We start from the raw sequence: 51,559 nt of genomic DNA, 5'->3' as shown, positions 1-51,559 counted from the left end.
GGAGTGAAAGAGACCTGAAACCGGATGCCTACAAGCAGTCGGAGCCTCTTATGGGGTGACGGCGTACCTTTTGTATAATGGGTCAGCGAGTTTCTGTTTGCAGCGAGCTTAAGCCGATAGGTGTAGGCGTAGCGAAAGCGAGTCTGAATAGGGCGCATAGTTGCTGGCAGAAGACCCGAAACCGAGTGATCTAGCCATGGCCAGGCTGAAGGTGCGGTAACACGCACTGGAGGGCCGAACCCACGCCTGTTGAAAAAGTCGGGGATGAGCTGTGGCTAGGGGTGAAAGGCCAATCAAACTCGGAGATAGCTGGTTCTCCGCGAAATCTATTGAGGTAGACCGTCAGGTGGTTACCCCGGGGGGTAGAGCACTGGATGGGCTAGGGGGGCCCAAAGCCTTACCAAACCCAACCAAACTCCGAATACCCGGAAGTATAGCCTGGCAGACAGACAGTGGGTGCTAAGGTCCATTGTCGAGAGGGAAACAGCCCAGACCACCAGCTAAGGCCCCCAAATCGTGGCTAAGTGGGAAAGGATGTGGGGATTCCATAACAACCAGGAGGTTGGCTTAGAAGCAGCCATCCTTTAAAGAAAGCGTAATAGCTCACTGGTCTAATAGAAACCCTGCGCCGAAAATGTAACGGGGCTCAAGCCACGTGCCGAAGCTGTGGGTGCATATCTATGATATGCGCGGTAGCGGAGCGTTCCGTAAGTCAGTGAAGGAGACGGGGTGACCCTCTCTGGAGATATCGGAAGTGCGAATGCTGACATGAGTAGCGACAAACAGTGCGAGAAACACTGTCGCCGAAAGTCCAAGGGTTCCTGCGCAAGGTTAATCCACGCAGGGTTAGTCGGCCCCTAAGGCGAGGGCGAGAGCCGTAGTCGATGGGAAACAGGTGAATATTCCTGTACCTGCCAGAAGTGACGAATGCGATATGTTGTCAGGTCTTAACGGATTGACCTGGCTTTTGGAGCATTCCAGGAAATAGCTCTGGCGTATAGACCGTACCCGAAACCGACACAGGTGGACTGGTAGAGAATACCAAGGCGCTTGAGAGAACGATGCTGAAGGAACTAGGCAAATTGCTCGTGTAACTTCGGGATAAGCGAGACCCGTTGGTGGGCAACCATTGGCGGGTGGCACAGACCAGGGGGTAGCGACTGTTTATTAAAAACACAGGACTCTGCGAAGTCGAAAGACGACGTATAGGGTCTGACGCCTGCCCGGTGCCGGAAGGTTAAGAGGAGGTGTGAGAGCACTGAATTGAAGCCCCGGTAAACGGCGGCCGTAACTATAACGGTCCTAAGGTAGCGAAATTCCTTGTCGGGTAAGTTCCGACCTGCACGAATGGCGTAACGACTTCCCCGCTGTCTCCAGCATCGGCTCAGCGAAATTGAATTCCCCGTGAAGATGCGGGGTATCCGCGGTCAGACGGAAAGACCCTATGAACCTTTACTGCAGCTTTACAGTGGCATCAGAGACATTCTGTGTAGGATAGGTGGGAGGCTTTGAAGCAGGGGCGCCAGTTCCTGTGGAGCCATCCTTGAAATACCACCCTGAATTTTTCTGATGTCTAACCGTGGTCAGTTAGCCTGATCCGGGACCCTGTATGGTGGGCAGTTTGACTGGGGCGGTCGCCTCCCAAAGTGTAACGGAGGCGCGCGATGGTGGGCTCAGGCCGGTCGGAAACCGGCTGTTGAGTGCAATGGCATAAGCCCGCCTGACTGCGAGAGTGACAGCTCGAGCAGAGACGAAAGTCGGCCATAGTGATCCGGTGGTCCCGCGTGGAAGGGCCATCGCTCAACGGATAAAAGGTACTCTAGGGATAACAGGCTGATCTCCCCCAAGAGTCCACATCGACGGGGAGGTTTGGCACCTCGATGTCGGCTCATCACATCCTGGGGCTGGAGCAGGTCCCAAGGGTTCGGCTGTTCGCCGATTAAAGTGGTACGTGAGCTGGGTTTAGAACGTCGTGAGACAGTTCGGTCCCTATCTGCCGTGGATGTTGGAGACTTGAGAGGATTTGTCCCTAGTACGAGAGGACCGGGATGAACATACCTCTGGTGCACCGGTTGTCGCGCCAGCGGCACCGCCGGGTAGCTAAGTATGGAAGGGATAACCGCTGAAAGCATCTAAGCGGGAAACCCACCTCAAAACTAGGTCTCCCTGAGGGTCGTGGTAGACCACCACGTTAATAGGCCAGGTGTGAAAGCGTGGTAACACGTGCAGCTAACTGGTCCTAATCACCCAATAGGCTCACTCTCTTACTGTCCCCTTAAAAGGACAGCCCGTGCACAGAAATCATCCATATATACGCCTACTTCTTCTACCAACCGTCTTCCACACACCCTTACAGGGTGGACTGGATGACCTGGTGGCCATGGCGGGGAGAGATCCACCCGATCCCATCCCGAACTCGGCCGTGAAAACCCCCAGCGCCTATGATACTGTGGCTTAAGCCACGGGAAAGTCGGTCGCCGCCAGGTCTTCCAATCCACCCTGCCAAAACTTACTACCCCTACAAATTTCAACACAATCACAACCGCGGGGTGGAGCAGCCCGGTAGCTCGTCAGGCTCATAACCTGAAGGTCATAGGTTCAAATCCTATCCCCGCAACCAAAATTTCCAAATGAAATCAAGTTGTTAGCCCGCTCATAGAGCGGGCTTTCTGCGTTCCGGAGTGCCAACTTGCAATGCAAGCCCAGCTAGATCCCTAAGCTTGGCGGGGTGCTGCATATATGACCCGCCTCAACAGGCGTCTAAATCACTAGAATAATACATAATGGTGTCCGCGGCGGGATTCGAACCCACGGCCCCAGGATTCATACCACCGAGATAAAAGCGTTGGTAAATCTGATCTGGTGAATCAGAGTAATCTACGGTAGTGATTATGGATGTTAACTCGCTCTCACAGCTTGCTTCAGTCAGTGGTCTTTTGGCCACTGGTGCTGCTTGCTCTGGTCGCACGGCTGACATTTGGTGGAGTTGTTTCCCCGGTCGCTTTGGTTGAAGATCCACTCAAAGATCTGATAAAACTGAGTATTCTTTGCGATGATCAGAAACCGCTTTCTGATCCTGATGGACAGCATCACCACACGACAGATTCGCAGGACGATAGTTTTCTTCTTTCTGAAGTGCTTGAGCTTTTTTTACTCAGTATTGCGTTCTGTATTTTTGCTGGGTTGATTGCTGAATGTGTGTGCCGAACATGGATGTTTGCACCTATCCGTGGGCCGCCTACGCCAAAACGTACGTCTCTCTGTCCGCAAGGACCTCCCGTCTGACCTGAAATTACAGGGTTGCTCGCGTGTTTTGGCACGCGGGCTTTTCGTGTTGTTTATTCAGGTTCAGAATCATGTTTCATGTTTATGGCACCCCTCTTCGGTTTTCCGGAGTGATGGTGGCTGTCACTCTTTTTTCCGCAGCTCAGATGGCCCATGCACGTTCTCAAATACAGCATGGTAAGCTCGTATCCCCGATGGGGAAGCAGGCAAAAACTGAACAGGTTACGGTAAAGGGAAATAGCCGCGTTTCCGCAACAACGCATCCCGCAGGGCAAACAACGTACCATTCTGATCGCGGCAACTTTGGTAATCAGGTCGGGCAAAGTGTTGCGGATATGGTTGTGACCATTCCCGGCGTGAGCTTCACGCAAGGGAATGGCCCACGGGATACAGTGGTTTCTGTAAGAGGTTCGGGAGACCGTCAGTCTTACGGGTTAAAAAACCTACAGGTGCTGGAAGATGGCTTCCCGATGACACAGCCTGATGGGACCGCTCGTGCCGATCTCATCGATCCACATGCTTATGCGGGTGTGGATGTTTTTGAAGGCCCAGCATCAACTCTCTACGGCAATTATGCCATTAACGGTGCGATCAATTTTCGTACCCGAAAAGGAGCCGATATTCATGGTCTTGAGGTGGGTTCGGATTTTGGTAGCTTCGGAATGTTCAATAATTACGCAACGTTGGGGCTTGGTAATAAACATTATGATCTCATGATCTTTGGGAGTGACGTGCGGGGAAATGGGTTTATTGCCAATAGTCGTTACAACACTTCAACAGAAAACGTGCGGTTGCGTGTTAACCTCACATCATCAGATCGGCTTATCTTGAAATTTGTAAACAACGTTACGGATGCTTTTTTACCCGTGCGGCTATCGCTTAACCAGTATCGCGCCAATCCCTACCAGCAGGGATGTTATAATGCTGTAAATGCAGCAACAGGATGTGCATCCGTTAATCTGTTGGTGAATGGTCGTTACGGAACAAAGGAAGCCATGAGCCCAGAAGCTGCTGGTTTGGGCCGTTTTGACCGCCGCACAGTTGTTGGCTTGCGTTGGGAACATGATTTCAATGAGCGCACAATCTGGCGTAACCAGTTTACCTATGATCAACGCCATATTGATCAGCCGACATCGCCAGTAGCGTATGTTGGCCCGTACAATTCCTACAATGCCAGCAGCGATATAACGAACCATGCACGTCTTGGTGGTAAATCACTGGAAACTTTTGGCGGGATCAGTTTTGATTATCTCGACTTTGGCTCTCAGACCTACAATATCATGCCGCTTGGTGGGGCCACTCGTGGTGCAATGAATTCGGAATCCTATGGGCACCAGTGGAATTTAGGTGCGCGGTTTCAGGAGGACTGGCATTTTGCCCCCAACTGGCACGTAGTGGTGGGGCTTGGGGGAACATACTCGGATATTGGAGCTACCGAGACGCTGTACAGTTATTCTGCCACAGGCCGGGATCAGCGCTATATTACGGCCAATCGCTTCTACTTCAATTTAGCTCCCGAAGGAGCATTGATTTACACACCATCAAAAAAATGGACGTTTCATACCCGTGTTGGCACAGCTTATGGAACGCCGTCATCTTCAAATCTATTTATTACGCCGCAGGGGCAATATGGTAACAATACACAACTGAAAAGCCAGACAAGTGTTGGTATTGATCTTGGTGCCGATTGGCATCCATCTTCCAACATGACTATTCAGGCAACGGGTTTTTACGAATTTTATAATAATGAACTTGTTAGCCAGTCTGCCGGTGTGAATACCGTGGGTTCCTATACGTTTAATGCGCCAGCATCCCAGCATCGGGGGATTGTTTTGGGGGTGGAGTGGAAGCCGCTTCCTACAATGCTACCGGGGGGGCGTATAAAGCTTAGTTATACTTATGATAATCAGGTTTATACAAATTACACTGAGGTTCTTTCAAATAGTACCGTCTCACGCAGTTTTAGTCGTAAAGGAAATTATATTCCGGGCGTGATTCCCAATTTTCTTAATGCGCGTTTTTTGTACGATCAGCCTGATGGTGCCTTGGAAGGGCTTGGTGGTTACGCTGAGGTGACTTGGCGGGATTCCTACTGGCTGGATAACGCCAATCGTTTGAAAGCTCCCGGTTACGCATTGTTGAATCTGGAGGTGCATTATAATCCGCCAACACGGCTTGGGTGGGCACATCGGTTACACTGGTATTTCGAAGTGCAGAATGTTGCAAACCAAACCTATATTGCAGGGGCGACCAACATCAGTGACAGTTTGCAGAGCAATGGACAGCAGGCAACAGCGCGTATGCTCATGAATAGTACCGGTTCTATTTATGCAGGCTCACCCAGAGCGTATTTTGGTGGTGTACGTATCCGGTTTTGATGAAGGGCTGATAAACTCTTATGATGGATGGTTTTTGGGTGGTGGCAAAAGCTGTTTAAGTTCAAGTGCAATGTGATGGGCGCTGGAATCTACCGGTATCATGCCAGCTAGGTGGTTCTGGCCGTCCATCAGATACAAGAGCGAACTATGATCCATAAGATAGCCCGCCCCATTACTTGTACGATACCGTGCGGAGACATGAAATGCAGCCATTATAGGCTGAAGTTGTGCTTCGGTTCCGGTTAGACCCACAATACGTGGTGAAAAACGTTGTATATATTCTTTTACAACAGCCGGTGTATCTCGTGCGGGGTCAACCGAGATGAAAACGGGTGTAATATTCTGCCCGAGTGGCCCGAACTCATCCAGTGCAGCCGATACGGTTGCAAGTGTCAGGGGACAAACATCTACGCAATGTGTGTAACCAAAGTAGATGAGCGTATAACGGCCTTGAAAATCAGTTTGTGAGACTACGTGCCCGTTTTCATCAGTCAGTGCATAAGGCCCACCAATTTGGGTATGGGAATGTGATGTTAGGACTGCCCGCAGCCCTGTTGCTGCGATAAGCAAAGCAAAGATAATTCCCATAACAGGCAAAATTGTTTTCCAATTTTGTTGGCGTGGAGAGGGAGGTTTTCTCCTGCCAGATATGGTTTTGCGTGGGCTTTTCTGGGTCATAACCATATTATAGCAAATAGCGGATATATGTGCAGCAAAGCATTATCACTGCATTATAGAAGAACCTTTTCTTGTAAGGGGCCGTATATTTTGGGGAAGGATAGGAACAGGCTTTGTCCATTTAGCGCGAAACAGAACTGATGGACTTTGTTAACGGGGATGATAACGTTTTGTACACTCTTCCCATAAGCATTGTTGTTTCCATTCTGTGTACGGCTAAATCCATCTCCGGCCAGCAGCATGGAAGTGCATTGAGAGAACAGAAGGGTTGCCAGCATATTTCATCATTGCCGCCATTGTAGAGTATTAATGCCTTCATCATGTATAGGGCCCTTAATACCGTAATTGCAGGAGTGATTGTTGTCTGATCTATATCTGAATTGCAAAGAGATAAAAGTGATGACAACAATACTTATAATAGGTGCAAGCACAGGATTTGGTCATGAAGTTGTAATTTGATTGGCTGCAAAAGGCTGCATGGAATTAGAAAGTTACCGATGGGCTTGGTGAGCGCGCGGCTCTTGTGCAGAAATCTTACGATATCAGGCCGAGAACTCCGGCCTGATACAGTTCTCAGAATTTTATGAATAATTCTTCGGTAGCTGCTTTACGAAAAGCAGGCAGACTGTCTGCCCATTTGGCTTCCTAATTACTGTATGAGTAGTTCTTAGGAGGCCAGAATATGTTCGATCTGTGCAGCGATACGGAAAAGAATATGATCTTCCGCATGACGACCCATAACCATGAGCCCTACCGGTGCTTCACCCATCTGATGACACGGCAAGCTGATGGCGCATAAATCAAGAAAATTGGCGATAGTGGTATTGCGCAATAAGAGCAGGTTGGTTGCCACATAACGAGTGTTATCATGCATATCGCTAATTTTGGGAGCGATAATGGGCACGGTTGGCAGAATAACAGCATCATAATGGTTCATGATATCTGCTGCTTGTTGGATCAATTTGGTTCTGCTTTGCCGTAAAGAAATGTAATCCACAGCGTTCTGCTCGTAACCTCGTAGAATACGTTGCAATACAAAAGGATCGTAAACGCTACGGTGCCTTTCTAGCAAAGGTTGATGCCAAGCAAGAGATTCAGCAGCGGGAAACCCTCCCTTGCTGTTGGCTTGAGGAATTTCTTTAAGGGGTGGGCAGGTAAATGTTTCCAGCATAATGCCGTTTTTGGAAAGTCTGCGTAAACAATTTTCCCATGTATGGGCAACTGTGTCGTCCATATCTTCCATAACAGAAGTGCTAAGAATACCTAGGCGAAGTGTGCTGCCTTCTCGTCCGGTTGGAGCATCCTGTATACGAAGTGTTCCGGTTGCCATCAGGCTATCTGTAGCCCAACAGCACTTTACGGTGCGGCCAATACTTCCAATGGAATCCAAAGTAGAAGAAAGAGGAACTGTACCTTTGGTAGAAATGCGGCGTGCAGTGGGCTTAAAGCCAACAAGGCCGGTAAGTGCTGCTGGAATACGACAGGAGCCGCCTGTATCGCTGCCAATGCCTACAAATGCCATGTTGTCTGAGACCGAAATGGCAGCTCCAGAAGAAGATCCTCCGGGAATGTGTTTTTCATGCCTGTGCCATGGATTGGCCGGAGTGCCAAAATGCGGATTGATGCCAATGCCCGAGAAAGCAAATTCGGTCATGGTCGTTCTGCCAATACTAATAAGTCCTGCTTGCTTCAGGCGTTCAATGGCAGGCGCATCCATGCTTGCAGGCGGGGCATCTGCTAACACCATGGAGCCAGCTCTGGTAATGGAACCAGCTTCATCAAAGAGATCCTTAACAGAGATGGGGAGCCCAGCTAAAGGAGATGGCGCTTGTCCCTGACACCGCAATCTATCTATGGCATCGGCTTGCCTGCGCGCAGCCGTAGCATGCACAGATACGAAGGTGCGCGCTCCTTCTCCATGAGGTTCTGCAATGTTGTCTAAAGCATTTTCTACCAGTTTGCGGGCTGTTGTGCGGTTATCAGCAAGTGCCTGCGCTGCATGAAACATGGAAGAGAAGGAAGAGGGCATCGGGCAGTTCCGTGTTTATTGGCTGTCGATCCATGACAGAAATAGATTTAAGTGTATCATGGTTGGCCTATAGCCAAAGCAAAAGACAGGCAATGCAAGCTTAATGTGAATATCTGCTTTTGCGACATCACCATGCTTTTGGCCAATTCAATAAGAATATTTCTAACAGCAACAGAGTTCATACACGCGGGATTTGCCCGGAACAATCACTTTGCTGGCAACAGACCAAGGCAGAATAGTAAAATCAATACCAGTAGCAACAGTATTCTGAAGTGTTAGAAGTCGGGCAGGAATAGTTCGCAAACGGTAAAATATAGGAGATGGAAAACACTCTCTTTAAGATTTTTCACTTAAAGAGAGTGCCATTTTACAAGGCGCGTTAAAAACAAACATATTTATTTTTTGGGTTTTTTAGTGGGTTTTTCAGGTGGTTCTCTATCTCCGGTAAAACCACTTCTGGACGGTGGGTCACTTGCAGGAAAGCTTTCATCTAAAGCTTCATCAAGTTTTTTATCTTGAGCTTGTTTTTTGCTGTCTTTGTTTTTCTTTTCGGCCATAACAAACCTCATACATATGACTGTGGAAACAAGCCGGACCAAAAATGACAGAATTTTTGAGTGTCTGCCTGATTGGTGTAGGGCGTTTAGATACAACGTTCCCGGCAAGTAAGGTTTCCGTTTTTGAGCATCTGAAAAATGATTTTGTTATCTGCTAATCAGATTATAAGAACTGAGATGTCTGTTTTGTAGATATACTTTTTTATGCAGAGGGTATTTTAAAAATTTCTGTGGCCAAGTTACGTTGGGCACGGCATTCTTTCGCCAGAAAATCTAGCAAAGCGCGAACAGCGGGAACAAGCCCGCGACGAGATGGAAACACAGCGTGAATAATACCAGCTTGCGGATGCCAGTCTGGAAGAACGCGTATCAGGTGACCTGTCTCAATATCTTGCCAAACCATCATGGTGGGCATTTGCACAATACCAGCACCTACAAGGGCTGCTTCGCGCAGCACAGCCATATCGTCTGTTGCCAATCGTGGTTCATGAAAAATGGTGGCTGTTTGTCCTGCCTGATTTTCCAGTAACCATGAGTGTGAACCCGGTGTGGTATGAAAATCCAAGCTGGGAAAGGCGTTTAAATCTGCCGGGGAAGATAGTGGGTGCGGCACAAGGGTTGGTGCTGCAATCAAACACTGCGTACTGGTATCAAGCGTGCGCATAACAAGATCTGATGAAGCAATGGGCGGAAACCGCACGCGTATTGCAAGGTCCATACCTTCTTTCAGGACATCTACGCGCCGGTTGGTGCTTTCAAGTTGTAGCGTTACGGCTGGATACAGCATGATAAAGCGGGCAAGTAAGGCACCAAACTGAAAGTTCAGCAAAGCTACAGGGCAGCTTAAGCGTACAAGCCCACAGGGTTCGGTTTGAAGCCGGGCTACAGATCGTTCTGCCGTATCTGCTTTTTCCAACATGGCAATACAGTGTTCATAAAATCGGTGCCCTGTTTCCGTAACGCTAAAATGGCGTGAGGAGCGTTGGATCAGGTGCGTATGCAGGCGCTCTTCAAGAAGGCGGATACGGCGGCTGAGGAGAGATTTTTGTAGGCCAGTTGCACGAGCCGCCGCTGAAAAACCACCATATTTTACAACCTGTACAAAATATCCAAAGTCATTAAGGTCTCTCATCGTCCTGCCTATGAAACGCAATGTTTTATTTAGAAATCTTTATGCGACGATAAGAAGAGCGCATGTTTCGTGTCAACAAAAGGTGCATAAAGCGCTCTTGCTTCAGACAGGACAAAAGTCATGCAGAAGAAAATTCTTGGTCGTTATGGAAATGAGCGTGGACACTGGGTAGGTGATGGTTTTCCTGTACGCTCTCTGTTTTCCTATACGGATTTTGGTGAGCACCTCAGCCCGTTTCTGCTGTTAGACTATGCAGGCCCGCATAAGTTTGCGCCAACAGATACACGGCGCGGTGTAGGCCAGCATCCACATAAAGGGTTTGAAACCGTTACAATTGTTTATGATGGTGAAGTGGAGCACCGTGATTCATCTGGCGGTGGTGGCATTATTGGCCCCGGTGATGTGCAGTGGATGACAGCAGGCAACGGTATCCAGCACGAGGAATTTCATTCTCCAGCTTATGCAAAAGCTGGGGGAGATTTCCGGATGGTGCAGTTATGGGTCAATTTGCCAGCTCAAGATAAAGGCGCGCCAGCAGGCTATCAAACCCTACAGGCTGCGGAAATTCCAACCATTGCATTGCCGGATAATACGGGCAGCCTGCGGATTATCGCGGGAGACTATGAAGGTGAGCATGGGCCTGCGCGCATTTTCTCTCCACTTAACGTGTGGGATGGAAAGCTGGAAGAGGGCGCGCACGTCACGCTTTCTCTCCCTGCGGGGCATAATGCCGCTATTGTTTCGCTTGAAGGAAAGTTGATTGTAAATGGCGCAGAGGAAGTAGGAAACGCACAATTTGTGCTGTTGGATCAGGAAGGCGCAGAGGTAACATTACAAGCTACCAAAGCTTCCAGCTTTCTTATTTTAACTGGTGCGCCTTTGAATGAACCTATTGCCGGATATGGGCCCTTTGTCATGAACACGCGGGAGGAAATCCGTCAGGCAATTGAAGATTTTAACAGTGGGCGTTTTGGCAACATTTCAGACTGATATATCGTGGCATGTATCGCAACGATCATGCAGCTTGCACGTCATGTCAGCCATGACAGGCTATTTTTTCAATAAACACTTCAAGGCAGGACAGAAGCATGACACAGGAAAAAGAACATCTACATTTTGTAACTGTATTGGGGAGCCTGCGTAAGGCATCTTATAATAGTATTGTGGCGCGCACGTTACCTGCATTGGCTCCAGATGGAATAACTATTTCAGCGCTTGGTTCTATCGCTGATTTTCCGCATTATAATCAGGATGTGCAGGAGCAGGGTTTTCCTGTTTCTGTGCTGACAATGGGGGAGCAGATCAGGGCAGCAGATGGCGTTATTATTGTAACGCCAGAATATAATTATTCCGTGCCGGGTGTGCTTAAAAATGCGCTTGATTGGCTTTCTCGCCTCATGCCGCAACCGTTTGCGCGCAAACCCGTCGCGCTGCAAACAGTCTCACCAGGCATGATTGGTGGTGCCCGTGCGCAGTATCACATACGCCAGAGCATGGTGTTTATGGATGCCCTTGTGTTGAATAGGCCGGAAGTGATGATCGGCCAGGCAGCGGATAAATTTGATACAGATAAGCTGGAACTGACAGACGAGAAAACACGTGCTTTTCTCACGCGCCAGATACAGGCCTTGGCAGATCTGGCACGCAGAGAACAAAAATAGACTATCTGGGGATTTGTGAGGCTAAAGATAAAAATTAATAAGGGCCTCACGCTTCATTTATAATAAGAATATGTTCCTTATCGTTAAATAAATGTGTTTTGTGTATAATTTCTCTTTCATTTAAGAGCGAGATGAGTAGTCTGCGCGCTTTTCTTCGTGCAGGAGTTCTGTTTCATGAAGCTTTCTTTGGCTTTATCTATGCTAGATGCTGCCTTGGCAGAGGCGCGTCGGCTTGAAGTAAGCGTATGTGTGTCCATTGTGGATGCCGCAGCATGGCCAGTGGTTTTTGCTCGGATGGATGCGGCACCTTTAGGTGTGGTTGATGTGAGCCAAAAAAAGGCGCGCACAGCAGCTTTGTTCCAGATGGACAGTGCGGACTTTGCCGCAAAAGGCCGCCCGGATGGTGAGGCCTATACGCTGGAGAATACAAACGGCGGTTTAACCAGCTTTGGCGGTGGGCTGGTGATTAAAGCCGCAGATGGCTCTTTTTTAGGTGCCATAGGTGTTTCTGGTGCCAAAACAGAAGATGATATTGCAATTGCCCGTGTTGCAATGAAACAGGCCGTAAAGAACTGAAATTTCTTATTTTTGAGTTTTTAAATGACAACTGCTCCTCAGCCTCCTCCCGTACCGACCTCGTTTATTGAGCCGCCTCATGGGCGTGCTGCCGCTTTATTCATTCTTACTTTCGGCACTTTTGTTGTTGGAACAGGTGAATTTGCCATTATGGGCATGCTGCCAGAATTTGCTCGTTCCTTACATCTGTCTGCGGCAGATGCAGGATATGCCATTACGGCATATGCTCTGGGCGTGGTAATTGGCGCACCGCTTATTACCATTCTGGGCGCGCGCCTTTCCCGTCGGGAACTGCTTCTTTCTTTATTGGTGTTGTTTTGTTTCGGGAATTTCCTAAGCATCTGCATGCCCACGCCAGAGTTGGTTGAAGTTGCACGGTTTATTACCGGCCTGCCGCATGGGGCATTGTTTGGTATTTCTGCGCTTGTTGCGGCTTCAATGGTAGAGCGCTCTCGCCGTGGGTGGGCTGTGGGGCGGGTTCTGTCTGGCATTGCCATTTCTACTCTGGTAGGCGCACCGTTTTCTACATTTGCAGCGGATCATTTCGGCTGGCGTGTGGCGTACCTTATTATTGGTCTGTTTGGTTGTATTACCTTTTTGGGGGTATGGCGCTATATCCCAGCAGACCAGCCCAACCGCAAAAACTCACCACTTAAAGAAGTTGCTGCTATGGGTAACACTCAGGTTTTGCTTACGTTGCTGGCAGCCGCTATTGGCTTTGGCGGCATGTTTGCCATTTATACCTATCTTACCAGTATCTTGCAGAATGTAACCCATGTGCCGGAATGGTCTGTCATGCTTTACATGGTTATTTGGGGCATGGGCATGCTGGTTGGAGCAAATGCAGGTGCGTGGCTTGTAGATCGTAAATTGGATCTGGCTGCAATTCTGGCGCTTGGTGGCAGTGCTGTTGTTATGCTGGGTTTTTCTACGGTGTTACATCAGCCGTTGCTTTTGGCGCTTGCTGTCTTTCTTATCCCTACATTTGTAAATGGCTTGGGGCCAGCCTTGCAAACACGTTTGATGGATTTTGCAGGGGATGCCCAAACTTTGGCGGCTTCCCTCAACCACTCTGCGTTTAATATTGCTAATGCATTAGGGGCAGCATTGGGCAGTATGCTGCTGGCGCATCAGTTTGGATATTCTGCGCTAGGCATTGGTGGGGCTATTCTTTCAGCAGGTGGCCTGGTTGTGTATTTGCTGGCAATTCTGGTGTTGCGCCGGAGCGGGCAGAAGGAAATCAGGCAACCTATTTCCTGAATAGGAATGCTAGAGTGTTATAACAAATAAGGTTTTAACGCTTTATACTCTTGTTCTACATTGAGTTCTGCAGAACGCTTTAAGCTGGAAGGCTCATATGTCTTCCAGCTTTTTTGTATCTATTGTGTGCCAACAGGCATGGAGTTGGGCAGGGGAGAGAGCCTGCTTAAGCTGGATTTATACGAACCCACCATAAATAGGATAAGAGTTATAAGACGACTGGTCTAATTATAAATTGACTTCATCTATATCCATTCATATACAGATAACCAGAACAGGCCATACAGATTCGGTAGGAATATTTCCAGTTTGTATATGGATTTTTGCCATCAGGAGTTTTCCTGCCCGATAAAAGTTGACCGGTCTATTTTTTGGATGAGGGAAACGATGCCACACATTGGAGCATTCTGCTCTGCCGGGTGCATGCCGCATTTGCGGGCTCGTTCTGCTTTTTCCATTTCACTGTTCACGAGGTAAAAATGGCGTACGCGACAACCAATCCCTACACCGGGGAAGTTCTTGCTAATTTTCCTGAAGCTACAGATCAGGAAGTCCAGACCGCACTGTCCGAAGCTCATGCCGCTTTTGAAAAATGGCGTGATACCTCCTTTGCTGAACGCGCTCGTATTATGAATGCCGCAGCTGCCATTCTGCGTCGTGATGTTGATAAGTATGCTCGTCTGGGCACGCTGGAAATGGGCAAGCTGTTTGCAGAGTCCAAAGCAGAAGTTATTCTTTCTGCTGAAATTTTCGAATACTATGCAAAATATGCAGAAGAACTTCTGAAGCCGGAATCTCTGCCGGTTGCTGATCCGGCAGAAGGTAAGGCTGTTCTGGTGCACGAACCTCTTGGTATCGTGCTGGCAATTGAGCCATGGAACTTCCCATTCTATCAGGTTGTCCGCATTATTGCGCCGCAGCTTTCTGCTGGTAACGCTGTTCTGCTTAAGCACGCTTCCAACCTGCCGCAGTGCGCTGCTGCTTGTGAAGAGCTGATGAACGAAGCTGGCCTGCCAAAAGGTCTGTTCCGTAACCTTTATACAGCACGTCGCCATACGGAAGTTATCCTGAACGATCCCCGCGTTTGCGGTGTGGCTCTGACAGGTTCTGAAGGCGCAGGCACCATTATTGCTGGTGTTGCAGGTAAAGCCCTGAAAAAGGCTACCATGGAACTGGGCGGTGCAGACGCCTTTATTGTTCTGGATGACGCTGACGTAGAAAAAGCAGCTAAATGGGCTGTTATTGGCCGCCATTGGAATGCTGGTCAGGTGTGTGTATCTGCCAAGCGTCTGATTGTTGCTGATGCAGTTTATGATCGTTTTCTGGAACTGTACAAAAAAGGTGTTTCCGAGCTGAAAGCTGGTGATCCGATGGATCCTTCCACAACGCTGGCACCGGTGTGCTCCAAAGGCGCTATGGATGATCTGCACCGCCAGGTGACGGAAGCCATCAAGCACGGCGCAAAGGTTGAAGTGATTGGGCCAGAAGTGCCCGGTAAAGGCGCTTTCTTCCGTCCGCTGCTGATGACCGGTCTGGATGGCAACAACGAAGCCCGCCATTGGGAATTCTTTGGCCCGGTAACGCAGTTGTATCGTGCAAAAGACGAAAACGATGCAATCCGTATCGCCAATGATTCACCTTATGGTCTGGGTGGTGCTGTCTTCACCAAAGACGAAGCACGTGGCGCACGTGTGGCCGCAAAAATTCGCACAGGCATGGTGTTCATCAACCATCCGCTGGTGCCTAAGGCAGATCTGCCCTTCGGTGGTATTAAAAACTCCGGTTATGGGCGTGAACTGATTGGTCTTGGTATCAAAGAGTTTGTGAACCACAAGCTGATCAACACGGTCGATATTGACGCACCGTTCTGATCATACTGTTAGCGGGTACCTGTAAAGGTGCCCGCTTGCACAGAATACGCATAGTATAAGAAATATAAGTAAATAGAATTATATAGTGTAGTAATAAAATAATTATTTTTAATAAAAATATTCATTCAAAAACATAACGTTATCTCCCGCTTACTTCCTGAAAGAGGCATGTAAATCTGATGTCGTCCAAGTCTGAAATTCTTATTGTCGGTGGCGGAGTGGCAGGACTTGCCCTTGCAACGCGTCTGGGTAAAACACTTGGCCGGCACGGAAAAGCACGTATCACACTTATTGATAAAAGCTTTTCACACGTATGGAAGCCCATGCTGCATTGCTTTGCTGCTGGCACAGTACAGAATGAAAACGACCGCATCAGTTTTATGGCTCAGGCCAGCAGCCATAATTTTGAATTCTGGCCGGGTGAAGTTGTCTCTATTGATAGAGATAAGCGGGAAGTTGTTTTAAGCCCCTTACATGCATCAGATGGCAGCAAGGTTCTGGATAGCCGAACCATGACATATGATGCCATTGTCCTGTCTATCGGAAGCCGCGCCAATGATTTTGGCACGCCCGGTGTGCTGGAAAACTGTCTGTTTATTGATAACCTTGTTGAAGCAAATGCTTTTAATGAAAAGTTCAGAATGGAAATTCTGAAGTCATTTGCTGATAATTCTGAATTGGATATTGCTATTGTTGGGGGCGGTGCCACAGGCACCCAACTTGCCGCTGAACTTCATAAATCTCTCGAAATTGTTGACCCAGTAAGCTTGCATGCTTTCGGTAAGGCACCGCCAAAACTCAGCATTACGCTGTTGCAGTCTGGCGCCCGTATCCTGCCTGCTTTTCCGGAATCTGTTTCAATGGCTGCGCAACAGGAACTGGAGCGGATTGGTGTAAATGTGCGCACATCTGCCCGCGTTGCTGCAGCAGATGCTACGGGCTTTACGCTTAAAGATGGCACACACGTACCAGCAACACTGCGGGTATGGGCTGCTGGTGTTAAGGCTCCGGCGGTAACAAAAACCTATGGTGGTCTTTCTCTAAGCCGCTCTGGCCAGATCAACGTAAAATCCAATCTGTGCTCTGTTGATGATGACCGTATTTTTGCAATGGGGGATTGCTCCTATATTGTAGATGATCCGCTACCCGCTACGGCACAGGTTGCCCGTCAGCAGGCGCATCATCTGGCGCAACATCTGCCTGCATGGCTGGAAAGTGGTAAGGAAGTGCCTTCCTGCATTTTCCATAACAAAGGCGCTATTGTTGCACTGGGTAATTACAATGGCTGGGCAGCACTACCGGGTGGCCGGGTTATGGGCGGTGGTATGTTGCACGGGCTTTCTGCACGTATGGGGCATATTATGCTGTATCGTCAGCACCAGATAGAGCTGTTTGGCTGGGTGCGCGGTTTGGCGTCTATCTTTGCTGATATGGTGGAAACCGTTATTCGCCCTTCTGTGCGCTTGGATTAAGTTGATCTGCTGTGCAACCAAGAAGAGTGTGCGAAGTTTGCCATGCTTCATCCAAAGGATGGGATGAATGCGTAATTTTCGTCATCAAGGTTGCACCCAGCCAGAGCTGATAGAGCGATGATGCGAGTTTGTGGGCGGGCAGGGAGGATTGTAGAGATCCGTCCTGCAGCCCAGTTTTAATGACCTGAGAGAGATGAGAAATAACAGAAGCAGTGCCGGTTTCCATAATACGGCGCATGCGTTCTGATATATCAGATACTTCTGCAGCAAGTTTAACGATGAGGCATTTATCTCCAACCAGCCCCTTGATATGGGAGCGGCGCCAGAAATCCAGATAAGAAAATAACTTCTGTGCGCCGTTTTTATCTGGTGTGGAAAAGAGTGCATGAATATTTATTAAATAATCATGCATATAAGAGCGCAGAAGTTCCTCTCCAAATGCCTCTTTAGATGCAAAATAATGGTAAAATGAGCCTTTGGGGATGCCCGCAACTTCCAGAATTTGCGAAAGCCCGACAGCCGAAAATCCGCGCTCAGCAATAAGCGCGCGTGCAGAATCTACAATTTTCTTTTTTGCGATATCATGTTTTGTAGGCGTATTCATGGTCGCGGAAATATCCTGATTTCTTTCAAAAAAGTTTATATGTCTTTTTTAAACGGACATAAATATAGGCCTGATGATGCCAGGCATGAATGATGTAGCTGTATAATATCATGAGACATGTTCATTTGGAAAACATTGTATTGGAAACATTCTCAGGAATATCTGTTCTGGGCTGTAGAATCTTCACGCCCATATGAAAAATGAGTATGCAGATTTCACCTATGATATTTTATTTTTGGTTCATTACTGAGGCTTCATGAAACAGACAGCGTTTTGCAGGGCAGAGCTTGTAGCCGTTCTTTTGAATATCAGAAAAGATACGCCCTGCGTGCTTACGCTGGAAAACGGTCAGGTTTTGCCTTCAGGCCCGTTAACTATGGGCGGCCATTCCTTACAAAAGGAACTATGCCGCTGGGTAGAGCAGCAAACAGGCGTGGTATTGGGGCATACAGAACAGCTTTATACATTTGCAGATACACAGGTGGCCGATAAAAGCCGGTTGGTGCGTATTTCCTACATGGCATTAATCAGTTCTAATGCAGACCAAACAATAGCAGAACGTTCTATATATGATTATTTTCCGTGGGAAGATCGCAGATATCCAGCGGCTCATGCTCTGTTGCAGCATATTCTTGGATTACTGAAAAATTGGGTTGGAAAAAGCATTGCTAAACAGCAAAGATGCGCCAGACTGTTTGGCCTTTCTCCTCACCCATGGAACGATGAGCTGGCTTTGGATCGTTATGAGCTTTTGTGGGAAGCTGGCTTGGTGCGCGAAGCCAAACATTTTAAAGGACAAAGCCAGCTAGGTTTGCAAATGCAGGCAGATTACCGGCGTGTTTTGGCGACAGCCCTTTCACGCGTGCGGGCGAAAATTCGTTATACATCAGTTGTGTTCGATTTGTTGCCAGAAACATTTACATTGCTGCAGCTTCAGCAGGCCATGGAAGCCTTGGCAGGGTGTTGGATGCACAAGCAAAATTTCAGGCGTTTGGTTTTGCAACAAAAGCTGGTGGAAGAAACAGGTGCTTTTGATACGCCTCAGCAAGGGCGGCCTGCAAAGCTGTACCGCTTTCGGCCAGAAGCAGGGCAAAATTGCTATCTGGCTGGCGCCAAATTGCCGCTAACGCCATTGTTATAAAAAGTAGGTTAAAAGCGCTTGTTTTTCCCTTGCGGTACATATACTCAAATTGAGCATATGTACCGCAAGGGAGGGTATTCATGTTGGCGTTCAATATTCCAGACAGGGATACTCTGTATCAGCCTGTGGCTGGCATCATGGCGCGAGATTTGTGGGAAGAGCGTTATGCTGCTGATATTGAGGCCATTATACGCCTTAAAAAGCAGCATAACGCCGTTATTCTTGCACATAACTATCAAACGCCAGAAATATTTCATTGTGTGGCTGATATCCGGGGCGATAGCCTTGCTCTTGCACGTGCCGCACAGAATATAGATGCCGATATTATTCTTATGGCTGGTGTGCATTTTATGGCAGAAACTGCCAAACTATTAAACGCAGAAAAGAAAGTTCTGATTCCGGATGTAGCTGCTGGCTGTTCTTTGGCAGAAGGCATTACAGCCGAGAATGTGCGTTATCTGAAACAGACGTATCCGGGGGTGCCTGTTGTAACCTATGTGAACAGCACAGCCGCGGTTAAGGCCGAAAGCGATATTTGTTGCACTTCAGGCAATGCGCGCAAAGTGGTGGAAAGCCTGAATGTTCCACGTGTTATCATGATTCCAGATGAATTTTTGGCACGCAATATTCAGGCCGAAACCGGAATTGAAATGATAACATGGCCTGCGCATTGTGAGGTTCATGAACGGTTTACCCCGCAGGAAATTCGGCAATATCGGCGTATGCATCCGGGTGTAAAAGTTGTGGCGCATCCTGAATGTCCGCCAGAAGTGGTGGAAGCTGCGGATTATTCAGGCTCCACAGCTCAGATGATTGCATATATTGCAGAAGAAAGTCCCGAAAAAGTTCTTTTGGTAACTGAATGTTCCATGAGCGATAATTTGGCAGCGCAGTATCCAAACACCACTTTTGTGCGCCCATGTAATTTGTGCCCGCATATGAAGCGCATTACATTACCCGCCATCCGTAAGTCTCTGGAAAATTTTGAAGCAGAAGTTGTTATTCCTGAAGCCTTGCAAGAGCGTGCGCGTCTATCTGTTGAGCGCATGTTGCTTGTTTAAGGGATAGGGTAGGAGCGCTTATACATATGTCTTACGCATGTCATTTTCCCAGCTTGTTATGGAAACCTGTTATTCAAGCAGCATTGTTTGAAGATTTGGGGCAGGGCGGAGATGTAACTACACAAGCATTAGCAATGCCTGGGCAGAAAATGCGCGCCGTATTCTGCGCCCGCCATCAGGGGGTTGTTGCAGGGCTTGCGGGCGCACAGCAGGCTTTTGCGCTTTTAGATGAACAGGTGCATTTTCGTGCCTTTAAGCAAGATGGGGATATGCTGGCGATTGGTGATGTGCTGGCTGAAGTAGAAGGTGATGCTCTAACTGTTTTGGCAGGAGAGCGGACAGCCTTGAATATTCTCTCTCATCTTAGCGGTATTGCCAGCCAAACGCGCCAGATGGTGGATGCTGTATCTGGCACAAAAGCTGTTATTTGCTGCACACGCAAAACGCTTCCGGGGTTAAGAGCGTTGCAAAAATATGCCGTAAAGGCAGGCGGAGGTGGCAACCATCGTTTTCGGTTAGATGATGCTATTTTGATCAAGGATAATCATCTGGCTTTGTGTGGTGGGCAAGTTGACGTGGCCTTACAAAGAGCTCGTGCGCGTGCAGGCCACCTTATGAAAATTGAACTGGAAGTAGATACGTTGGAGCAGTTGGAAGCCGCATTGGCTTGTGGCGGTGCTGATGCGTATTTGTTGGATAATATGGATACGGATACTCTGCGCAAAGCTGTTGGCATGATTAATGGCATGGCCATAGTCGAGGCATCAGGTGGTATTACGCAAGAAACAGTGCGTGCTGTTGCTGAAACTGGAGTGGATGTTATTTCCGCAGGTTGGTTGACGCATAGCGTAAAAGCTTTGGATATTGGTCTGGATTACATCTAGTTTTTTCAAAACATATCCAAAAGCTTTTATACTATACGCAAACAGATTCACGCTTGCATCTGACAATCTGCCTGAACCGCCACCACGGAAACGGGAGGCCAGAATTCAGATGCAATTTGTTCCTGCAATTGAGAAAGCTGCTGTTGTATCCAGCTCATATAATCATGCAGGCCACGAATAATAATGTCTTCCGCAGTTTGTTCTGCAAGAGTAACGCGTAGCTCTGCAACACATTCTTGTAGTGCGCTGCAACGTGAACGCAAGCCGGGATAAGAGGCTAAAAGTGCGAGTGTTTCATCCATTAAACGTAAATTAGCGGCTAAGGAGCGGCAGAACCCCTCATTTTTTAGCAAAAATCCTACAATATTTGCAGGCGTAACTGTAACTGGGCGTAAACGGCGGAAGGCATGGTAAGCCGCTGCAGAGCGTAATACGGCTGTCCATTGCGTAATGTCAATTTCAGAACCGGGAGCTTCTCCTTGGGGCAGCAGCATATGGTAGCGAATATCTACCAGGCGCGTAATCTGGTCACATCGTTCAAGCGTTTTGCCCAATTTATAAAAGAGCCATGCCTGATCACGGTAAAGCGTGCCTTCCGTAACGCCAAAATGGGCTTGGCAGTCCTGCTTGATACGAGTGCACAGGTTTGAGAGACTGTTTTGATAAATATCCTTTTCTTTCAGATCCAGAACCCAGCGTGTGAAGACATTGAGCTGTGCCCACATTTCAATAGAAACAAGGGGCCGAACAGCACGCGCATTTTCACGTATGGCATGGGCGGTTGCACAGATAGATGCCGGATTTGCCTGTTCAGTCAGATAAAAATTGGCTACGGCATCTGCATCGCCTGATGGATGTAAGGCAAGGAAGGTCTGTTCATCCGAGTTAATTTGCACAATAGAATGCCATGCAATTTGCCCATTGGCATCGCGCACAAATGTTTCTGTCACTTCTAGTAGGCGGGCTAGATTTTCTGTGCGTTCCATATAACGCGCCAGCCACATCATACATTCTGCATAGCGAGAGAGCAGATGGCCCTGTGTTTCGTTCATCATGATGCCATTACCCACGTATCTTTAGAGCCACCACCCTGAGATGAATTGACCACCAGAGACCCCTTGCGGAGCGCCACACGAGCGAGACCTCCGGGCAAAACCCACACAGAACGGCCTGTTAAGGCAAAAGGACGGAGGTCCACATGCCGGGCTTCCACACCATCTGGGCAGAGTGTTGGGGTAACAGATAGATTGATAACGGGCTGGCTGATATAGTTTGCAGGATCAGCCAGTAATTTTTCTCTAAAATCAGCCAGTTCTTTCTGGCTGGCGTGTGGGCCAATCAACAGGCCATAACCCCCTGATTCTCCAACAGGTTTGATAACAAGCTTGTTCATATGCGCTAACGTATAAGCAAGGCCGTCTGGTTCTGCACAGATATGGGTTTCCACACTTTGCAGAATAGGATCCTGCCCTAAATAGTAACGAATAATGCGCGGCATATAAGCATATACGGCTTTATCATCGGCAACACCTGTGCCCAAGGCATTGGCAAGTGTAACGTTGCCGCGCCGATACGCTTCTACTAGCCCGGGAACCCCAAGAAGGCTGTTTGGGTTAAAGGCCAGCGGGTCCAGAAAATCATCATTCAAGCGACGGTAAATAGCATGCACAGCACGGGGGCCGTTGACTGTGCGCATAAATACCCGATGATTTTCAACAAACAGATCTTTCCCTTCCACAAGGGGTACGCCCATCTCGCGGGAGAGAAAAACATGCTCAAAATAAGCAGAATTATAAATGCCGGGTGAAAGAAGAACGACTTGTGGATCAGCAATTCCTTCTGGTGCCACTTCACAGAGGGTTTGATGTAAGCGCAGGCCATATTCTTCCACTGAGCGAATGGGCAGACCAGAGGCCAGATCTGGCATAAGGCGCAGCATCATGTGTCTGTTTTCAATAACGTAGGACACGCCGGAGGGCGTGCGGGCATTATCTTCCAGAATCAGAAACTGGCCGTTATCATCCCGTATCAGGTCTGTGCCGTTGATATGCACATAAACGCCGCCGGGAACATCTACGCCCACCATGGCATCACAGTAATTGGGGTTATTCAGCACCAGTTCGGCAGGCAATATGCCATCACGCAGGATATTTCGATCATGGTAAATATCATGCAGAAACAGATTGATAGCCTGAATACGCTGTTGCACACCTCGCTCTACGTGATCCCATTCCTGCGCGGTAATAACACGAGGTATGGCATCAAACGGCAAAATACGATCAATGGCTTCCTTATCTGAATACACAGTAAAGGTAATGCCCATGCGGTAGAGTTGAGCCTCAGCAGCTTGGGTTCTACGGCGTAATTCTGGCAGGCTAAGTGCTGCAAGCCGGTCTTTTACGCACTGTAGGACGGGGGGCGTTGGGTCACGCCGATTCATCAACTCACAAAAAAAATCTGGGATATGGTAGTTGTCCAGAAGCCCTAAGGAAGCAGCCTGAGGGGGAGCATGCAGGGCTGTTGGTATCATAGTTTCTCTCCCGTCAGGCTGGCGGCCAGTGTGGCCTCAACTTGTTTCACTACCGAATTAACTGAACAGGTTTCCAGAGGTTTGCCAAGTCTAAAATAGCAGCTAGTTAAGCAAGTTTTTGATTGTGTTGGATATGTATTGCATGTGCGTGCCATGCTGCTATGGTTTTACGCTACAAGCACGTGTTCTTGTTAAACGAGGTAACACTGCTTGCCATGAATAAGATAAAAGACAAGGTTAGGGTTTGATGAGTTCTCACGTTATGCTGACACATCGAACCTGTTACCGGTATGATAGGCCTGTCAGCATGGGGCCACAAACAATTCGGTTACGCCCTACGTTGCATTCTCGTACACCTGTGCTCTCCTATAACTTGCATGTGCAACCAACTGAGTGCTTGGTAAAATGGACACAGGATGCATTGGGTAATCAGATTGCTTGCGTTGAATGTGCAGATCAGGTGACGCACTTTGATATTGAAGTTGCGCTCATGCTTGATCTTACGCCGTATGACCCTCTTGCTGATGCGGCCACATGCCCTGAACTTTTGGATGAGGAAGAAGCGGTAACATCGCAGTACATGAGTAAGAACATGCGCTCACTCATCAGAGCACGCCAAGTAACGATTGCGCAAGATCCGCTGGATAAAATCAAGGCACTTAATCAAGTTGTTGCACAGCGGATCCAATACCAACGGCGTATGGAGCCGGGAGTTTGGACAGCAGAGGAAACATTGCAGCGCGCAAGCGGTTCTTGCCGAGATAGCGCATGGTTGCTGGTAAGTGCTGCGCGTCACCTTGGGTTTTCGGCCCGTTTTGTTTCAGGTTATCTTATTCAGGAAGAATGCAAGGAGGGTAAGCTTACAACGCTGAATGGTGATTTGCACGCTTGGGCGCAAGTTCTTATACCGCAAAAGGGCTGGATTGGGTTTGATACCACATCTGGCTTTCTGGCAGGGGCTGGGCATATTCCGTTAGCAGTTGCAAATAGGCCGCAGGATGCCGCACCAGTTTCTGGCGTGCTGGATTGTTGTAAGGCCGTGTTTGATGTGTTCATGCAAGTGCAGCACTTACCCCGACAATGAAACGGTTTTCCTGCCAATCCTGCAATCATCTGGTGGGGTTTGAAGCAACGCAATGTCATTATTGCGGTGTTACTGTAGGGTATTTACCAGAGTTTGCAACCATGACTGCACTGGAACCACAGGCAGATGGCACATGGTTACCTTTGGAAAAAAAGGCTAGAGGGCAAGCGCGGGCTTTTTGTATCAATCACGCCTATGGGGTGTGTAACTGGCTGACATTGGCAGCCGATAATGGTGCAAATTCTGGGTTTTGTGTTGCCTGCCAATTTAACCGTATGATCCCTAACCTGAATGTTCCGGAAAATAAAAACCGTTGGTACAAATTGGAAGTTGCAAAACACAGAATGTTTTACACAATTCTGCGGTTGAAACTTCCGTTTAAAAACCGGCGGCAGGACCCGGAAAACGGATTGGCATTTGATTTTCTGGATGATGCGGCAGATGGTTCAGTTGCTATAATGACAGGCCATAACAATGGTATTATCACAATTGCAACCAAGGAAGCAGATGATGCTTACCGTGAGAAAATGCGTATTGAAATGGGAGAGTATTATCGCACTCTCCTAGGGCATTTTCGCCATGAAATTGGGCATTATTACTGGAATATTCTAGTAAGAGACGGCGAAAAACTAGAAGCCTGCCGCGCTGTATTTGGGGATGATAGTGCAGATTATCAGGCTGCATTACAAACCTATTATGCGCAATCTCCCCCACAGAACTGGCGCGAGAATTTTGTAAGCTTTTATGCGACATCTCACCCATGGGAAGATTTTGCAGAAACATGGGCGCATTACTTCCATATTATTTCTACACTAGAAACGGCTTTGGCTTACGATATGACAGTAAGCGACACAGTAGGGGGAGATGCGCTTCTTTCCCCCATGGAAACCCTTATACATCCATGCCTTTTGAAGAAATTATTAACGCATGGGTTCCATTAACTTATGCGGTCAATAATTTGAATCGTTCCATGGGATTGCCAGATTTTTACCCCTTTACGTTAACGCATGGCGTTGTGCGCAAACTGCATTTTATTCATAATCTTATTCGAAATGTGCAGAATAAATCATAGACTCTTATTTTTTAGAATATTTGATGTGTATGCAAAATAAAACCCGATGTAGCCAAAAGTGCTACATCGGGTTTTTAGTATTGTAATATGCTAGACTAACAGAAGTTTACGATTATACGCTTTCTGCCAGCCAGTTTTTGCGTTTTGTAGCTTGGCCAATACCGGGGTTCATGCAGTTGCATGGGTCAAGCTGCTGATAGTGGTCCAGCATGTTTTGCGGAGCCTTATATAGGTGGCCCACATTATGTTCTGCCGGATAGCGTGCCCCACGAGCATCCAAGCCGGGAAGCATTTCATGTTCAACCGCTATGGCATTGTAACCCTTCTTCACCACGTAATCCTGATGCATGACATGGCAGAGGAAGTGGCCGTAATAGAGCTTAACAATCAGTTTGTTTTCAATATCCTGCGGTAGTTTTTCAAACCATTCGCGGTCATTCCGGCGGAGGGCAACGTCTAGCGCTACAATATCTTCTGCTTCCTTATGGTGCACAGCGCGGTATCTAACAGCCGCACCAGCCGCAGCAAAACGATGCAGGAAGGCAAGCTTGCCTTCTTCTGGCGTGCATTCAAAATATTCGCCAGTTACGCTGCCAAAATATGTTTGCAAATATTGGCGCATAGGCCCAGCCAAATCGTGCGAGACTTTAAGCATGAGATGATGTTCAAACTTGTCCCGATAATCCAGCATCCGCTTAGGTAGCTGACGTGGCAGCAGGTAGCTGAGAGCCTGCATGATTCGGTCACTTAGATGATCGGGCAGGAAACCAAGTTTTTTGGAAAAAATGTCAAACTTTGATTTCATGGCGAACATTTTTGGCAAAAACTTGGTGCCAAAATAGCGGATAACTGCAAAGGTATCCTTGCCGTATTTTTCAGCAATATTAAACGCATCACGGTGGATATACTCACCGCAAATTGGCAGTTCATTAAATGCTGTCAGCACATGGCGGCGCAGGTTTTCCAGTTCGTCTGTATTGTTGGTGCCAATATAGAAAACAGACGTATCTTTGTTGGCGGGAAAGGTATCAAGGCGCACAGCAAAGACAACCAGCTTGCCAGCGCAGCCTGCGGCTTCATACCAGCGTGCCGGGTCTGCATTGTAGCGGGCAGGGGTATCGGCATCAATTTCGCGCACATGATTGATATAGTTACCATCGTGCCCTTTGCCGGCGTTCCAATCAATATCTGCTTCTGTAAAGGTGCCGGCTTCCAGCTTCTGCAATATCGCTTCCGGGTCATTCCCCAACTGGATACCCAGATGGTTTACGAGCTGTAGTTTGCCATCCGGTCCGATCTGACCAAACACGGCCATTTCCGTATAAGCAGGGCCACGTTGCACCAATGCGCCACCAGAGTTGTTGCTCACGCCGCCCAGAACGGAGGCACCAATACAGGAGGAACCAATAACAGAATGCGGCTCCCGCCCAATGGCCGCCAGTTTGCTTTCCAGTTCGTAAAGTGTGGCGCCGGGTAGGCATACAACCTGCTTGCCGTTACCGATCAGGTGGGATTTATCTAGCCGTAGCGTGCTAATAAGTACGATATCGCGGTCATAATTATTGCCATCAGGGGTAGAGCCGCCCGTCAGACCAGTATTGGCGGCCTGCATGATAATAATTTTGCCAGCATTTACGCAGGCCTGCGCAACGCGCCAAAGCTCGATAAGTGAGCCCGGCTGAACAACAGCAAGCACCTTACCCGCACCAAAGCGAAAGCCATGAGTAAAGCGGTATGTGCTGTCTTCTCCGGTCAGGACATGGTGCTGGCCAGCTATATTCTTCAACTGTTCAAGCAGTTGCTTGTTGTTTTCTGCGGCGGTTGTCACGCATAAATCCTTTCTACGGCAGCCGGAGGTTCTATTTTCAGATACCGGCAAGAGTATAACGTAAGGTTGTTTTCACGAGTGCACCTGATATTGCGCTGTGAATAACAAATGGCAAGAAACATGTCATAGACAAGCAAGAAAGTCTTTGGTTACCGTCGTTTCTGGTAACGCATGGCTGTTATAACATGTTGGGGCGCGTTTGTCGTATTATCTTGAAACACCCACGGATCTGGCAGTTATTGGGAGGGTGATCAAATGAATTGTTTGGGAAACTCAGAAAGATTTTTTATCAACGGGCAGTGGGTTTTGCCTTCTGCGCAAGCTCAAAAAGACATTATCAACCCAGCGACAGAACAGCCATGTGGCCGTATTGCATTGGCACACGCGCAGGACGTGAATCGAGCTGTTGAGGCCGCTTATGCGGCATTCGGGGCATGGAGCGCCACAACACGTGCAGAGCGGTTACAGATTCTGGGCCGTATTCCATCTATCTATCAGCGCAGGGCAGAAGATATGGCGCAGGCAATCTCTTTGGAAATGGGTGCGCCCATTTCCCTCGCGCGGGAAAGCCAGACACCAGCAGGCTTGGCGCATATAGAAGAAACTTTAGATGCCTTGCGCCACTACCAGTTTGAAGAATGTGAGGATGATATTCTCATCACTCATGAACCCATAGGCGTTGCGGGGCTGATTACGCCATGGAACTGGCCCATGAACCAGATAGCCTGCAAAGTTATGCCTGCCTTGGCGGCTGGGTGCACTGTTGTGCTCAAACCCAGTGAAATTGCACCTTTATCTGCCATCATATTTACAGAAATCCTGCATGAAGCAGGTGTGCCAACTGGTGTATATAATATGGTGAATGGTGATGGCCCCGTAGCCGGAGAAGCCTTGGCCAGCCATCCGCTGGTGAATGTGGTGTCTTTTACTGGGTCAACGCAGGCGGGTATTGCCGTGGCTCGGGCCGCAGCGCCTACTGTTAAACGTGTTTTGCAGGAACTGGGTGGTAAATCTGCCAATATCATTTTCGCTGATACAGATTTTGCAGATGCAGTAGAGCGGGGCGCTCAGGAGTGTTTTGGAAATTCTGGCCAATCTTGTGATGCACCAACACGTATGCTGGTGCCGCATGATCTGATGGAAAAGGCTATGAATATTGCAGCTAAAGTTGCAGATAGTCTGCGTGTGGGGGACCCAACAGATAATATGACAGAGCTTGGCCCCGTTGTAAGTGCTCCTCAATTTAACCGTATTCAGGCATTGATTGAAAAAGGCACGGCGCAAGGGGCTGTCTTGGCTGCTGGTGGCGTAGGGCGCCCAGAAGGGCTGACGCAAGGCTATTACGTGCGGCCAACTGTGTTTGGGCATGTAACTGCGGATATGGTGATTGCGCAGGAAGAAATCTTTGGCCCGGTTTTGTCCATTATGGGGTATGCGGATGAAGATGATGCCATCAGGCTGGCGAATAGTAATCCATATGGTTTGGCAGCCTATGTGCAGTCTGGCAGCATGGAGCGTGCTCGTAGGGTTGCTCGTAAACTTCGGGCTGGTACCGTTACCCTTAATGGCGCAGCATGGACGGTAAAGGCACCATTTGGTGGGTATGGTCTGTCTGGCAATGGCCGTGAATGCAGCCGTTTTGGAATTGCAGAGTTTCTGGAAACCAAAGCAATTGTTGGATATGGAGCAGATTCAACAAAGCAGTAAAACTTCTTAGAAAGGAACTCTTATAGCCCAGAGGCATTATGCTCTGAGTATAAGTCTGTTTAAATCTTTCCATCATTTGCAAGAATTGATGCAGGTCATGGTTGAGATATCTGATTCAGGCTGGGATCAGCACGCAATGCAACGTAAGGCATAGGTAGGGGAAGTATTATGGCACGTGTAGCAGGCAAGGTTGCCATTGTTTCTGGAGCCGCTAACGGAATAGGCAAGGCTACAGCACAGCTTTTGGCCAAAGAAGGCGCAAAGGTTGTTATTGGTGACTTAAAAGAAGAAGACGGTCAGAAAACCGTTACAGAAATTAAAAATGCAGGTGGTGAAGCTGCATTTGTCAAATTGAATGTAACGGATGAGGCGGCATGGAAAGCCGCTATTGAGCAGACGCTCAAGCTTTATGGGCGGCTGGATATTGCCGTGAATAATGCAGGTATCGCGTATTCTGGTAGTGTAGAAAGCACATCTCTGGAAGATTGGCGGCGTGTTCAGTCCATCAATCTGGATGGCGTATTTCTGGGTACACAGACAGCTATTGAGGCCATGAAGAAGTCTGGTGGCGGTTCCATTGTCAATCTGTCTTCTATTGAAGGATTGATAGGGGATCCAATGTTGGCAGCCTATAACGCCAGTAAAGGCGGAGTAAGGCTGTTTACAAAATCTGCGGCCCTACATTGTGCCAAATCTGGATACAAAATTCGGGTGAATTCAGTGCATCCTGGCTATATCTGGACACCCATGGTGGCCGGTTTAACAAAGGAAGACGCCGCAGCCCGCCAAAAACTGGTTGATCTGCACCCCATTGGCCATCTGGGGGAGCCTAACGATATTGCTTACGGTATTTTGTATCTTGCTTCTGATGAATCCAAGTTTGTTACAGGAAGCGAGCTGGTGATTGATGGTGGATACACCGCGCAATAAACAAGGCGCAAATGGTAGAAGCATGCAGGTGTAAAGGGATGAAATTTCATGTCTGGTAAAAAGCACTTTTCTCCAAGAAGGGAGAAAAAACATGCAACACGTGAGGATCTGATCCTTGGCTTGCTTAACCAGTTTGGTTCTTCTGTAGAAACAGATCGGGATAAATATCTGGATCTCGTATCTGAAATTGCAGAAGCTGTAGACGGACGCAGGACAAAAACTAGCAAGGCAGAAGTTGCTGAAAATAATCCAGACGTTAGTGGTTAAATATTTTTAGAAATTAAAGCGTATTTAAAAGAGCCAGCCATTCTTACAAATGGCTGGCTCTTGGTTTATTTATGGCAGAGGGTGAACAGCGTTCAGCTTTTCACGCTCTTCCAGCACAACACCCGGCTGCAAGGGTGTAGCACGTTCCTTTTTAATATCATCCGCTGTGAAGGTTGGCGTAGAAGCCGCGCCACTCAGGGAGGAAACGTAGGTTAGCAGAGCAGCAATTTCTTCATCAGACATGGATGACATGGAAGGCATGTAACCCATGTAGGAACCACCAGCGGCCTTCAGGCTGCCAGCAAGACCATTCAGCAGTACGTGTGACACGTAGGTTTTGCCTTCAGGAGAAGCCGCAATTTTGTCAATGCGTCCTTTCAGGGGTGGAAATTGCCCTGGAACGCCATCGCCGCTGCTCTGGTGGCACATGGCGCAGTGCGTTGCATAAAGCTGCGCGCCATCCGCCGCTGCATGCGCTGCACCAGAAAAGCCTACGCCTCCGGTAAGAGCTGCTAGCAGAGCGAGAACGGTCTTTTTCATAAAATACTCCTGAAAACTGTTCGATAATGAAACGACTATACACAGATAGCCTATCTTCTCAACCTAAGGGAGCTGAAAGAATATGCTTTCTTTATTTCGAACAATCAGGGCGGAAGAAAGGCTTTATGGCTGCACAGAAGGGATGAACTGACGAGATGGCTGCGCAAAAAGAGAGAGCAGAGCCGATCGCGGCTGTAAATAAGAGAGCGTGGAGCTAAAACCACTAAAGGCGATTACACCAAATTATATCAAACTATTTTTTGGGAGGGGCAATTTGCTGCCGTTTAATGGTGCCCAAGGGCGGGATCGAACCACCGACACTGCGATTTTCAGTCGCATGCTCTACCAACTGAGCTACTTGGGCACCGCAGCCTTGCGGCGTGAGAGAGCATGTATCTCACTCTTTGCAGGAGATCAAGTCACCTTTCGTCATTTCTTTCAGCTTTTTCATCATTTTCGATCAGGACAGGTGCACCGGGAATGCGATAATCGCCAGAAAACCAGCGGCCTAAATCAATATCTGCGCAGCGTTTTGAGCAAAAAGGGCGGAATTCTGCCTGTGCAGGCTTGCCGCATACGGGGCATTTAGCTGGTTTAGAAGTCATGCGTCCTGAACCGTCCAGAAAAAATCAGGCAAAGCAGGATCAGCCTTTAGGGCCAAATGTTTGCCGCGGAGTTGTACACAGTCTGCCACGGCTTGCGGGTCTTGCTCCAGTGCCTGAATAAAGGGGATACTACCACGTAAGATGGTTGCCGTAGGGGCTTGTGCCAAGATGGTTCGGAGTGCCTTAAGCGCATGCCCATGAGGAGAGTTGAGAAGCTCTGGAAGGGAGGGGTGAATGCGCGGGCGCACAATCTCAATCAACCCTAAAGCGCTTACGCCAAGGCAGCGTGGGCGAAGTGGATCTGCCCGCAAAGCCTCTTGCACGACATCTTGCAAAGCCTGACGCTTGCGCATGGCCATACCTGCTGGATCAATAACAATTGCTCCAGAAAGATTGCGCAGGCGGATTTGGTGTAAAAGTTCAGGCAACGCATCACGATTTGCCGCAAACTGTGCAGTCTGCTTGGGGCGGGAGCCCGCAACAGGCGGTGCGTCCATATCAATGGCAATAAGCGCGGGGGTTGGCGTAATGGTTGCCTGCATGTTGCCTGGTAGATCTATACTGCTGTCTTCCAGAGCATGACATGCTGCCATAATTTCTGGCGGTATAGGTATAAACCCGGCTTCTCTTTTTGCGCGTAGGAGCGGGGGCACAAGGGCGGCCGCCTGCGGGGTATCTACGGTAATGATCGCATTTGGCCATTGGGCGGCCAGACGTTCCAGAGGGGTTGGACCGGTGGCTACGAGGCCAACATCCTTACCCTGGGCAGAAGGCTCCAGCATGCGCACACGCACGCCTTTGCCGCCTTGCGCTGCGCGGGAAACGCAAACCGTTATGCTCTGGCCTTCGGTAAGGTGAGAGACTGCTTTCTGGTCGGATAGAAAACCTTGCAGGCCATGCCCCAGATCTACAAATGCTCCCCCCATAAAGGCAGCTTGTGCTGCTACACGTGCAACATAGATATTGCCAACAAGATCGGGGGTGGCTGGCCGCCAAAGTGCGTAATCCAGCAGCGTATCATCTTTGGTAACAGCAAGGCGCATTTCACCCGGAAAGGTGGCAACGCGCAAATAATGCATCACGCCAGCCAGTGTCCGGGTTGCCCGCGTAAAAGCTGGGCTGTTTCAAATAGCGGCAAACCAATAACAGCAGAGCTGCTACCAGATAGAAAACGAATAAAGCCTGCAGCATGGCCTTGCAGGGCATATCCGCCCGCTTTGCCTGCCCAGTCTTCCGCATCTAATAGCGCATTGATCTGATGCGGTGTAAGACGATTAAACGTAACCGCTGTTTCTACCAGTCGCTCTGCTGTTTTACCTTGTGGCCACGCGGAGCTAGGCATAACCGCAACCGATGTTATGACTGTATGCCGTCTGCCAGAAAGGCGTTCCAGACAGAATTGCGCAGTTTCCCGCTTTTCTGCTTTTGGTAGAATACGCCGCCCCAACGTAACCACTGTATCTGCAGCTAGAATTAAGGCCGGTTCAGTAACGGTGGCAGCTACCGCGCGTGCTTTTTCTAACGCCATACGGCGCGCATAAGCACGGGGACGTTCTGTTTTTGCGGGTGTTTCGTCAATATCAGCCGGAATGATGCGGTCAGGCACTACGCCAATCTGGCGCAGCAGCTCTACCCGCCGGGGCGAAGCAGATGCCAGTATAAGGAGAGGTGCCTCTCCTTTAACGGAGTTCTGCTGGCCGGAAACTGTCACGGCTTTATTTGAAGCGGAACGTAATGCGACCCTTGGAAAGGTCGTAAGGTGTCATTTCAACATTCACGCGGTCACCCGCCAGAACGCGAATACGGTTCTTACGCATTTTGCCGCTGGTATGCGCCAGAATAACGTGTTCATTGTCCAGCTTTACGCGGAACATGGCATTAGGCAGCAGTTCAGTTACCGTGCCGCTAAATTCAATCATGTCTTCTTTAGACATTGCATCCTTCGTATGTTTCAGAGCCGTTAAAGGTCAATCTTGGTGAGCAGATATGGGTGAGTGGCAGCCTATGGTCAAGCATTAGGTGTTGAGGCTGCCAGAACATCCAATCTGGCGGAAACGCTAAGTGCGTGGGCTTCCAGCCCTTCGGCCTGAGCCAGCGCCACAGCAGCGGGCCCGATCTGGCGGAGGGCATCCGGGCCGCCAGATAAAAACGTTGTGCGCTTCATGAAGTCAAAAACAGACAGGCCAGAAGCAAAACGCGCGGTGCGGGATGTAGGTAGCACATGGTTGGGGCCGCCTACGTAATCCCCTATGGCTTCGGGGCAGAAACGGCCCAGAAAGGCAGCCCCGGCATGGCGTACATGGGTAAACAAGCTTTCCGGATCATCCACCATCAGTTCAAGATGTTCGGGTGCCAGACGGTTGGCCAGTTCTACGGCTTCCTTCATATTGCGGCTAATCAGCACTGCACCATTACGTGCCCAGCTTTCCCCCGCAATAGCTGAGCGGGACAGTACGCGCAGTTCAGCTTCCACAGCCTGAATAACGGTATCTGCAAATGCTGCATCAGGGGTAATAAGTGTGGCTTGCGCGCATTCATCATGCTCGGCCTGTGCCAGCAGATCCAGCGCAATCAAGCGTGGATTCGTATTCGAATCGGCAATCACCACCACATCAGATGGGCCAGCAATACTGTCTATGCCCACATATCCAAAAACCTGACGTTTGGCTTCGGCCACGTATGCGTTACCCGGGCCAACAATGCGATCCACCGGGCGGATGGTTTGCGTGCCATAGGCCATAGCGCCCACAGCCTGCGCACCGCCAACACGGTAGATTTCTGTTACACCAGCTCGGTGCGCTGCGGCCAGCACCAACGGGTTAATCACCCCATCAGGAGTTGGCACACACATGGCCAAACGCTGCACTCCAGCAACTTTGGCGGGGATGGCGTTCATCAACACGGAAGATGGATATGCTGCTTTGCCACCGGGCACATACAGGCCGACTGCATCTAGCGGAATCCAACGCATGCCCAATGTCATGCCCACATCATCTGTGTAACGGATATCAGAAGGTAGCTGGTTTTTATGAAAGGACTCGATACGCTGCGCGGCAATATCCAGAGCTTCCAGAAGTTCAGGGCTTACTTTTGCGCGTGCCTGCTCGATCTCCTGTGCCGTAAAGGCAAGCTGTTGAGCGGTAAGGGGCAGGCGGTCAAAGCGCTCTGTAAAAGCACAAAGTGCGGCATCACCTTCTTTGCGTACAGCAGCCAGAATATCTGCAACCGGTTTATGAACTTCCTGCCCTTGCTCCTCACGATTGGAAAGAAGAGCGGTAAAGGCGGTTTCAAAATTCGGTTCGCGCGTATCAAGCCGTTTCATGGAATGCGTCTGCCTTACACATTTTCAGCAACGGGCGAGGATGTAGCAAGCGCCGTGCGAAAGCGGGAGAGAATGCGGTCAATCTGTTCCGGGCGGGTTTTAAGGGCCGTGCGGTTAACAATAACGCGGCTGGTGACCTGAGCGATGGTTTCTACTTCCTTCAGGCCGTTGGCTTTCAGGGTAGAGCCTGTATCCACCAGATCCACAATGAGGCGGGAAAGACCAAGCATTGGAGCCAGTTCCATGGCACCGTGCAGGTGCACAATAGTGGCGTTAATGCCGCGTGCTGCAAAAAAGCGACGTGTGATAGCGGGGTATTTGGTGGCTACCCGCACTTCGGACCAACGCTTCCATTCCTGTGGATCATGCGGAAGGTGAGCAGGCTGCGCCACAGAAATGCGGCATGCGCCAATACCCAGATCAAGCGGGGCATAAATTTCGGGGTAATCGAATTCCATCAGCACATCAGCGCCGCAAACGCCAACCTGAGCACCGCCGCTGGCCACAAAGGTTGCAACGTCAAACGAGCGCACGCGCACCACATCAACCTGTGGGTCCTGCGTGGGAAAGCGCAGTTTGCGGCTATCTCCCCCCAAGCATTCTGGGGCAGGGGCCATACCTGTGCCAGACATAAGGGGTGAGACAGCTTTGAGGATACGGCCTTTAGGGAGAGCCAGAACAATACGCCCGTTATCTTCCGTGCCGAAAGATGTTTCGGTCTGATGGGCAGGGCGGGGATGGTTCATGAAAACTCCGGCGGAGGCAAGGCGTGTCAAATTAAGCCTGCACTCCTACCACAAGGCGCAGCAGAAGAAAAATATGTAGTGGCCACATCTGCCATCAGTTTGCGTCTGGCAGATATGGCCACTTACCAGATCTAAAGGAGAAAGCCCTTTAAATCTGGTAGAAGCGTGGTGTGATTTACTTTTTCCACCAGCCGGTACGCCTGCGCGTTGCTGGCGGGCTATCTTCGATCACGATAGGCTGGACAATAGCTTCTTCTTTATCAGAAACTTCGGATGCAGCCTCTTTAGGTGCGGAAGTAGCAACTGCTTCGCTTCCGCTGGCGGCTTCTGGAGTAGAGGCTGGTTCTGCCTTTTTACGAGTGGTGCGCCGACGGGTTGTTTTCTTTGGCTTTTCCTCGGCAGTGTCCGCTGTAGAAGCTTCAGCCGCTTCTGTTGCCTCATCCTTTGCCGCTGTTTTGCGGCGGGTTGCACGGCGGCGCACAGGTTTTTTGGGGGCCTCTGCTTCCGTTGATGCAGCTTCTGCTTCTGGTGCGGCTACAGATGTTTCTGCCTGTTCGGCATTTTCTTCTGCTGCGGGTTCTACCTTCTTGCGTGTGCGGCGGCGGCGCGGTTTAGGCGCTTCTTCCGTTTTTTCAGGCTCTTCCGGTGCAGCCATAACGGGCTGGGGTGCAACCTCTTCCGTTTTGGCGGGTTCTACTGGCACGCTTGCAGCTTCTTCCTGCACGTTAGCTGCTTTAGGTGCTGGTGCAATGTCAACAGCCTGTTGGCGGGCAGTGTTTTCCAGAAGTTCGAAAATGTCCGGCGCACCGCCAAATGGATTGGCCGGTGTTGGGCCTTCCCATGCTGGCATATTGGGCCGTGGCGCGGGGCCTTCTTCGATATCTACATGGATTTCCGTGCGTGTTTCAGTTGGTTTGCGCACACGGGAGCGGCGGGTTCTGCGTCGGCCCGGCACCAGATTGGTTTCTGCTTCGGCTTCTGCAACAGGTTCTGCCGCGTTTTCAGGCGCTGCAATGGGTGCGGTTTCAGCAGTTTCTGGTGTTTCTGTATCAGGCTGTGTCTGTGTTTCAGATACCTGATTGGTATCCTGATCATTCCGCCGACGGCGCCGACGCCGACGCCGACGCCGTGGCTCGTCGGAAGTATCGGCAGTTTCCTGAATAGAAGAAGGTTCTGCAGCCGGAATTTCTGGCGTGGCAGCAGCAACCTCATCTGCCACAATGTTTTCAACCGGCGGCAATGGCGGCTGAATCCGTGGCGGACGTGCATGCTGGCGGCGTTCGATCCGAACTTCCGGAGCTGGCAGCGTATTGTCTGCGGCAAACAGCACTTCCATCTGGTGGCGCTGTTCGATCTGGGTCAGCCAGTCCCGCTTGTTGTTTAGGATGTAGAAAGCAATATCCGCAGCAACATGCACGGTAATGGCGGAAGAACGGCGGCGTGCACCTTCTTCTTCCACTGCGCGCAGAACATGCAGGGCAGAGCTTTCAATGCTGCGCATCATGCCTGTGCCATTACAGTGCGGGCAAGGCATAAAGGCGGCTTCTGCTACAGATGGGCGTAGCCGCTGGCGCGACATTTCCAGCAACCCGAAATGGGAGATAGAGCCAATCTGGATACGTGCCCGATCATGCCGCAAGGCATCTTTCAGGCGGCGTTCGATCATGGAGTTATGGCGGCGAGACTCCATATCAATGAAGTCGATTACAATCAGGCCAGCCAGATCACGCAGGCGCAACTGGCGGGCTACTTCATCAGCAGCTTCCTGATTGGTGCGGAACGCCGTTTCTTCAATGTTACGTTGGCTGGTGGCTTTGCCCGAGTTTACGTCAATGGCAACCAAGGCTTCTGTCTGGTTGATAACCAGATAACCGCCAGAGCGCAGAGACACCACGGGGGAGAACATGGCATCCAGATGCCCTTCCACGTGGTAGTGGGTGAACAGGGGTTGGTTTTCCTTGTTCCATAGCCGGACTTTTTCTGCGTGCTGAGGCATCAGCATCCGCATGAAGTCCCGCGCGGCCTTCCAGCCGTTTTCTCCATCCACTACAATTTCGCTGATTTCGCGGGTGTAAACATCGCGGATAGCGCGTTTTACCAAGCTCGCTTCTTCGTAAATCAGTGCGGGGGCCACGGATTGAAGCGTATGTTCGCGGATATCATCCCACAGATGGAGCAGATATTCGCAGTCTCGCGTAATTTCTGGGCCGGGCCGTTGCGCGCCAGCAGTGCGCACAATCATGGCCATGCCGCGGGGCAGGTTGAGGTCGGAAACAATATCTCGCAGGCGGCGGCGGTCTGCCACAGATGTAATCTTGCGTGAAACGCCACCACCACGCAGGGCATTGGGCATAAGCACACAGTAACGGCCAGCCAAAGAAACATAGGTGGTCAGGGCTGCGCCCTTGTTGCCACGTTCTTCCTTAACCACCTGCACAAGCAGCACCTGCCGACGGCGGATAACTTCCTGAATACGGTAGTTACGCAGGAATCGGGCAATGCGTTTTTGAATAAGGGCTTCTTCACCCGTATCTGTTTCGCCGCCGACGTAGTCCGGAGCATCCGGCTTGTTGGCAGAACGTTCTTCCCGTTCAGAACCTTCGCCTTCATTCTGAGCGGCAGTGTCAGATGCTTCTATATCCTGTTCCGTATCAGATGCCTGAGTTTCTGCATTGTCAGATGCATCATCTTCATCAGAACCATTTTCGCTGTTTTCCAGCAGAGCTTCTTCTTCCGCCTGAAGGGCCAGCAGCTTTTCGCGGTCAGAAACCGGGATCTGATAGTAATCCGGATGGATTTCGCTAAAAGCCAGAAAGCCGTGGCGGTTGCCGCCATATTCTACAAAGGCGGCTTGCAGGCTTGGCTCTACGCGAACAACGCGGGCAAGGTAGATGTTCCCTTTAAGCTGCTTTTTTGCAGCAGATTCAACATCGTAATCTTCAAGCCGATTTCCGTCCATCACAACAACACGCGTTTCTTCCGCGTGTGTCGCGTCGATCAGCATACGCTTTGACATAAAAAGAAAAACTCCGGTGCGCCGGTGGCCAGCCTGTGTGGTGCTGCCGTGTAAGTGGCATGGCACGACGGAGCAGGGGCTCTTCCGGCGGATATAAACAGGCGTGCGATAAAAATTGGAAGGCGTACAAAGTTTCCATAGCTGCCCCTGTATCAGCATCCTTCAGGCACGGTACGGCCTGTGGTCTGGCTGTTTTCAGCAAAGGGATGGGGCGGGCGATGGTCATGTATCCTTCAGTCAGTGTTTCTGCCCCTGATCTTTATGCGTGCGGGCGCGGTGTTGATGTAACCGGCGGCCCCCGTTCACGGCATGGACGGAGCGGAATAAAGCGCATGACGGGCATTTCTACCCTTGTGCCATACTGTGTGAACATGGCTCAAATAACCATAAATCGCAAGCCATTCGTAACAAACGTTGTTTTAGGGTGCCGATACATCTTTTTTCTGTCATTTTGAGTGCACACTTTAGCGTAAAGTGAACAGGAGCACTTTAATGGCTTTTCAGGCAGGCAAGATGCGCGGCAAAATCGTTGCTTCTGCAACGGTGCAGAAGGGTGTTACACGCCGTTCCGGGCTGCTGTATTTAGGCGGTGGCGGACTGGTTGCTGCCGCTACGCCAGCAGATGTTTGGGCCGCAAATAAGCAGGTAACAGGGCATAAACTGGCAGCTCCAGCTCTTGTTGGTAAGGCACGGCCCGCAGCCCCGCTTATTATGCTAGACCCTGGGCATGGAGGCAAAGATCCTGGGGCCATTGGGTACACTGGTACGTATGAAAAACATGTAGCGGAAGCTGCCGCGCAGGAGCTAAGACGGCAATTGTTGGCAACGGGACGTTACCGCGTAGCCATGACACGTGCTGGAGACCATTTTGTACCGCTGGATGGTAGGGTGGAACTGGCGCAGCAGCACGGAGCATCGCTTTTTATTTCCATGCATGCAGATGCTTTGCATAGTCCGCAGGTGCGTGGGGCCAGTGTTTACACCCATTCGCATGGCGCATCAGATAGCCAGACCGCAGATCTGGCCAAAACCGAAAACAGTGCAGACAGATATGGCGGCCCGATGGTGCATAGTGCATCACCAGAGGTGCAACAGATTCTTGCTAGTTTGGTAACAGAAGAAACCCGCAAAGGCTCAGCCCATATGGCGCAGGCTGTGGTGTCGGCCTTTAATTCTCGGGTGCTGTTGCTGCCGCATCCGCACAGGCATGCCGCTTTTGCGGTGTTGAAATCTGCCCAAATCCCCTCGGTTCTGGTTGAAATGGGCTTTATGTCTAATCGAATGGATGAGGCTGCGTTGCGTCAGGCAGGCCACCGAGCCATGGTGGCCGGGGCCATGCGAGACGCCGTTAATCGTTACTTTGCATCAGCCGGAGTGGGGCTTGCGGGCTGAAGGCGCGCCTGCTTGCGTGCAAGGCGCCGCTGTTTGAGTGCGAGTAGATGCTTGCGGAACCAATCCAGCATGCCAGATAAGGTAACAATTGTTACACCAATAATGGTCCATTTATCTAGCGGTTCATGGAACAGCAAATAGCTAAACAGCACAGCCCAAACCATTTGGGTGTATTGTGGCAATGCCACGCGGCTGGCGGGGGTAAGGGTGGCCGCCAACATAATAAGTAGTTGGCCTAGAGCCGCCAGAAATCCGTAACCAAACAAAAAGCTCCAATCCGTAACTGTATGCGGCCACGTAAAGTTGGGAAGGGCCAAAAGACCATCCCCAAGCAGAGGCCCGGCTAGGCTAGAGCCAAGAACCCCCAGTTTTGTGGTGCCTGTGCCAGCTACACGGTAAGCAATAACGTTTACAGCGCTGGCAATGGCAGCGGCTAATGCACAGGCATGGCCAAAATGAAGTGGCCGCACGCCGGGGCGCAGCACAACCAGAACGCCTGCAAACCCGATAGCCACAGCAACCCATCCCCACAGGGATACTTTTTCCTTAAGTGCGACAACAGAAAGAATGGTGGCAATAAAGGGCATAAGGAACATTAGCGAGAGCGCTTCTGGCATGGACAGAAGCATGAAGGATTCTACGCTGGCGGCTGTGGCAATAAATGTTGCGACAGCCCGAATCCACCACATACCCGGTTTTTGAATGGGCAGAATGTTCAGCCATGATTGCCCGCGCGATTTAACAAACGGAACCAATAGCAGCCCAAAAACGCCACCAGAAAAGGCAACCTCAAACGGGTTGAGCCTGCCAGTAAGCAGTTTAGAAAAAGCATCACTTATAGAGAAAGCTGCAAACCCCAATAAAGACAGCAGCAGGCCCTTAGTGGGCGGGCTAAGTTTCATGTATTGTGCTCTGCCTAATGGCGCGTAAGTGAAAAGAATAAAGAAGTGTCATAAACAGCCCGAAGGCTGAATTGAATACTCAACTCTTTATATTTACCATTTAGGGAGAAGAAAAATATCATATAAACTATATATGATATTTGGTGCCCAGAAGAAGACTCGAACTTCCACGACCTTGCGGCCACAGGTACCTGAAACCTGCGCGTCTACCAATTCCGCCATCTGGGCTCAAATGGCAACCAGGAGTGTCCCCGGCTGGTGAAGAGCCGTTTACCCCTCTGTGATGGGAGCGTCAACAGGGAAAATGATTTTTCTGACAGATTTGTGTCATTTGCCTGTCTGGCGTGGGCGGAGGGAATGGCACACAGTGCACAAAACACTGGATAAACGTGGAAGACGAGGGTGACTTATGGGTGCGCGTAAAATTGCAACCGTATTGGGTGGTGGCGGATTTGTAGGGCGTTATGTGGTGCAAAATCTGGCACGGGCCGGGTACGAGGTGCGCGTTGCCAGCCGGCGGCCAGATTTAACTGCGCGTTTACGCACGTTAGGGTATGTCGGACAGATTGCGCCTTTTTATGCATCTGTTCTGGATGATGCTTCTGTGGCCTGTGCGGTGCAGGGGGCGGATGTGGTGATCAACCTTGTGGCTGTCTTATCTTCCGTCAAGCAGCAAACACTGCAAGCCGTTAATGTAGAAGGCGCAGGGCGTGTGGCGCGTATAGCGGCAGAAACAGATGTGCCTGTATTTGTGCAAATGTCGGCGCTTGGTGCTTCAGAAACGGCTCTTTCGGCTTATGGTAGAAGTCGGGCTGCGGGTGAAAAGGTTGTGCGCCAATATCGGCCAGATGCTGTGATTATACGGCCTTCTGTTATTTTTGGGCCGGAGGATCATTTCTTTAACATGTTTGCAGGTCTTGCGCGGTATTTGCCGTGTTTGCCGGTTTATGGTGCCCATTCGCGCTTGCAACCTGTTTATGCGGGAGATGTGGCGCAAGCAGTATTAGTGGCGGCGCAGTCTTCTGCGTTTGCGGGGAAAGAACTTTTGTTGGGTGGCCCGCAGGAAATGACCATGCTGGATATTGCGCGGTTTGTATTGCGCGTAACGCAGCGCCATAAGCCTGTTTTTATTGTGCCATCAGTGCTGGCAAAGTTGCAGGCTATGGTTTTGGAGCGGCTGCCGGGACATTTTCTGACGCAGGATCAATTGCGGATGTTGGCAACCGACAATGTTGTGCCCGCGGGGAAATCCGGTTTTGAAGCGTTGAATATCGTGCCGCAAAGCGTTGCGGCTATTGTGCCCTCTTATTTGGCGCGGTTTAGGGTGGGTGAGGCTCAAAAAGATATATCCTTTTCTGTATAATGGGTTGGGGATAAAAAGGCCCGAAAATATACCTTTTTATACGACCAATTGGATGGATTTTTGTTTTGTCATGAAGAAAAATATAAAAAGGTAAGCATTGCTGTCTTTTTATATTTACGGAGAACAAGCACCTTAGCTCCAGCAAAGTTTAGGGGCGGAGTCTGTCTGGCGCGCCCTTTCTCCGGGGATGCCACATGACGACCAAGATGCTTAAATTTGTCTCTGTGCCGCAAAAGCAGCCAGACAAGCGCACGGCTACGGCGCGGCGGGCAGATTTTGATGAAATTTATGAGGACTTCGCAACACCAGAAGCAACCGAGCAGGCCAGTCGGTGCTCGCAGTGCGGTGTGCCTTTCTGTTCAGTTCATTGCCCGCTCGGCAACAATATCCCTGATTGGCTGATGCTCACAGCACAGGGGCGGCTGGAAGAAGCCTATGGTGTTTCCTCCGCTACCAATACCTTCCCGGAAATTTGCGGTCGTATTTGCCCGCAGGATCGGCTGTGTGAAGGTAACTGCGTGATCGAACCGGGTTTCGAAAGCGTGACCATTGGCGCCGTGGAACGCTACATTACCGATACAGCATTTGAAAAAGGCTGGGTTAAACCTGTTAACCCGGTGCTGGAGCGCAGCCAGTCCGTTGCTATTATTGGTGCTGGCCCGGCTGGTTTGGCTGCGGCAGATCAGCTGCGCGCGCAAGGTTATAAAGTACACGTGTATGATCGGTATGATCGGGTAGGTGGTCTGCTGGTTTACGGTATTCCCGGCTTTAAGTTGGAAAAACACATTGTGGCCCGCCGTCATAAGCTGCTGGAAGAAGGTGGTGTTGTTTTCCACCTCGGCCAAGGCATTGGGGATGGTGAAGGCGAACTGTCTTTTGCAGATTTGCGTAACCGCCATGATGCTATTCTGATTGCAACAGGTGTTTACAAATCGCGTGAAATCGGAGGCCCCGGCGTTGGGCTGGCGGGTATTGAAAAGGCGCTGGATTACCTTACGGCTTCTAACCGGCGTTCCTTGGGGGATACCTTGCCGCCGGAAGCGCAGGCATTGGATGCCGCAGGTAAAAACGTAGTGGTTCTGGGTGGTGGTGATACCGCAATGGACTGCGTGCGCACGGCTATTCGCCAAGGTGCAAAATCCGTGAAATGCCTGTACCGGCGAGATAAAGCCAACATGCCCGGTTCTGCCCGCGAAGTAAAAAATGCGGAAGAAGAAGGTGTGCAGTTTGAATGGCTGGCAGCCCCTGAAGCCTTTTTGGGTGAAGGCCATGTTTCTGGCGTGCGGGCCGTGCGGATGAAGCTGGGCTTGCCAGATGCCACGGGCCGTCAGTCAGTTGAGCCACTGGAAGGTTCTTCTTTCACGCTGGATGCTGATCTGGTTATCAAGGCTCTTGGGTTTGACCCAGAACCTCTGCCGCAGCTTTGGGGGCAGAAGGATCTGGCTGTATCCCGTTGGGGTACGCTCAAGGTTGGTCAGAAAGATTTCATGACATCTCTGCCGGGCGTGTTTGCCGCAGGGGACATTGTGCGTGGGGCCAGTTTGGTTGTGTGGGCCATTCGTGATGGGCGCGATGCAGCCGCCTGCATGCACACATGGATTCAGGAAAATGTAACGGCTACCGCCAAGGCGGAGCAGGGTTAATGGATATGGAACAGTTTCCCAACACCGTTTCCGCTGAAAGTAGCGAGGAATTTCTGAAAGCGTGGGATGCCAACGTGGCCGCGCTGGATGGGCTGTATGATCCAGCTGATGAACGTGATTCCTGTGGTGTGGGCCTTGTGGCCGCACTGGATGGCAAGCGTCGGCGTGAGGTGGTTGAAGCTGGCATCGCCGCTCTGAAAGCTATCTGGCACCGCGGCGCAGTGGATGCCGATGGCAAGACAGGCGATGGTGCGGGTATTCATGTAGAAATTCCGCAGGAATTTTTTGCAGATGCCATTACCAGCACAGGGGATCGGCCAGATGAAAGCCGGATTGCGGTGGGGCAGGTGTTTTTGCCCAAAACCGATCTGGCCGCACAGGAACAGTGTCGCCAGATTATCGAAACCCAGATTCTGGCGTTTGGATACGGCATCTATGGCTGGCGTCAGGTGCCGATTGATACTTCCTGTATCGGTGAAAAAGCCAACGCAACGCGCCCGGAAATTGAGCAGATCCTTATCCGTAATCTTCCCAATAAAGGGGAAGAAGAGTTTGAGCGTGATCTGTATGTGATCCGCCGCCGGATAGAAAAAGCCGCCATCGCCGCGCAGGTTGATCTGTATATCTGCTCGCTGTCATGCCGGTCTGTTATTTATAAAGGCATGTTCCTTGCAGAACATCTGACAGAGTTTTACCCAGATCTGCTGGATGAACGCTTTGTCAGCCGCTTTGCCATCTATCATCAGCGCTATTCCACCAACACCTTCCCTACATGGAAATTGGCGCAGCCGTTCCGTCGCCTTGCGCATAATGGTGAAATCAACACCATTTCCGGCAATATCAACTGGATGAAAAGCCATGAAACACGGCTTTCTCACCCAGATCTTGATCCGTGGATGGCAGATATCAAGCCGCTGGTGCAGGCTGGTGGCTCCGATACCGCAACGCTGGATAACGTTTACGAACTGCTGACTTTTGCTGGGCGTGATGCACCTTTTGCCAAGGCGCTGATGATCCCGGCAAGTGTTGGCGGTAATTCCTCCATGAAGCCTGCGCACCGTGATATGTTCACGTATTGCAACGCGGTAATGGAACCGTGGGACGGCCCCGCAGCACTGTGCGCCACAGATGGCCGTTGGGTTGTGGCTGGGCTGGATCGCTCAGGCTTGCGCCCGCTGCGTTATACGGTAACAACCGATAATCTGTTGATTGTCGGTTCTGAAACCGGCATGGTGCGCGTGCCTGAAAACGCCATTGTCAGCCGCGGTCGCCTTGGCCCGGGTGAGATGATTGGTGTCGATCTTCAGGAAGCCAAGCTGTATGGTAATACCGAACTGCTTGATCTGCTTGCTGCACGGCAAGATTTTTCTAGCTGGATCAAACGCACCCAGAAAATTGGCCATATCGTCCGTTCGGATGTGACAGAGCCAGTTTATTACGAAGGCGAAGAACTGCGCCGCCGCCAGTTGGCTGTGGGCAGCACGCTGGAAGAACTGGAAGCCATTCTGCACCCAATGGTCTCTACCGCCAGTGAAGCCATTGGCTCCATGGGTGATGATACGCCTCTGGCTGTGCTTTCTCCGCGTTATCGTGGGTTGGCACACTATTTCCGGCAGATGTTCAGCCAGGTGACCAATCCGCCAATCGATTCTCTGCGCGAATCTCGCGTGATGAGCCTGACAACGCGGTTAGGGAATCTGGGCAATATTCTGGATCAGTCCCCCGAACAGTGTGACATGCTTCAACTGCCCAGTCCGGTGCTGACATCTGGTGAGTATGAAGGGCTGCGCCACTTTACGGGCACTTCTGGTTGCGTGATTGATTGCACATTCCCCGCCAATGATGGGGAAGCAGGGCTGCGCGAAGCCATTGCTCGTATCCGGCGTGAGGCAGAAGAAGGTGTGCGGGGTGGCTGCACCCACGTATTCCTGACAGATGAAGATCAGTCTGCTGAGCGTGCATCTATTCCAATGATCTTGGCGACCGGGGCTGTGCACACGCATCTGGTGCGTACATCCTTGCGTACGTTTACATCTTTGAACGTGCGCACGGCTACGGCGCTGGATGTGCACGCTATTGCAGTAACAATTGGGGTGGGCGCCACCACAGTTAACCCTTATCTGGCGCAGGAAAGCATTGCAGACCGGCATCGTCGTGGCCTGTTTGGGCAGATGAGTCTGCGTGAGTGCATGGAACGCTACCGTAAAGCGGTAGATAAAGGCCTGCTTAAGATTATGTCCAAGATGGGTATTTCCATCGTGGCGTCTTACCGTGGTGGGTGCAATTTTGAGGCTGTGGGCCTTTCTCGCGCGCTTACGGCAGAATTCTTTCCCGGTATGCCTTCGCGTATTTCTGGTATTGGGCTTTCGGGCATTGCACGCAACGTATTGCAACTGCACGAAAGCGCATGGGGCGCGACCAATACGCTCACTTTGCCTGTAGGTGGCCTTTACAAGCTGCGCCGGAGTGGAGAACAGCACGCATTTGATGGCGGTCTGATCCATATGCTGCAAACAGCAGTGGCTACTGGCAGCTTTACCATCTACCAGCGTTATGCAGATGCCGTACATGCGCAGCCACCTGTAGCCCTGCGTGATCTGCTGGACTTCCGTGATGGGCGCACGCCTATTCCGGTGGAAGAAGTGGAAAGCATTACGCAGTTGCGTAAACGCCTGATTTCCCCGGCAATTTCCTTGGGGGCCTTGAGCCCGGAAGCGCATGAAACGCTTTCCATCGCCATGAACCGAATTGGCGCAAAGTCTGATTCGGGTGAAGGTGGGGAAGATCCGGCACGTGCTAAGCCGCGCCCGAATGGGGATAACGCATCCTCCGCTATCAAACAGGTGGCATCTGGCCGCTTTGGTGTAACGGCGCAGTATCTGAATGATTGCCGTGAACTGGAAATTAAGGTGGCACAAGGTGCCAAACCGGGTGAAGGTGGGCAGCTTCCGGGCTTTAAGGTAACGGAGCTGATTGCCAAGCTGCGCCATGCCACGCCGGGTGTGACGCTGATTTCTCCGCCCCCGCACCATGATATCTATTCGATCGAAGATCTGGCGCAGCTGATTTACGATCTCAAGCAGATCAACCCGGAAGCAACGGTTACCGTTAAGTTGGTGGCGCGTTCTGGTATTGGCACCATTGCCGCTGGTGTGGCCAAGGCAAAAGCTGATGCCATCCTGATTTCCGGTCATTGCGGTGGCACAGGCGCAAGCCCGCTGAGCTCTATTAAATATGCGGGCTTGCCGTGGGAACTTGGGCTGGCGGAAACGCATCAGGTGCTTATGCTTAACCGTCTGCGCCATAGGGTGCGTTTGCGCGCCGATGGTGGTATCAAAACCGGGCGCGATGTGGTTATTGCCGCTATGCTTGGGGCAGAGGAATTTGGTATTGGCACAGCCAGCCTTGTGGCCATGGGCTGCATTATGGTGCGCCAGTGCCATTCCAACACCTGCCCAGTAGGTGTGTGTTCTCAGGACCCCAAAATGCGTGCCAAGTTTGAAGGTACGCCCGAAAAGGTTATCAATCTATTCTCCTTCATTGCAGAGGATGTGCGGAATATTCTGGCTTCGCTGGGCTTCCGTTCTCTAAATGAAATTATCGGGCGCACGGATCTGCTGCGGCAGGTTTCCCGCGGGGATGATTATCTGGATGATCTGGATCTGAACTCTCTGCTGTCTCAGGCAGATCCGGGGCCGTTTGCACGCTACTGCACGCTGGATGGCCGGAATGAAGTGCCAGATACGCTGGATGCGCAGATGATTGGTGATGCCAAGCCGCTGTTCGACCACGGTGAGAAAATGCAGTTGCACTACAATGTGCAGAACACCCAGCGCGCCATTGGCACGCGCATTTCCTCTCTGATTGTGCGTCAGTTTGGTATGAAAACACTGGCACCGGGGCATCTTACGGTGCGTCTGCGCGGCTCTGCGGGGCAGTCTCTAGGGGCGTTTGCCGTGCAGGGGCTTAAGCTAGAGGTGCTGGGCGATGCCAACGATTACGTAGGTAAAGGGCTTTCTGGCGCAACCATTACGGTGCGTCCTTCCCCGTCCTCTACGCTGGTGTCTAACAAGAACGCCATTATCGGCAACACGGTTTTGTATGGGGCCACTGCGGGTGAACTGTATGCCGCAGGGCAGGCAGGGGAACGCTTTGCCGTGCGTAACTCTGGTGCGATAGCTGTTGTAGAAGGTTGTGGTTCCAACGGGTGTGAATACATGACAGGCGGCACCGTGGTGGTGCTGGATGATGTGGGTGACAACTTTGGCGCTGGTTTTACCGGTGGCATGGCCTTTGTGCTGGACAAGGACAATGTGTTCGATAGCCGGGTAAACCCCGAATCCCTGTTGTGGGTGCGTGTAACTGAACCGAAATGGGAACAGATGCTGCGCAGCCTTGTTGAACGGCATGTGGAAGAAACAGGTTCTGCCTATGCCAGCATGTTGCTGCATAAATGGGATGAGGTTCTGCCGCACTTCTGGCATATCGTGCCTAAGGATTATGCCCGGATTATCGGCTTTACGGTGCCGGAACAGCAACTGGAAAAAACAGCCTGAACCATAAGGCTGCATGTAAGTTGACAGAAGCAGATGGGCGGAGGGGAAACCTTTCGCCCATTTGTTTTTCATATCTGTTGTGCATGTGAACCGCGCTTATGTTTGCGGCCTCTCGCTTCCAGCAGAAATGCACTGTAAAGTGTTAGATATGGAACACACAGCGCATTCCCTCCGTTCACATCCGCTTCCGGTTTTTGCAACGGAAGCCGGTACCGTTGCCAACACACCTGCAGGGCAGGGGGCGGCCTCTCTTCCGCGTTGGGATCTTTCAGCCCTTTACGCGGGTATGGATGATCCGAAGCTGCACGCTGATTTGGCTGAGGCAGAAAAAAAAGCTCAGGCTTTTGCCAAGCAGTATCAGGGTAAAATTAGCGGCCTTTCCGGCAAGGAATTGGCAGACGCCATAGCAACCTTTGAAATTATTGAGGAAATGCTGGGCAAGGCAGGTTCTTATGCCTCTCTGCTGTTTGCCGCAGATTCTTCAGATGCTTCCATCAGCCAGTTTAGCCAGTCCATCAATGAACGGCTGACAGCCATTTCCACCCATTTGCTGTTTTTTACGCTGGAACTGAACCGGCTGGAAGAAGCAGATCTTCGGGAAAAGCTACAAGATCCCACACTGGCGCATTGGCAGCCTTACCTGCGTGATATCCGCATGTATCGTCCGCATCAGCTTTCTGATGATGTGGAAAAGGTTCTGTTGGAAAAATCTGTAACCGGTGGACAGGCATGGTGCCGTCTGTTTGATGAAACCATTGCGGCTTTGCGCGTCACACTCGATGGGCAGGAAATTACGGTAGGGGATGCGCTTAACCGTTTGTCCGATACAAACCGGGCAACAAGAGAGCAGGCAGGTAAAGCCGTAGGTGGCGTTTTTGAAAAAAATGTCCGCCTGTTTGCGCTCATTACAAATACGCTGGCCAAGGATAAATCCATCTCGGATAATCTGCGGCATTTCGCACGGCCAACTTCCTCCCGCAATCTTTCCAACATGGTGGAAGATGAGGTGGTGGATGCCCTTGTTTCTGCCGTGCGGTCTGATTATCCGCGTCTTTCCCACCGCTACTATGCCCTGAAAGCCAAGTGGATGGGGCTGGATAAGCTGGAGCACTGGGACCGCAACGCCCCACTGCCTGGGAATGATGATAAGCTGATTCCGTGGTCTGAAGCCAAGAATATTGTGCAAAAGGCATATGATGGGTTTGACCCACGTATGGGTAAGGTTATCAACACCTTCCTGACCAATCCGTGGATTGATGTGCCACCAGCACCGGGTAAATCTCCCGGCGCTTTTGCGCATCCTACTGTGCCTTCAGCACATCCTTATATTCTGCTGAACTATCATGGTCGTATCCGCGATGTCATGACGCTGGCGCATGAGCTGGGCCACGGTGTGCATCAGGTTATGGCGGCAAAGCAGGGCTACTTCATGTCCGATACGCCGCTGACATTGGCAGAAACGGCCAGTGTGTTTGGCGAGATGCTGACATTCCAGTCTTTGCTGGATGCAGAAAAAGACCCACAGCGCCGCCGTCTGCTGCTGGCTGCCAAGGTTGAGGATATGCTCAATACCGTGGTGCGCCAGATTGCGTTTTATGAATTTGAAACCCGCGTGCACGATGCCCGTAAAAAAGGCGAGCTGCTTCCTGAACAAATTGGTGCCATCTGGCGCGGTGTGCAGACAGAAAGCCTCGGCCCCGCTTTTAACTTTACGCCGGAATACGATGTGTTCTGGGCTTACATTCCGCACTTCATCCATTCTCCGTTCTATGTGTATGCCTATGCATTCGGAGATTGCTTGGTGAACGCGCTGTATCAGGTGTTCAGTGAGGGCGCGCCGGGTTTCCAGGATAAATATATTGCCATGCTGGAAGCCGGTGGCACCCTGCGCCATAAGGAGCTGCTGGCCCCCTTTGGGCTGGATGCATCTGATCCGGGTTTCTGGCGCAAGGGGCTGGATGTTATTTCCGGCTTTATTGACCAGTTGGAGCAGGACTGATTATGGCGCGAGATATGGATAATACCGGCGTTTTTGGTGAACTGCGCCGTATGGTGCAAACAACCGGAACCGTTGGTGGCATTGCAGCCCGGCTGGCAGGCAACAAAATAGGTTTGCGCTCTGGCGGGGCTTCTCATGCAGAAGATCTTAAATCCATGCTGGGTGGGCTAAAAGGCCCGCTCATGAAGGCAGCGCAGCTTCTGGCCACCATTCCCGGCGCGTTGCCTGATGAATACGCCGATGAGCTTGCGCAGCTTCAGTCCAACGCGCCGCCAATGGGGTGGAGCTTCGTGCGCCGCCGCATGACGGCGGAACTTGGGCCGGGGTGGGAAAAGAATTTCCGCTCCTTCGGGCGGGAAGCCGCTGCGGCTGCCAGCCTTGGGCAAGTGCATCAGGCAGTGTTGGCCGATGGCCGCCGCGTAGCCTGTAAGTTGCAGTACCCGGATATGAAGGCCGCTGTTGAGGCCGATCTGCGCCAGTTCCGTATGGCTATTGGGGTTTACCACAAGCTGGATAACGCCATCCGGCAGGATGATGTGGTGGAGGAACTTTCTGAACGGCTGCGGGAAGAACTGGATTACCGGCACGAAGCCGCGAATATGCGCCTGTATCATTCCGTGTTGGCAGATTGCCCCGAAGTTACGGTGCCCTTACCAATAGATGAACTCTGCACGCAGCGGTTGCTGACGATGGAATGGGTGCAGGGGCAGAATCTGAATGCAGCCATAAAAGCAGGTCTTACGGAAGAGCAGAAAAAAAGCATTGCGCGTGCGCTGTTCCGGGCATGGTATGTGCCGCTGTATCAGTATGGCGTGGTGCATGGTGACCCGCACATGGGCAACTTTACCATGCGGGAAGATGCAGGCCTGAACCTACTGGATTTTGGGGCTATCCGTATTTTCCAGCCTTCGTTCATCAAGGGGAATATTGACCTGTATTACGCGCTCCGTAACAAGGATATGGACATGGCTGCCCATGCTTATGAAGCATGGGGTTTCCGTGATCTGACGCGTGAGAAAGTGGCTGTTCTGAACGAATGGGCAGGGCTGTTATATGCCCCGCTGATGGTGGATGAAGAACGCTACATTCAGGATGACAATAACCCAGCCCTTGGGCGGGAAATTCTTTCCAAAGTGCATGATGGGCTGCAAAAAGCCGGAGGCGTGCGCCTGCCGCGTGAATTTGTGCTGGTTGATCGTTCAGCCCTTGGGCTTGGATCTGTGTTCATGCGGCTGAAAGTTAAGATGAACTGGTACCAATTGTTCCATGAAATCGTGCAGGATTTTGATGAGCAGGCCCTGGCCCAGCGTCAGCAGGCTGCCGTTAAGGCAGCACATTTTCCACCAGAAACGCAGTCGGCTTCCTGATTAAAGGTAAAGCTTACTTTGCTGGGGTGTGCTAAAAGCCCCAGCAAAGTAAGGTGGCTTACCTCAGTAAGCCTGATAAGCCGCGCGTTTAAGGTGAACCT

40 protein-coding genes, 3 tRNA genes, 2 rRNA genes and 2 pseudogenes (2 of these 47 only partly in view) are annotated in these 51,559 nt (G+C 50.6%); 26 read left to right on the top strand and 21 right to left on the bottom strand.

What is annotated here, in order from left to right; genetic code table 11:
* The 5 genes from DS739_RS10305 to DS739_RS10285 all read left to right on the top strand — a co-directional run.
* Positions 1 to 2,264 (top strand): 23S ribosomal RNA (locus DS739_RS10305) (it extends 479 nt beyond the left edge of the window).
* Positions 2,265 to 2,370: 106 nt separating this feature from the next.
* A 5S ribosomal RNA gene (gene rrf, locus DS739_RS10300) occupies positions 2,371 to 2,486 on the top strand.
* 57 nt (positions 2,487 to 2,543) lie between these two features.
* Positions 2,544 to 2,620 (top strand) — tRNA-Met (locus DS739_RS10295).
* A 275-nt stretch (positions 2,621 to 2,895) separates the two neighbouring features.
* Positions 2,896 to 3,285 (top strand): hypothetical protein, encoded by a 390-nt coding sequence (locus tag DS739_RS10290; protein ID WP_006117535.1) that lies wholly within the window; start codon positions 2,896 to 2,898, stop codon positions 3,283 to 3,285.
* Positions 3,286 to 3,308: 23 nt separating this feature from the next.
* Complete coding sequence (locus DS739_RS10285) at positions 3,309 to 5,663, top strand: TonB-dependent receptor domain-containing protein (protein ID WP_006117534.1); 2,355 nt, start codon at positions 3,309 to 3,311, stop codon at positions 5,661 to 5,663.
* Between the two features lie 18 nt (positions 5,664 to 5,681).
* Here the strand turns inward: DS739_RS10285 and DS739_RS10280 are convergent, their stop codons facing one another.
* The 5 genes and pseudogenes from DS739_RS10280 to DS739_RS10255 form a co-directional block, all read right to left on the bottom strand.
* Complete coding sequence (locus DS739_RS10280; protein WP_231621154.1) at positions 5,682 to 6,251, bottom strand: SCO family protein; 570 nt, start codon at positions 6,249 to 6,251, stop codon at positions 5,682 to 5,684.
* Positions 6,252 to 7,008: 757 nt separating this feature from the next.
* Positions 7,009 to 8,370: an amidase gene (locus DS739_RS10265; RefSeq protein ID WP_006117531.1), complete on the bottom strand. Its 1,362-nt coding sequence runs from the start codon at positions 8,368 to 8,370 to the stop codon at positions 7,009 to 7,011.
* A gap of 56 nt (positions 8,371 to 8,426) precedes the next feature.
* Positions 8,427 to 8,652: pseudogene (locus DS739_RS14510) on the bottom strand (hypothetical protein); the annotation flags it as partial.
* 113 nt (positions 8,653 to 8,765) lie between these two features.
* Positions 8,766 to 8,927: a hypothetical protein gene (locus DS739_RS14505; RefSeq protein ID WP_162269446.1), complete on the bottom strand. Its 162-nt coding sequence runs from the start codon at positions 8,925 to 8,927 to the stop codon at positions 8,766 to 8,768.
* A gap of 202 nt (positions 8,928 to 9,129) precedes the next feature.
* The gene (locus DS739_RS10255; RefSeq protein ID WP_035350838.1) at positions 9,130 to 10,059 is read right to left on the bottom strand and encodes a LysR substrate-binding domain-containing protein; all 930 of its coding nucleotides are present in this window, start codon (positions 10,057 to 10,059) and stop codon (positions 9,130 to 9,132) included.
* 120 nt (positions 10,060 to 10,179) lie between these two features.
* Between DS739_RS10255 and DS739_RS10250 the strand changes: the two genes are divergently transcribed.
* From DS739_RS10250 to DS739_RS10220, 6 genes are all read left to right on the top strand, one after another.
* Positions 10,180 to 11,049: a pirin family protein gene (locus DS739_RS10250; RefSeq protein WP_006117529.1), complete on the top strand. Its 870-nt coding sequence runs from the start codon at positions 10,180 to 10,182 to the stop codon at positions 11,047 to 11,049.
* Positions 11,050 to 11,147: 98 nt separating this feature from the next.
* The gene (locus DS739_RS10245) at positions 11,148 to 11,720 is read left to right on the top strand and encodes an NADPH-dependent FMN reductase (protein ID WP_006117528.1); all 573 of its coding nucleotides are present in this window, start codon (positions 11,148 to 11,150) and stop codon (positions 11,718 to 11,720) included.
* A gap of 174 nt (positions 11,721 to 11,894) precedes the next feature.
* On the top strand, positions 11,895 to 12,296 hold the full coding sequence (locus DS739_RS10240) for a heme-binding protein (protein ID WP_035350835.1): 402 nt from the start codon (positions 11,895 to 11,897) through the stop codon (positions 12,294 to 12,296).
* Between the two features lie 24 nt (positions 12,297 to 12,320).
* Entirely contained in the window at positions 12,321 to 13,556 is a 1,236-nt protein-coding gene (locus DS739_RS10235; protein WP_006117526.1) for an MFS transporter, read from the top strand.
* 479 nt (positions 13,557 to 14,035) lie between these two features.
* A complete protein-coding gene (locus tag DS739_RS10230) occupies positions 14,036 to 15,427 on the top strand; it encodes an NAD-dependent succinate-semialdehyde dehydrogenase (RefSeq protein WP_006117525.1) in 1,392 nt (463 codons plus the stop codon).
* Between the two features lie 179 nt (positions 15,428 to 15,606).
* Positions 15,607 to 16,899, top strand: a complete 1,293-nt coding sequence (locus tag DS739_RS10220) for an NAD(P)/FAD-dependent oxidoreductase (protein ID WP_006117524.1) — start codon at positions 15,607 to 15,609, stop codon at positions 16,897 to 16,899.
* Here the strand turns inward: DS739_RS10220 and DS739_RS10215 are convergent.
* On the bottom strand, positions 16,871 to 17,503 hold the full coding sequence (locus tag DS739_RS10215; protein WP_006117523.1) for a TetR/AcrR family transcriptional regulator: 633 nt from the start codon (positions 17,501 to 17,503) through the stop codon (positions 16,871 to 16,873). The genes DS739_RS10220 and DS739_RS10215 overlap by 29 nt on opposite strands.
* A 256-nt stretch (positions 17,504 to 17,759) precedes the next feature.
* On the opposite strand from DS739_RS10215, the gene DS739_RS10210 reads away from it, so the two are divergent.
* From DS739_RS10210 to nadC, 3 genes are all read left to right on the top strand, one after another.
* Positions 17,760 to 18,644 carry an NrtR DNA-binding winged helix domain-containing protein gene (locus tag DS739_RS10210; protein ID WP_006117522.1) on the top strand — a complete coding sequence of 295 codons (885 nt, stop codon included), beginning with the start codon at positions 17,760 to 17,762 and terminating at the stop codon, positions 18,642 to 18,644.
* An 80-nt stretch (positions 18,645 to 18,724) separates the two neighbouring features.
* Positions 18,725 to 19,705, top strand: a complete 981-nt coding sequence (gene nadA / locus DS739_RS10205) for a quinolinate synthase NadA (protein ID WP_006117521.1) — start codon at positions 18,725 to 18,727, stop codon at positions 19,703 to 19,705.
* A gap of 26 nt (positions 19,706 to 19,731) precedes the next feature.
* Positions 19,732 to 20,589, top strand: coding sequence for a carboxylating nicotinate-nucleotide diphosphorylase (nadC, locus tag DS739_RS10200; protein ID WP_006117520.1), 858 nt, complete (start codon positions 19,732 to 19,734; stop codon positions 20,587 to 20,589).
* 47 nt (positions 20,590 to 20,636) lie between these two features.
* Here nadC and DS739_RS10195 read toward each other — a convergent pair whose 3' ends face one another.
* Complete coding sequence (locus DS739_RS10195; protein ID WP_035350844.1) at positions 20,637 to 21,641, bottom strand: alpha-E domain-containing protein; 1,005 nt, start codon at positions 21,639 to 21,641, stop codon at positions 20,637 to 20,639.
* Positions 21,641 to 23,119 (bottom strand): circularly permuted type 2 ATP-grasp protein, encoded by a 1,479-nt coding sequence (locus tag DS739_RS10190; protein WP_006117518.1) that lies wholly within the window; start codon positions 23,117 to 23,119, stop codon positions 21,641 to 21,643. Before DS739_RS10190 ends, DS739_RS10195 begins: the two co-directional genes overlap by 1 nt.
* Before the next feature lie 247 nt (positions 23,120 to 23,366).
* On the opposite strand from DS739_RS10190, the gene DS739_RS10185 reads away from it, so the two are divergent.
* Together DS739_RS10185 and DS739_RS10180 are read left to right on the top strand one after the other, a co-directional pair.
* On the top strand, positions 23,367 to 24,203 hold the full coding sequence (locus tag DS739_RS10185) for a transglutaminase family protein (protein ID WP_035350831.1): 837 nt from the start codon (positions 23,367 to 23,369) through the stop codon (positions 24,201 to 24,203).
* A pseudogene (locus DS739_RS10180) lies at positions 24,200 to 25,275 on the top strand (putative zinc-binding metallopeptidase). Before DS739_RS10185 ends, DS739_RS10180 begins: the two are co-directional and overlap by 4 nt.
* Positions 25,276 to 25,387: 112 nt before the next feature.
* Here the strand turns inward: DS739_RS10180 and dld are convergent.
* Positions 25,388 to 27,103, bottom strand: a complete 1,716-nt coding sequence (gene dld / locus DS739_RS10175; protein ID WP_035350829.1) for a D-lactate dehydrogenase — start codon at positions 27,101 to 27,103, stop codon at positions 25,388 to 25,390.
* A 255-nt stretch (positions 27,104 to 27,358) separates the two neighbouring features.
* Between dld and DS739_RS10170 the strand changes: the two genes are divergently transcribed.
* The 3 genes from DS739_RS10170 to DS739_RS10160 all read left to right on the top strand — a co-directional run bounded on the left by DS739_RS10170 (position 27,359) and on the right by DS739_RS10160 (position 30,007).
* Positions 27,359 to 28,810, top strand: coding sequence for an aldehyde dehydrogenase family protein (locus DS739_RS10170; RefSeq protein ID WP_006117514.1), 1,452 nt, complete (start codon positions 27,359 to 27,361; stop codon positions 28,808 to 28,810).
* Positions 28,811 to 28,978: 168 nt separating this feature from the next.
* Positions 28,979 to 29,740, top strand: coding sequence for a glucose 1-dehydrogenase (locus DS739_RS10165; RefSeq protein ID WP_006117513.1), 762 nt, complete (start codon positions 28,979 to 28,981; stop codon positions 29,738 to 29,740).
* Between the two features lie 48 nt (positions 29,741 to 29,788).
* Positions 29,789 to 30,007, top strand: a complete 219-nt coding sequence (locus DS739_RS10160; protein ID WP_006117512.1) for a hypothetical protein — start codon at positions 29,789 to 29,791, stop codon at positions 30,005 to 30,007.
* Positions 30,008 to 30,076: 69 nt separating this feature from the next.
* Here the strand turns inward: DS739_RS10160 and DS739_RS10155 are convergent, their stop codons facing one another.
* The 8 genes from DS739_RS10155 to hisG all read right to left on the bottom strand — a co-directional run bounded on the left by DS739_RS10155 (position 30,077) and on the right by hisG (position 35,220).
* Entirely contained in the window at positions 30,077 to 30,547 is a 471-nt protein-coding gene (locus DS739_RS10155; RefSeq protein ID WP_006117511.1) for a cytochrome c, read from the bottom strand.
* 288 nt (positions 30,548 to 30,835) lie between these two features.
* A tRNA-Phe gene (locus DS739_RS10150) sits at positions 30,836 to 30,911 on the bottom strand.
* Positions 30,912 to 30,966: 55 nt separating this feature from the next.
* Positions 30,967 to 31,152 carry a DNA gyrase inhibitor YacG gene (locus DS739_RS10145; protein WP_006117510.1) on the bottom strand — a complete coding sequence of 62 codons (186 nt, stop codon included), beginning with the start codon at positions 31,150 to 31,152 and terminating at the stop codon, positions 30,967 to 30,969.
* Complete coding sequence (locus DS739_RS10140) at positions 31,149 to 32,234, bottom strand: ribonuclease E/G (protein ID WP_006117509.1); 1,086 nt, start codon at positions 32,232 to 32,234, stop codon at positions 31,149 to 31,151. The genes DS739_RS10145 and DS739_RS10140 overlap by 4 nt, the downstream gene beginning before the upstream one ends.
* A complete protein-coding gene (locus DS739_RS10135) occupies positions 32,231 to 32,863 on the bottom strand; it encodes a nucleoside triphosphate pyrophosphatase (protein WP_006117508.1) in 633 nt (210 codons plus the stop codon). Before DS739_RS10135 ends, DS739_RS10140 begins: the two co-directional genes overlap by 4 nt.
* Before the next feature lie 4 nt (positions 32,864 to 32,867).
* The gene (gene infA / locus DS739_RS10130) at positions 32,868 to 33,086 is read right to left on the bottom strand and encodes a translation initiation factor IF-1 (protein WP_003623225.1); all 219 of its coding nucleotides are present in this window, start codon (positions 33,084 to 33,086) and stop codon (positions 32,868 to 32,870) included.
* Positions 33,087 to 33,160: 74 nt separating this feature from the next.
* Positions 33,161 to 34,474 carry a histidinol dehydrogenase gene (hisD, locus tag DS739_RS10125; RefSeq protein ID WP_006117507.1) on the bottom strand — a complete coding sequence of 438 codons (1,314 nt, stop codon included), beginning with the start codon at positions 34,472 to 34,474 and terminating at the stop codon, positions 33,161 to 33,163.
* A gap of 14 nt (positions 34,475 to 34,488) precedes the next feature.
* Entirely contained in the window at positions 34,489 to 35,220 is a 732-nt protein-coding gene (gene hisG / locus DS739_RS10120) for an ATP phosphoribosyltransferase (protein ID WP_006117506.1), read from the bottom strand.
* Here hisG and DS739_RS14300 point away from each other — a divergent pair.
* The gene (locus DS739_RS14300) at positions 35,212 to 35,355 is read left to right on the top strand and encodes a hypothetical protein (RefSeq protein WP_162853399.1); all 144 of its coding nucleotides are present in this window, start codon (positions 35,212 to 35,214) and stop codon (positions 35,353 to 35,355) included. The genes hisG and DS739_RS14300 overlap by 9 nt on opposite strands.
* 40 nt (positions 35,356 to 35,395) lie before the next feature.
* On the opposite strand, the gene DS739_RS10115 is transcribed toward DS739_RS14300, so the two are convergent.
* Positions 35,396 to 38,395 (bottom strand): Rne/Rng family ribonuclease, encoded by a 3,000-nt coding sequence (locus DS739_RS10115; RefSeq protein ID WP_006117505.1) that lies wholly within the window; start codon positions 38,393 to 38,395, stop codon positions 35,396 to 35,398.
* 333 nt (positions 38,396 to 38,728) lie between these two features.
* Between DS739_RS10115 and DS739_RS10110 the strand changes: the two genes are divergently transcribed.
* On the top strand, positions 38,729 to 39,628 hold the full coding sequence (locus DS739_RS10110; RefSeq protein WP_035351867.1) for an N-acetylmuramoyl-L-alanine amidase: 900 nt from the start codon (positions 38,729 to 38,731) through the stop codon (positions 39,626 to 39,628).
* Here DS739_RS10110 and DS739_RS10105 read toward each other — a convergent pair.
* Together DS739_RS10105 and DS739_RS10100 are read right to left on the bottom strand one after the other, a co-directional pair.
* A complete protein-coding gene (locus tag DS739_RS10105) occupies positions 39,592 to 40,530 on the bottom strand; it encodes a DMT family transporter (protein ID WP_006117503.1) in 939 nt (312 codons plus the stop codon). The two genes, DS739_RS10110 and DS739_RS10105, sit on opposite strands and share 37 nt — an antisense overlap.
* A gap of 141 nt (positions 40,531 to 40,671) precedes the next feature.
* Positions 40,672 to 40,758, bottom strand: a tRNA-Leu gene (locus tag DS739_RS10100).
* Between the two features lie 181 nt (positions 40,759 to 40,939).
* On the opposite strand from DS739_RS10100, the gene DS739_RS10095 reads away from it, so the two are divergent.
* The 5 genes from DS739_RS10095 to DS739_RS10075 all read left to right on the top strand — a co-directional run bounded on the left by DS739_RS10095 (position 40,940) and on the right by DS739_RS10075 (position 51,458).
* Positions 40,940 to 41,893, top strand: coding sequence for a complex I NDUFA9 subunit family protein (locus DS739_RS10095; RefSeq protein ID WP_006117502.1), 954 nt, complete (start codon positions 40,940 to 40,942; stop codon positions 41,891 to 41,893).
* 194 nt (positions 41,894 to 42,087) lie between these two features.
* Positions 42,088 to 43,536, top strand: a complete 1,449-nt coding sequence (locus tag DS739_RS10090; protein WP_006117501.1) for an NAD(P)-dependent oxidoreductase — start codon at positions 42,088 to 42,090, stop codon at positions 43,534 to 43,536.
* Positions 43,536 to 48,092: a glutamate synthase large subunit gene (gene gltB / locus DS739_RS10085; protein WP_035351870.1), complete on the top strand. Its 4,557-nt coding sequence runs from the start codon at positions 43,536 to 43,538 to the stop codon at positions 48,090 to 48,092. The genes DS739_RS10090 and gltB overlap by 1 nt, the downstream gene beginning before the upstream one ends.
* A gap of 61 nt (positions 48,093 to 48,153) precedes the next feature.
* A complete protein-coding gene (locus DS739_RS10080; RefSeq protein ID WP_006117499.1) occupies positions 48,154 to 50,091 on the top strand; it encodes a M3 family oligoendopeptidase in 1,938 nt (645 codons plus the stop codon).
* 2 nt (positions 50,092 to 50,093) lie between these two features.
* On the top strand, positions 50,094 to 51,458 hold the full coding sequence (locus DS739_RS10075) for an AarF/ABC1/UbiB kinase family protein (RefSeq protein WP_006117498.1): 1,365 nt from the start codon (positions 50,094 to 50,096) through the stop codon (positions 51,456 to 51,458).
* Between the two features lie 63 nt (positions 51,459 to 51,521).
* Here DS739_RS10075 and DS739_RS10070 read toward each other — a convergent pair whose 3' ends face one another.
* A protein-coding gene (locus tag DS739_RS10070) for a hypothetical protein (protein WP_006117497.1) crosses the window boundary here: on the bottom strand, positions 51,522 to 51,559 show its final stretch. Its footprint extends 568 nt past the window's final position; 38 of the gene's 606 nt are visible here — the last part of the coding sequence; the start codon falls outside the window, past its right edge — the gene reads right to left on this strand; its stop codon occupies positions 51,522 to 51,524.

This window comes from Acetobacter sp. JWB, assembly GCF_003323795.1.
GTDB classification, from domain to species: Bacteria; Pseudomonadota; Alphaproteobacteria; order Acetobacterales; family Acetobacteraceae; genus Acetobacter; species Acetobacter oryzifermentans.
Note: the sequence above shows the minus strand (reverse complement) of the source record. Positions and strands in the feature narration are given on the sequence as shown.

What these genes read in the sequence shown, in the direction of transcription:
- DS739_RS10290 (WP_006117535.1), top strand. Translation starts at nt 2,896, where the DNA reads ATGTTAACTCGCTCTCACAGCTTGCTTCAGTCAGTGGTCTTTTGGCCA.
- DS739_RS10280 (WP_231621154.1), bottom strand. Translation starts at nt 6,251, where the DNA reads ATGGGAATTATCTTTGCTTTGCTTATCGCAGCAACAGGGCTGCGGGCA.
- DS739_RS10265 (WP_006117531.1), bottom strand. Translation starts at nt 8,370, where the DNA reads ATGCCCTCTTCCTTCTCTTCCATGTTTCATGCAGCGCAGGCACTTGCT.
- DS739_RS14505 (WP_162269446.1), bottom strand. Translation starts at nt 8,927, where the DNA reads ATGGCCGAAAAGAAAAACAAAGACAGCAAAAAACAAGCTCAAGATAAA.
- DS739_RS10255 (WP_035350838.1), bottom strand. Translation starts at nt 10,059, where the DNA reads ATGAGAGACCTTAATGACTTTGGATATTTTGTACAGGTTGTAAAATAT.
- DS739_RS10250 (WP_006117529.1), top strand. Translation starts at nt 10,180, where the DNA reads ATGCAGAAGAAAATTCTTGGTCGTTATGGAAATGAGCGTGGACACTGG.
- DS739_RS10245 (WP_006117528.1), top strand. Translation starts at nt 11,148, where the DNA reads ATGACACAGGAAAAAGAACATCTACATTTTGTAACTGTATTGGGGAGC.
- DS739_RS10240 (WP_035350835.1), top strand. Translation starts at nt 11,895, where the DNA reads ATGAAGCTTTCTTTGGCTTTATCTATGCTAGATGCTGCCTTGGCAGAG.
- DS739_RS10235 (WP_006117526.1), top strand. Translation starts at nt 12,321, where the DNA reads ATGACAACTGCTCCTCAGCCTCCTCCCGTACCGACCTCGTTTATTGAG.
- DS739_RS10230 (WP_006117525.1), top strand. Translation starts at nt 14,036, where the DNA reads ATGGCGTACGCGACAACCAATCCCTACACCGGGGAAGTTCTTGCTAAT.
- DS739_RS10220 (WP_006117524.1), top strand. Translation starts at nt 15,607, where the DNA reads ATGTCGTCCAAGTCTGAAATTCTTATTGTCGGTGGCGGAGTGGCAGGA.
- DS739_RS10215 (WP_006117523.1), bottom strand. Translation starts at nt 17,503, where the DNA reads ATGAATACGCCTACAAAACATGATATCGCAAAAAAGAAAATTGTAGAT.
- DS739_RS10210 (WP_006117522.1), top strand. Translation starts at nt 17,760, where the DNA reads ATGAAACAGACAGCGTTTTGCAGGGCAGAGCTTGTAGCCGTTCTTTTG.
- nadA (WP_006117521.1), top strand. Translation starts at nt 18,725, where the DNA reads ATGTTGGCGTTCAATATTCCAGACAGGGATACTCTGTATCAGCCTGTG.
- nadC (WP_006117520.1), top strand. Translation starts at nt 19,732, where the DNA reads ATGTCTTACGCATGTCATTTTCCCAGCTTGTTATGGAAACCTGTTATT.
- DS739_RS10195 (WP_035350844.1), bottom strand. Translation starts at nt 21,641, where the DNA reads ATGAACGAAACACAGGGCCATCTGCTCTCTCGCTATGCAGAATGTATG.
- DS739_RS10190 (WP_006117518.1), bottom strand. Translation starts at nt 23,119, where the DNA reads ATGATACCAACAGCCCTGCATGCTCCCCCTCAGGCTGCTTCCTTAGGG.
- DS739_RS10185 (WP_035350831.1), top strand. Translation starts at nt 23,367, where the DNA reads ATGAGTTCTCACGTTATGCTGACACATCGAACCTGTTACCGGTATGAT.
- DS739_RS10170 (WP_006117514.1), top strand. Translation starts at nt 27,359, where the DNA reads ATGAATTGTTTGGGAAACTCAGAAAGATTTTTTATCAACGGGCAGTGG.
- DS739_RS10165 (WP_006117513.1), top strand. Translation starts at nt 28,979, where the DNA reads ATGGCACGTGTAGCAGGCAAGGTTGCCATTGTTTCTGGAGCCGCTAAC.
- DS739_RS10160 (WP_006117512.1), top strand. Translation starts at nt 29,789, where the DNA reads ATGTCTGGTAAAAAGCACTTTTCTCCAAGAAGGGAGAAAAAACATGCA.
- DS739_RS10155 (WP_006117511.1), bottom strand. Translation starts at nt 30,547, where the DNA reads ATGAAAAAGACCGTTCTCGCTCTGCTAGCAGCTCTTACCGGAGGCGTA.
- DS739_RS10145 (WP_006117510.1), bottom strand. Translation starts at nt 31,152, where the DNA reads ATGACTTCTAAACCAGCTAAATGCCCCGTATGCGGCAAGCCTGCACAG.
- infA (WP_003623225.1), bottom strand. Translation starts at nt 33,086, where the DNA reads ATGTCTAAAGAAGACATGATTGAATTTAGCGGCACGGTAACTGAACTG.
- hisD (WP_006117507.1), bottom strand. Translation starts at nt 34,474, where the DNA reads ATGAAACGGCTTGATACGCGCGAACCGAATTTTGAAACCGCCTTTACC.
- DS739_RS14300 (WP_162853399.1), top strand. Translation starts at nt 35,212, where the DNA reads ATGGTTCATGAAAACTCCGGCGGAGGCAAGGCGTGTCAAATTAAGCCT.
- hisG (WP_006117506.1), bottom strand. Translation starts at nt 35,220, where the DNA reads ATGAACCATCCCCGCCCTGCCCATCAGACCGAAACATCTTTCGGCACG.
- DS739_RS10115 (WP_006117505.1), bottom strand. Translation starts at nt 38,395, where the DNA reads ATGCTGATACAGGGGCAGCTATGGAAACTTTGTACGCCTTCCAATTTT.
- DS739_RS10110 (WP_035351867.1), top strand. Translation starts at nt 38,729, where the DNA reads ATGGCTTTTCAGGCAGGCAAGATGCGCGGCAAAATCGTTGCTTCTGCA.
- DS739_RS10105 (WP_006117503.1), bottom strand. Translation starts at nt 40,530, where the DNA reads ATGAAACTTAGCCCGCCCACTAAGGGCCTGCTGCTGTCTTTATTGGGG.
- DS739_RS10095 (WP_006117502.1), top strand. Translation starts at nt 40,940, where the DNA reads ATGGGTGCGCGTAAAATTGCAACCGTATTGGGTGGTGGCGGATTTGTA.
- DS739_RS10090 (WP_006117501.1), top strand. Translation starts at nt 42,088, where the DNA reads ATGACGACCAAGATGCTTAAATTTGTCTCTGTGCCGCAAAAGCAGCCA.
- gltB (WP_035351870.1), top strand. Translation starts at nt 43,536, where the DNA reads ATGGATATGGAACAGTTTCCCAACACCGTTTCCGCTGAAAGTAGCGAG.
- DS739_RS10075 (WP_006117498.1), top strand. Translation starts at nt 50,094, where the DNA reads ATGGCGCGAGATATGGATAATACCGGCGTTTTTGGTGAACTGCGCCGT.